This window comes from Alloscardovia theropitheci, from assembly GCF_004332295.1.
GTDB lineage: Bacteria > Actinomycetota > Actinomycetes > Actinomycetales > Bifidobacteriaceae > Alloscardovia > Alloscardovia theropitheci.
In genome coordinates, this window is the sequence record NZ_RXLP01000019.1 from 230,685 (window position 1) to 288,355 (window position 57,671).

Sequence of the window (57,671 nt, forward strand, 5' to 3'; positions counted from 1 at the left end):
CATTTGTGTAATTACAACACGCTTGACTGTGGATAACTTGCTTAAGTCGGTGTATAAATAGATAAGGTCAAAATTTGAGTACTGTATATCAATACGGTATTCAAATTTTATTGTTTCATAGACGTATATAAGAGGGGTATCGATGGCTGACATGACTAACGCTGGTGAAGTGTGGAATCAGGCATACCAATTACTGCTTGATCAACCTCTCGATTTAACACTTCGCGAAGTAGCATGTCTTAACGATATTAAAGCCACAAATATTTTTGGGACAATGGTTGTCCTCACTGTTTCTAGCGAATCAACGCGAACTGTAATAGAGAAAAAACTACATACTGCACTCACTCAAACTTTTTCTCAAGTTACTGGTCAACCAATGACATATGTTGTCCAGATTGATCCACAAATTCTTACGCAAAATGAAGGAACAAGTACTTCTCAGATTCCTGTACAAATGCCACAACCAGTTGTACAAGTGCCTTCTGTACCAGTTGCAGCTGCACCTCCAACTCAGGAATCTGTCATTAATAATTCATCAGCTATTGGTACACGAGATGCTGTCATTTCACCAACCCACTCTTCTGAAGACATTACGCATGGTAATACTTTAGAATCCGATGTTATTGCGGCGCCAAGTCTTGGTATGCCAATGAATACACGCGACGAAGTTACTCATCTTAATAAGAATGCTCGTTTTGATAATTTCGTTCCAGGTGAGTCAAATCAGTTCGCGAAAAGTATCGCTTTTGCTGCTGCAGAACGACCTGGCCTTGAATACAATCCACTCTTTATATATGGCGGTTCCGGGCTTGGTAAAACTCATCTTCTTAATGCAATTGGAAATCAGGCTCTTCTTATTAACCCACGTCTAAAAGTTCGATATACCAATTCAGAGGAATTTACAAACGAGTTGGTTATTGCTTTAGGTAATAATGCAAGTAGCCGTCGCGCGGAAATGGTGGAATTTAACAGAAGATATCGCGGTGTAGATATTCTGCTCGTTGATGATGTCCAATTTATTGCTGGACGCGATACCACCGTCGAAGCATTCTTTAACACTTTTAATGAATTATATGAACAAGGCAAGCAGATTGTTTTAGCTTCTGATGTGCCTCCAAAAAATCTTAAAGGTCTTCCTGACCGCTTGATTTCACGATTTAGCCAAGGATTATCAGTAAGTATTGATCCACCTTCTCATGAACTTCGTGTAGCAATTTTGCGTATGAAAGCAAAGGCACAACACATCGATATACCAATGGATGTGTTAAATCTAATCGCTGAAAAAGTTACTGATAATGTTCGAGTACTCGAAGGTGCTCTTACTCGTGTATCTGCTATGGCAAGTTTGAGTAATCAAATTATTACGAAGAATCTTGCTGAGCAGACACTCAAGGATTTTGCGAACTCTACTGTAGAGATTACTCCGACGAATATTATTACATTCGTTGCACAATATTATAAGCTCACGTTTGAGGATATTGTAGGATCATCTCGTACAAAAAATGTTGCACAAGCACGCCAAGTTGCTATGTACTTATCTCGAGAACTTACATCGATGTCTCTTGTTGATATTGGCGCGACATTTGGCGGAAGAGATCACTCTACTGTAATGCATGCGTGCCGAAAAATTTCTTCCGAGATGCAGGAAATGCCAGAAACTTATAACGCTGTTAATGATTTGACAACGCAGCTCAAGCAAAATCGTACTTTTAATAGTTAATTTTGTGCGTTGTTAATCTAACAGTGACATTAATAATCTCATTGAATAGTTGATGTGTCCAGCAGGATACGTGATATGACCTGCTGGGCACAATTGTATGAGCTCATCATACTGTATTTCGCTTTATTCACGTATATTTACGTATCAAAAATGGAAGCAAAACGCCGACAGAAAAAATATTTTTAATGAAAGTTATCCACAATACTATTCACATTATGCGTAAAAACCCGTGTATAACCCGTTCATAATTCGTGTACAAGCATCCTCTAAATGTTAATAATTTCAAGGGTATCTGAACCATGTGCATAACTAGCATACTTATCCACAATTTTTTAGCATGTTATCCACATAACGTTATCTGCTCTTAAACCTTGCAAACTCTCAGAAAAAGCTCATTATCCACTTTTCCACAGTGCTTATTATTACTACTATCTTATTTATCTCTAAATAATCGTAATCATAAAAAACTTACAGAAATAAGTTGCACAAAAAGTTAATTTTTTCGGCTACAATAAATCTTTAGATTAACCGTAGGAGACATTATGAAAATTGAAGTTGATTCTGCAGCTTTCTCTGATGCAGTTGCTTGGGCAACGCGTATTCTTCCATCTCGTCCAGCAACACCAATTTTAGCTGGAATAAAACTTGAAGCTGCTGACGGCATTTTGTCACTGTCTACTTTTGACTATGAAAAGTCAGCTCGTCATCATATCGAGGCAGGTGTAGATGAACCAGGTACGGTTGTAGTTCTTGGTCGTTTACTTGCAGACATTGCAAAAGCTCTTCCTCAAGGAAAAATTTCTCTCCAAACTAACAATTCACGTATTTCAATTTCTGGAGGAAAATCAAACTTCTCCTTGCAACTTATGCCTGAGGGTGATTATCCACAGCTACCTGAAATACCTGCTGATCTAGGACAAGTCGATGCTGATACGTTCTCACGTGCAATTGCTAAGACAGCTGTTGCAGTTGCCCGTGAAGAAAATCGTGTCGTTCTTAAAGGCATTCGCATTAGTATTGATAACGATAAAGTCGTTATGACTTCTACTGATCGCTTCCGTCTTGCACGTACAAGTTTCTCATGGACACCTTCACATCCTGATTTTTCTGGTACATTGCTCATTGATGGCGGCGTACTCCGTGATATTTCGCGAAGCATTGATACCACAAGTAATGTAGTTCTAGGTTATGATTCAGAAAAGCCTACATTATTAAGCTTCTCTAATGCCGGTCGTCAATCCACTGCTCAGCTTATTGATGGAGAATTCCCTGCGGTTGATCGACTATTCGTAGATGAATATCCTATTCATGCATTAATTAATCGCAATGAATTAATTAGCGCTATTACTCGTGTAGCTCTTGTAGCAGAAAAAAATGCGCCAATTCGTATGGTCTTTAGTGAAAATGAAGTTCAGCTATCTGCAGGAAATGCTGATGAATCTCAGGCTAAAGAAACTATTGAAGCTCAGCTTGACGGCGAACCAATTACTGTAGCTTTTAATCCGTCTTATCTTAAAGAAGGACTGAGCGCAATTGATGAGCCATACGTTCGTATGAAGATGGTTAATGCAGCTCGAGCAGTAGAATTTAATGGACAGCAGGAACTTGATGGTGATGAATCACTTGATTATCGCTATTTACTTGTTCCTATGCGTTTTATTGATTAATGTATATTTCAAGGCTTGCTCTTGACCATTTTCGTTCCTGGGATCAATGCATTATCGACATTGATCCTGGAATTACCATATTTTATGGCAGTAATGGATTAGGTAAAACTAATATTGTTGAAGCAATAGAATTTTTGTCAGCAGGAATTACACATCGCGCGAATTCTGCAAAGCCATTGATTCAAGCAGGACATACGACAAGTTATATCCGAGCTAATATTGTTGAGAATAGTATTCAAGAAAATAATCTGACTAATTATTCTTTGACTCTGTCATCTCGTGGCGGTCACAGAATACGCGTTAATAATGGTAAATCTCAATATCACCGCGATATTATAGGTCATATTCCGAGCGTTACTTTTGCCCCTGAAGATCAACAACTTGTATCTTCTGATCCGAGTATTCGTCGACGTTTTTTGGATACAGCGGCAATTGCACTCATTCCTGGATATTATGATCTTTTGCAGCGATACTCACATATTGCTAAACAACGTGTGGCATTATTAAAGAACGTTGCAACTGCACGTCTGAGCAATTCTTCAGTAGACAGTATGAATGATTTATTTACTGGACTAGAAATTTGGACGACGCAACTTGCTCAAGCAGGTATTTCCATTACGCGCGCTCGTTTAGATGTTATTAACAAGATTTCTGAACCTTTTACACGCATTTACAAGCATATTGCGGGTGAACATAACGATATTACGATTAATTATCGTCCTTCGTATGATGAAATATACCGTGATAAAGATCCATATGATGAGGTTATCGATCATTATCAACGCTTATTTGATGGTGAAGTTGCTCAAGGGAGAAATTTGATTGGCCCACACCGCGATGATGTCGAATTTCTTCTTAATAATATGAACGCTAAAGAATATGCTTCTAATGGAGAAATATGGAGTATTGCTCTGGCTCTTAAAATGGCTCTGTATGAGGTTATTTCTCAAGAAAGTGAAATGAAGCCAATACTTATATTGGATGATGTATTTGCGCAGCTTGATAATAGTCGAAGATCGCAAATTATTGAATTTGCTTCTTCGATAGATCAAGTACTTATTACAGTTGCTGCTCGAGAAGATGTACCGCAAGAATTATTAAATCAGAAAACACACGACAGTGTTCATTTTGTTGATGTACAGAAGCTAAAAGATTTTGAAACTGTAATAGATAATGTGCCTTCGCTTGATGAATTTATGAGTTCTTCATATGAACGTGGAGATGTTCATGAATAAACCAATATCAGAACGCTTTAATATGGATCATGATGCTTTAGCACAGAGTATTTTTGAACCCTATGCTCACCAATTTATACAGAAGCGTAGCTACGACGAGAGAAATCAGCTCGCTGCTCAAAGTTTTGGACAAAAAGGACGTGACTGGTCAGAATTCGGCGAGATTTTAGCTACTATAACGAATAATCCACTATGGAAGACTCGGATGGCGGTTACGAGACTTCATGAGGATTGGCATCTCATTGTCGGCGAAGCAATCGCACAAAATTCTCGTGTGGGACGTCTTAATGCGGGAGAGCTTACCATTTTTGTCAGCTCACCCGCGTGGGCTACACAACTTGAATATATGAAAGAAGTCATTATTCAAAAAATTCATGAACATATTAAATCGATAGAAGTTCAACAAATACGCATAATTGGACCTCAACCTGAACCTTTTAAAAGAAAAAGATATTAACGCCCTTTCTATGGGAAGTGTCCCTATATTTTGGTACCCTATTACTAAATAGTAAAAATGCGTTTAAGACCCGTTATTTTGGTTTTTAGCGTAAATAGGAGTGAAATAAACCTCGAAAATGAAAACGAGGTTTATTTTTATGAATAGGGAAGGAACGTCAGTGGCGGACGATACAAATAATTCCGTTCAACTCGATGACACAATGTCCCCTGAGCACTATGATGCAAGTGATTTGAAGGTTCTTGAGGGACTTGAAGCTGTGCGTGTGCGTCCAGGTATGTATATTGGTTCGACTGGTCCACGTGGATTGCATCATTTGGTATATGAAATTGTTGATAATTCTGTTGATGAAGCATTAGCAGGATATGCATCACATATTGAAGTGACAATTTTGCCTGATAATGGTATTCGCGTTGTTGATAATGGACGCGGTATTCCAGTCGATGAAGTTCCTGGAGAAGGAAAATCCGGTGTAGAAGTCGTTTTGACTAAGCTTCATGCTGGTGGAAAGTTTGGTGGCGGCGGCTATGCTGTATCCGGTGGTTTGCACGGTGTAGGTATTTCTGTCGTGAATGCTCTGTCTACACGGATTGATGTAGAAGTTCGTCGTCAGGGCTATTACTGGACTCAGAATTTTGAGAATCAGCATTCTGTTACCCCATTGATTCAAGGACGTGCTCTTGAAGACAATGAGGAGACTGGTACTTCGGTTACATTCTGGGCAGATCCAGCTATCTTCGAAGTTACTGAGTATGACTTTGAGACTTTGCGTGCTCGTTTCCAGCAGATGGCATTCTTGAACAAGGGCTTGAAGATTAGCCTTACAGATGAACGTACCTTTGACAATGCCGGTGATGAGATTGCTGATGAGAATTCTTCTGAGAATCCACAACATCAAACAGTGACATACATGTATCCAAATGGTATTAAGGATTACGTGGAATACTTGGTAAAGACCAAGAAAACAGCTCCTGTTGAAGAAGAAGTTATTGACTTCGCATCAGAAGATTTAACTATGGGTATCTCAGCAGAAATTGCTATGCAATGGACTCGAGCATATTCTGAATCTATTCATTCCTTTGCAAACACGATTACCACAACAGAGGGTGGTACTCATGAGGAAGGCTTCCGTGCTGCTTTAACAGGTTTAATCAACCGGTATGCACGCGAAAAAGGATTATTAAAAGAAAAAGATGAGAATCTTTCTGGTGATGATGTACGTGAAGGTTTGACCGCTGTCATCTCCGTTAAGCTTACTGTTCCTCAGTTTGAAGGACAGACTAAAACAAAGCTTGGTAATTCTGAAGCAAAAACCTTCGTGCAGCGTGTAGTAACTGAAAAGTTATCGGATTGGCTCGGTGAGCATCCTCAAGAAGCCAAGATGATTGTTCAGAAGGGACAAGAGGCTGCTCGTGCACGTCTTGCTGCGAAGAAAGCACGTGAAAATACTCGACGCAAGTCTATTTTTGAATCCGCTGGTATGCCAGACAAGCTTAAGGATTGTCAGTCAAATAATCCTGAAGAATGCGAGCTCTTTATCGTTGAGGGTGATTCTGCAGGTGGTTCAGCAATTCAGGGTCGTAATCCAATTACTCAGGCAATTTTGCCTTTGCGCGGTAAGATTTTGAATACTGAACGTGCAAGCCTTGATCGAATGATGAAGTCGGATACGATTGAATCATTAATTACCGCTATCGGTGGCGGATATGGCGAAGAATTTGATATTAATAAGGTTCGCTACCACAAGATTATTATTATGGCCGATGCTGATGTCGATGGTGCTCATATTGCAACATTGAATTTGACCTTAATGTTTAGATATATGCGTCCACTTATCAATGCTGGATATGTATATGTAGCTATGCCACCGCTGTATCGTCTGAAATGGACGAAGGGCAATCACGATTTTGTTTATACCGATGAAGAACGTGATCGTGCACTTGAAGCAGGTCGTGCTGCAGGTCGTCAGCTTCCAAAGGGTGAAGGTATTCAGCGTTACAAGGGTCTTGGCGAGATGTCTTATCAGGAGCTATGGGAAACAACTATGGATCCACATCAGCGTATATTGAAGCAAATTCACATTGAAGATGCTGCACAAGCTGATGAGACCTTCTCTATGCTTATGGGTGATGATGTAGAGCCACGACGTTTGTTTATTCAGCGAAATGCTCATGATGCTCGATTTATTGATGCTTAAAAAGTAATTTCTAAATGAATTACTTTATGTGTTGATTAAAAACGTTGATAAAAATAAAAGGTAAAAGAAAATGGCAGATGAATTAACGCCAGAAAATAATGCGCCAACAGCAGATGATCCAGGTCTTATGGCGGGTCATCGTGTGCAACGTACTGATTTGCAAAAGGAAATGCGCGAATCGTATCTTGCATATGCTCTATCTGTTATCGTTGAACGTGCACTTCCAGATGTTCGAGATGGTATGAAGCCAGTACATCGTCGTGTAGTTTATGCAATGTATGACGGTGGATATCGCCCAGACCGTGGATATAATAAATGTTCGCGCGTTGTAGGTGATGTTATGGGTAAGTATCACCCTCACGGTGATTCTGCTATCTATGACACTCTTGTACGTATGGCACAGAGTTGGTCCATGCGATATATGCTTGTTGATGGTCAGGGAAATTTTGGTTCTCCTGGTGATGATCCAGCAGCAGCTATGCGTTATACCGAGTGCCGTATGGCTCCATTAGCGATGGAACTTGTACGCGATATCGACAAGGAAACAGTTGATTTTGTTCCAAACTATGATGGAAAAACTCAAGAACCAACTGTACTTCCAAGTCGTTTCCCAAATCTTTTAGTCAATGGATCATCGGGTATTGCAGTAGGTATGGCTACCAATATTCCACCTCACAATATGCGTGAGGTGGCGCAGGGTGTTCATTGGGCATTAGATCATCCAGATGCTTCTAAGGAAGAATTACTTAATAATTTAATTGCAATTATTAAGGGACCCGACTTCCCTACTGGAGCAACGATTCTTGGTCATAATGGTATTGAACAGGCATATCGTACTGGTCGTGGTCTCATAACCATGCGTGCTGTTGTCAATACTGAAGAGATTAATGGACGCTTGTGCTTAGTAGTTACTGAGCTTCCATATCAGGTTAATCCTGACCGTCTTGCATCTTCAATCCGTGAAGGTGTACGTGATGGCAAGATTCAGGGTATCGCTGATATGCGTGATGAGACCTCTGGGCGTACAGGTCAGCGCCTTGTTCTTGTGCTCAAGCGTGATGCGGTTCCTAAGGTTGTACTGAATAACCTGTATAAGCATACTCAGCTTCAGCAGACCTTCGGCGCGAATATGCTCGCTTTGGTAGATGGTGTACCTCGTACTTTAAGTCTTGATGCATTTATTCGTCATTGGATCGATCATCAGCTCGATGTTATTTATCGTCGTACTGAGTATTTGAAGCGCGAAGCTGAAGAGAGAGATCATATTTTGCAGGGTTATTTGAAGGCCCTCGATATGATTGAGGAAGTTATTGCATTAATTCGTCGATCTCCTGATGTAGATCAAGCACGAACTGGATTGATGGAACTGCTTGATGTTGATCAAATTCAAGCGGATGCAATTCTTGCAATGCAACTTCGTCGACTTGCTGCTTTGGAACGTCAGAAGATCCTGGATGAGCATGAAGAACTCATGCGTAAGATTGCCGATTATAACGATATTTTGAGTAATCCTGATCGTCGTCGTGCTATTGTCGGTAGTGAAATGGATGAAATTATCGATAAGTATGGTGATGATCGTCGTACTCAGATTCTTCCATTCTCCGGTGAAGTAAATGTTGAAGATTTGATTGCTGAAGAAAATGTCGTAGTAACCGTCACACATTCTGGATATATCAAGCGAACTAAGGCAGATGAATATCGTGCTCAGCATCGCGGTGGTAAGGGAATTAAGGGAGCGAAGCTTCGTGAAGATGACGTTGTAGATCATTTCTTCTCGACATCAACGCATAATTGGTTACTCTTCTTTACTAATGAAGGACGTGTTTACCGTCTGAAAGCATATGAATTGCCAGAGGGATCACGTGATTCTAAGGGACAGCATATTGCAAATCTTTTGCAGCTCGGACCACAAGAACAGATTCAGCAAATTCTTTCTATTAAAGACTATGAAGCTGCTCAATATTTGGTTCTTGCTACCAAGAGTGGAAAAATTAAGAAAACTCGACTTACTGAGTATGATTCCACTCGCCAAGGTGGTTTGATTGCTGTACGACTCATGGAACTTGAGGGTGTTACAACAACAGATGACGATGGTAATGTGATCCCTGTTTATGATGAGCTTATTGGTGCTGCTTTGTGCGATAGTGAAGATGAAATCATTGTTGTTTCACATGGTGGCATGTCGGTAAAGTTTGCAGCTGATGACGAAACATTGCGTCCAATGGGTCGACAGACTGCTGGTGTACAGGCAATGAAGTTTAAGGGTGAAGCTGGCTCTGATTTCTTGCTGAGTATGGCGGTTGTTCCTGCCGATTCTGATTCCGACCTGCTTGTCGTTACAAATGAAGGATTCGCTAAGCGTACAGCATTATCTGAGTATCGACTTCAGGGACGTAATGGTTATGGTGTGAAAGCAATTAACCTCGTTGAAGGTCGTGGCGAACTCGTTGGAGCTGTCGTTGTTGAAGAAGATGACCAGATTATGGCAATTATGAAGTCTGGAAAAGTTATCCGATCCAACGTTGATGAAATTAAGCGAACCGGTCGTACTACCCAAGGCGTAACTCTTGCTAAGCCAGATAAGGGCGATGAGATTGTATCTATCGCTCGTAATGAGGAAAAAGAATCGGATGAAGAATCTGATGAAACTCCAACTAACGAGTCCGAAAATACAACTCTCCCATCATCTGATAGTGAAGACGCGGTAATAGAAAATGCTGCGGCTACTGAATAAGAGTAATCTTTGCTAATGTATTAACCAATATGTGCCATGCATATGCTTCAATACGCATGGCACTGCGGTTACGTGAGAAAAGGGAATCACATGAGTGATGAAACCGAAGTAGTCAAGACGACAAACAACGAGACTACAAGCATAACTTCAGAAGAAACACATGAAACTCCTACAGTTTCATCTGGTCGTGTAGCAACGAGCACTCAGATGCACACTACACAATCTTCCCAGGACTCAGCTCATAATGAGCATAATGAGAAAAAGAAGAGCGTACCACGTGCACGTCGTATGAAGCTTAGCTTGACTCAGATTGACCCATGGTCGGTAACCAAAGTTTCCTTCATGCTATTAATTGCAGCCGCTTTAATTCAGCTTGTTGCGGTTATTTTCTTGTACTTCGTTTTGCAAGCAGCGGGTATTTTTGATTCGCTAACATCAATTGTATCCAGCGCTGGTTTAAGTTCAGGTGGTTTTGATATCGCTTCCTTCATAAGCTTAGGTCGTGTCATTTCTATCTTTACGATTATTAGCGTATTTGAAATCGTTGTAGGAACTGTGCTTGCTGCTATTGGTGCATTTTTGTACAATATTGTAAGTTCACTAGTAGGTGGTATTCATGTCACTTTGGGTGACGACTAAATTGAGCAGTGACTAGATAAGAACAGATATAGAATAAGCCCGCACAGAGTGTGGGCTTATTTGTTAGACTATCTATATGAATGAAAAAATGCAGTCACGTCTTTATCTACTTACTTTCCTTGCGTGCGATATCTGGCTAATTCAAAGCATTATATCTTTTGTGCATGATGGCACAATAATGCATTGGTCAAGTCTGATTTTCATAGCTTGTATAGCAATTGTTATTTGCTATACAGGGTATCAAGGGTGGACTTTGTATACGAAAACACGAGAGAGCGATGAGGATGATAATGACAATAGTGATGAAGAATAATGTGTAAAATCTCCATCACTGTGATGATTACTCTGTGATGATTACTCTATGCTGAGTAATTTCATGTAATTTTTCGTGTATGAAATAATAAAAGTGGCAAAGTTTGAGAATTATTTTCTCTCTTTGCTGCTCTTTTTTGGTTTAAAAATCTTAAAATTCTCGACAAAGAGGTTATGAATTGGTGGAATTTTTGCTACGCCAAATCCAATCAGAACTGCTCCTATAAAAACATAAGATTCAGTATTTAAATTAAGAAGAATAAGTACGATAAAAATTCCGAAAGTTAGTAGACTCAGTGCAGAAGAATAGCTTTGCTGTTTAGAAGTCATAGAGGATGTGCGAAGTGGGAAAGCTCCAAATAAAATACCAGCGAGTAGTCCAATGATTCCACTGATAATGATCATGGCTAAGTTCATGTGTCCTCCTTGATGTTGTAAAAAAATTCTTGCTTGTACTGAATGTCACGAATTAGTTGTATCGATCTATAAGCTTGTGTGATACAGAAATACTTTCTGTATTAATAAATTCATTATTAACTTGTCTAGCCCCTGCAATTTCAGCAATAATCTGCTCATATGTAGTTTCTTGGGTATGATGAATGGCAACGATTTTTCCATGACGCATAATTGCTATTCGATCTGCTACAGCAAATACGTCAGGGAGATTATGGCATACAAGAAGTATTGATTTTCCTTGATTTCGAAGCTCTTTTATATAGGATAAAACTTGAGCAGTCTGAATAACAGATAAAGAAGCCGTAGGCTCATCCATAAGAATGATATCTGGATTATTAAGCATGGCACGAGCAATAGCAACAGTTTGTTTCTCCCCTGTGGATAAGCCTTCCATAGATCGAAATGCGCTCAATGGGGATGTAAGACGAGAGAGAATTTCTCGAGCTTTGACATGCATATATGAATCATTACGAATGGTAAATGGTGACGTTTTTTCTTGTCCAAGAAAGATATTTGCTGCGATATCGAGATTATTGCAAAAACTTAAATCCTGGAATATTGCTGCAATTCCGTAATCACTTGCTGCTTTAATATTTGGAATGGAAACATTTTCACCGCGTAAACAAATAGAGCCAGTATCTGGTGTATAAACGCCTACGATTGTTTTTAATAGCGTAGATTTTCCCGCGCCGTTATCTCCTACAAGAGCTACAACTTCATGCTCATTCATTGTAAGGTTAATGTCGCTGAGCGTTTCTATGTAATCAAAACTAAGACAAATATGATTCAATTCAAGTAATGGTGTGTGTGCACTAACTGTCATTGTATGAAGTCACCTTTGCCCTCGAAAACGTAACGGAAATAAGTATAGCATTATTGTGCCGATACTGGAGGTTGGTTGGATGCGAGTTCTATAGCTGCTAAAGCAGCTCCTAGGGTTACATTAGTGTCTGGCATAGTAGATGACATAATTTTAATAGGTGCTACTGCATTAGGGAAAAGAAGACGTTGAATTGATTGACGTAATGGTTCAAGGAAAGCATCTCCTGATTTACTTAAATCTCCTCCGATAATAATGCACTGCGGATCCATAGAAATACACGTTTGTGCGATTACAGTACCTACGCGTACAGCTGCATCAGAAATAACGCGACGACATCCAGGATCTCCGTCTTGAGCTTTTCGAATTAAATCATCGAGAGTTATAGATCCATGGGTAAAGGATAGAACCGATGTAAGGCGTTGTTCATTGACAACTGTATCGAGACAACCTCTATTACCGCATGCGCAAATATCGCCAAATGGATCAACTTGAATGTGTCCAATTTCTCCAGCTAATCCCATAGAGCCACGATATAAAGCACCGTTAATAAACAGAGAAGCTCCTATTCCGTCACCGGCTTGAACGTAGAGAAAATTAGGGAAATCAATACCAACTCCTTGCTTTGATTCAGCAATCGCAGCGGTATTAGCATCATTGTCTAAGAAAATAGGGCATTGAAAAGACTTTTTGAAATACGCGATGATATCAGTGTCATCCCAATCGCGCAAAATTCCACGAACACCTATTTGCTGATGTTTCCAGTCAATTGGAGTTGCTAAGGAAATCATAACAGCGACAATTTCATCAATCGAAGCAGCTATGGATTCTACTGTTTCATGGATGAGGCGAAGAGCTTCAATAAGAGTGGAATCAGGCTTATGTCCGTAAGGAAGAGGACGGTCGTGGTAAGCCAAAATCTTCTGAGAAAAATCTGTAATGCATATGGATAGATGATTACGTCCTATATGTAGACCCACACCGATGCCCATTTTTCGAGCGATAGAAACCAAAGTTGCTCTGCGACCACTGCGTATAGTGTCAGTCGTGGTAAAAAGACCATCATCCACGAGACGACGAACGAGAATGGAAACAGTTGCAGTAGAAAGACCTGTAGCTTCGGCGAGTTCAACTTGAGTCATTGCCCCGTATTTAGTGATGGCATCAAAAAGCATGGCCATATTTGCCTCGCGCAACGAGGTTTGAGAGCCTGAAATTTGATTTGCCATGCATTTAAGAATAAACATAAGAATGTACAAAATGCTAATAAAAGCACGAAATGTCACGATATTTCCATGATTGAATTAAAAATAAAAACACAAAAAAGCAAAATAGTGCGTGTTGAGTTGATTTCTTAAACACAATAAATTAGACTAGACAGCGCGGTTGATAAAAAAGACGGAATAATCCGTCACAATATCGTCATTCCTACGAAGGAGAAGGAAATGAGAACTACAAAGAAGCTTATGGCATTGGTTGCCACAGCTGCAATGATGGTTGGATTGGGTGCATGCTCATCAACCCGTGGTGGTTCATCAAATAGTTCATCAGGCATAGAAAAGGGTGCGGTCATTGGTGTATCCATGCCTACAAAGTCTGAAGAGCGTTGGAATAAGGATGGAAATAACCTGAAGGCAAAGCTTGAAAAAGCAGGTTATAAGGTAAATCTTTCTTTTGCAGATGATAAGCCAGCTCAGCAAAATGCTGATATTGAAAATATGGTTAACAACAATGCAAAGGTCATTGTTGTGGCAGCTAAGGATGGTACTGCAGTAGGTCCTGCGGTCGAGAAGGCTAAGGAAGCCGGTGCAAAAGTTATTGCATACGATCGTCTGATTATGAATACCAAGGCTGTAGACTACTATGTAACCTTCCAGCTTGAGAAGGTTGGAGAGCTTGAAGCAAAGTACATTATTGATCAGCTTGGACTTGAAAAGGGAGCAACTGGTCCTTTCAATATTGAACTCTTTACTGGTTCTCCGGATGATAATAATGCAAAGTACTTCTTCAAGGGCGCTTGGGATTTGCTCAAGCCATACTTTGAGAAGGGTGTGCTCGTATCTCCATCAAATCACGGTGGCGGTGTTAATGCGCAGAGCACAGTAGACAATACATGGCAGAAGATTTCGGTTCAGGGTTGGAAGACTGCTCAGGCACAAACTGATATGGAATCCATCCTTGATTCTACATATGCACATGGTGAGAAGCTTGATGCAGTTCTCTCCCCTTATGATGGCATTACTCAAGGTATCATCAATGCAATTCAGCAGAAGCGTCCAGATATGAAACCTGGTACTGATTCATGGCCAGTTATGACTGGACAGGATGCAATGGAAATTGCTATTGCAAACATCTCTAAGGGATTGCAGGGCGAAACCGTATTCAAGGATGTTAATGAGCTTGCAGATGCAGTATATAACATGGTTGTTGAAATCGCTGAAGGCAAAGAAGTAAGCGGTATTAACGGTAAGTTCAACAACGGTGTCATTGATGTGCCATCAAAGTTGCTTGAACCAGTATCTATTACCAAGGATAACTTGTCAGACTTGGTAAAGGCTGGGTACGTAACTCAAGAAAGGTTTGATCAGCTTACTAAGTAAAAATTAGCGAGCTTATTAAACAAATGTGAACTGTGCATAGAATGCATTGTCATCGTATGCAGTAGTTGAGATTAATACATTCTGTGCACAGTTTTTGGTTAAAGGAGTGATTATGGCTGAAGCAGAAACCATCCTGCGTATGCAAAATATCACCAAAACATTTGGTCCTGTTAAGGCTCTCACGGATGTGAACTTAAGCGTGGACCGCGGAGAAATTCACGCAATATGCGGTGAAAATGGTGCTGGTAAGTCCACATTGATGAATGTGCTTTCCGGTGTTTACCCATATGGCACATATACAGGTGATATTGAATTTGATGGAAAGCTATGCAAGTATAAGAATATTAAGGATTCTGAAAATGATGGAATCGTTATTATTCATCAGGAACTTGCATTAATTCCTTTCCTATCGATTGCAGAAAATATTTTCTTAGGCAACGAAACTCAGAAAAATGGCGTGATTAATTGGCAAGAAACTCATGCAAAGGCACAAGAGCTACTTGATAGAGTTGGTCTTCCTGAAGATCCTGAAACAAAAATCATGGATATCGGTGTGGGTAAGCAGCAGCTTGTTGAAATTGCTAAGGCTCTGACTAAAGATGTAAAGTTGCTTATTCTTGATGAACCAACAGCTGCACTTAATGATGAAGATTCCGCTCATTTGCTCGGACTGATTCGCGATTTGCGTGATAATCATGGCGTGACGAGCATTATCATTTCTCATAAGCTCAATGAAATTGCTGATATTGCAGATAATATTACGATTATTCGTGATGGTTCAACTGTAGGAGAAATGTTCATCGACGAAGAGCAGCCACTCGATACGGACGAACTTATTCGAAAGATGGTTGGCCGTCCTTTGACAAACCTGTATCCTTATCATGAATCCAAAATTGGGGAAGAAATTCTTCGCGTAGAAAATTGGACTGTCCACTCCCCTCTTGATTCTGAACGTGTCATCGTAGATAATGCAAACTTCCATGTACGTGCTGGTGAAATTATCGGTTTTGCAGGCCTTATGGGCGCAGGACGTACAGAAATGGCAATGAGTATCTTCGGTAAATCATACGGAGTAGGAATATCGGGCGATCTTTATATCCATGGCAAGAAGCATGAACTGAAGAATGTTCAACAAGCGATTGATGCTGGTCTTGCATATGCTACAGAGGATCGTAAAGCTTATGGTCTCAACCTTCTTCAAAATATTCGTGAGAATTCTTCCCTCGCAGCTCTTACTAAGATGAGCAAGATGGGCGTGATGGATGATAATACCGAACGCAAATCTGTCGAAGAATATCGTAAGGGCTTTAATATTAAATGCCAGAATATCGATGTCAACGTGGGAACTCTTTCTGGAGGTAATCAGCAGAAAGTTGTACTTGCGAAATGGGTTATCTCCAATCCTGATATTTTGATTCTCGATGAGCCAACGCGTGGTATTGATGTCGGTGCAAAGTATGAAATCTACGAGATCATAGATCGCATGGCTGATGAAGGTAAAGCAGTTATCGTTATTTCATCAGAACTTCCAGAACTTATCGGTATCTGCGACCGTATTTACACGGTAAATCAAGGCGTTATTACAGCCGATGTATCCAAAGAAGGTTTTACCCAGGAATATCTCATGCGCTGCATGACCAAGGAAAAGGATGAGATTTAAGATGGCAACTGAAACTGCATCTGTCACACAGAAGACAGAAAAGAAAGAAACCAGCACCTTGCTGTCCACAATTACAGGAAATTTGCGTCAGTACGGTATTGTAGGCGCACTGATTGTCATTGTTATTGCATTCCAGATTTTGACTGGTGGCGTATTACTGAAGCCAAATAGCTTCGTATCGCTGATTCAGCAGAACGCATACGTGATTATCTTGGCAATTGGTATGGTAATGGTCATTATCGCTACACATATCGATTTGTCTGTTGGCTCGTTAGTAGCATTTATCGGTGGTGTGTGTGCGCTGCTGATGGAACACTATAACGTCAACTGGATGGTAGCTATTCTTGTAAGCATCGTACTTGGTTTGGTTATCGGTGTATGGAATGGTTTCTGGGTGGCATATGTACGAATCCCGGGCTTCATTACCACCTTGGCAGGTATGTTGATTTTCCGCGGTTTGGCAACTGTTATCGTTGGTGAATCAGTACCAATTACATCGCGTGACTTCCGTGGTATTGCAAGCAATTATCTTCCAAATATATTCGGTTATGCAGGAACTATGGATATTCTTACATTGGTTGTAGGTGTTGCTATCTTCGCATTGTTCGTATTCCTTCAGTTCCGTAACCGTTCCAAGGTAGCAGCATCTGGTCTCGAGCCAGAACCAATGAGCCTTACTTGGATTAAGGTTGTTGTAGCAGGTTTGGTTATCGGTTTTGTAACATATTTGCTTGCAAATTCTGGTAACGATACAACCGGCGGTATCCCAATTATGCTCGTCATCGTTGGTATACTCGTAGTGATTTACAACTTCATCCTGACCCGCACGGTCTTTGGCCGTCACGTCTATGCTGTCGGTGGTAACCGTAAGGCGGCACGTCTGTCCGGTATCGATGATCGCAAGGTTGATTTCTTCCTCTACATCCATATGGGATTCCTCTCAGCAGTAGCAGCTGTATGCATGCTTTCCCGTCTTGCATCAGCAACAGCTCAGGCTGGTATGGAATTCGAAATGGATGCTATTGCAGCGTGCTTCATCGGTGGTACAGCAGTTACCGGTGGTATCGGTACTATTCCGGGCGCTGTTATTGGTGCATTCGTTATGGGTGTTATCAATCAAGGTCTGTCGATTATGGGTGTTGATACTGCAATCGTTAAGACCATCAAGGGTCTTGTGCTCTTGGGTGCTGTAGCCGTCGATTTGATGTCAAAGCGCAAGAAGGGCTAAGTATCGCTGCACGAAGGATTATAACTTCATCTTCTTCTCTCCATTAACCACAGTGTCCCAATCGTATTGGTATAGATACGATTGGGACACTTTTATATAAAGATGTCACAATTTATGGGATTTATGATGGATGGGCACGAGTTTTAGCTACTTGATGATGACTGTGAAAGAGATCTTTTAATTGAGGAATTCGTTATATATACGATGGAATAGAAAATCTCGAAACTTTTTGGCAAATCGGGTCATTTTTTAGTTGAAAATTCGATTTATTGGGTGATAAAACGACTCATTGTGCACAAAATTTTGAAAAGTATGAAAATAATACAGAGATATAGAATTTCTTACAGTAAGAGTTCGCATGTAAGTCCGATTTTTTGCGGTGAAAATTGATAGTTAAAGAGTCTGTGTACGTTCACAGAATAAAATTATTTTTTCTAGAACATGGAATATAGTAGCTGTGTATGACTTGCGGAAACGACTATGTTACCACAAGGAAATTCTCAGTGAGATGAGATAAAAGGAAGAAAGGAGTAGGGATGCTCGGCATTAATATGGATGACGTTATTGCAATGATTCGTTCTTTGCAGACTCAGTTAATTGTCATCGGTGTAGCTCTCTGCGTTGCAATTGTATTGACAATTGCGGTAAATAAGTTGTGGCTCAAGTCACAAGGATGGCGAAAGCTTATTCATTCATGGACCTGGATTGCAGCAACTGTTGCTGTAATCGTTGCTGTTTCCATGATGCTTTTCGGCCCATTGAATACTACGTTGAACCTGATGTCTGGTTCTGGTACATTGTCTGAATCTTCTAAGGCTCGTGCAGAAAAACTTGCTACAGAGATCCAAAATGAAGGCGTTACCCTCTTGGAAAACAATGATTCCAGCCTTCCATTGGAGAAGAATTCTTCTGTTAACGTTTTTGGTTGGGCTTCTTCTAACCCAATTTATGGTGGAACTGGTTCTGGTTCTATGAATGCTCAGTACCCAACCACTTCTCTTATCCAAGGTCTTCAGGATGCTGGTTTTAAGACTAATGAACAGCTTACAAAGAAGTACACTGATTACCGCGCTGATCGCCCTATCGTTGGTATGGTAAGCCAGGATTGGACTCTTCCAGAGCCAACTGCTGCTTCCTATACTGATGCTGAAATGACCCAGGCAAAGAACTTCTCTAAGAAGGCTATTGTGGTCATCGGTCGTTCTGGTGGTGAAGGTGCAGATCTTCCTTCAGATATGAGCACGATTGATACTCATGCAGCTGGTTACAAGTCTGAGGTTCAAGCATTCGGTGGTAAAGAAGTTCATGATTACGTCAACAACGGCGATTATAACGACTTTGAAGCTGGTGAAGGTTATCTCGATCTTTCTAAGACTGAACAAGACTTGGTAAAGCTCGTTACCGATAACTTCGATGATGTTACCGTTGTATATAACGGTGCAAATGCTATGAACTTGAGCTGGGTAAATAACTACTCTCAGATTAAGTCTGTACTCTGGTGCCCACCAGCAGGTCAAACTGGTTTTGATTCTCTCGGTACTATTCTTTCTGGTGAAGTAAACCCATCTGGTAAGACTTCTGATACATTCATCAAGGACTTCTCTCAGGCAGCTTGGCACAACAATATTGGTCACTGGGAATACACCAATATGGATGAGTTCAAGACCAATGCTGGTTTCTTCGGTAACTTCACACCTTCGTTCGTTAACTACTCTGAAGGTATCTATGTAGGTTACAAGTACTTCGAAACTGCAGCTGCTGAAGGCGTTATCAACTATGATGATGTCGTACAGTATCCATTTGGTTATGGTTTGTCTTACACCACATTCTCTCAGCAGATGAGCGAACCAACTGTTTCTGACGGCAAGGTTTCCTTCGATGTAACTGTAACTAATACTGGTTCTGTAGCAGGTAAGACTGCTGTCGAAATTTATTACAATCCTCCTTATACCAATGGTGGAATTGAAAAGTCTGTAGCAAATCTCGTTGCTTTCGAGAAGACAAAGTCTATCGAGCCTGGACAGTCTGAAACTGTTAAGGTTTCCTTCAATGAGTCTGACATGGCTTCATATGACACCGCTAATAATGGTGGATATGTTCTCGAATCTGGTGATTATGAGATTTCTGCTAATGCTGATTCTCATAACAAGCTTGATACAAAGACCGTAAACGTAGCAAATACTATTCGTTACGACTCTTCTAACCCTCACAATGGTGATAAGACAGCTGCTGTAAATCACTTTGAAGATGCTTCTGGTAATGGTTCTGTAACTTACCTCTCTCGTGCAAACCAGTTTGCAAACCGTGAGCAGGCACTTGCAGCTCCAACTAATCTTGAGCTCGCACAAGAGTACAAGGATACATTCGTTAACTCTTCTAATGTCAACGAATGGCTAGAAAAGACCAAGGCTGAAGAAGGCGACGTCAAGATGCCTACAACTGGTGCTAAGAATGGCATCCAGCTTTACCAACTTTATGGCAAGAAGTATGACGACAAGATGTGGGATCAGCTCCTTGATCAGCTCACTTATGAAGAGATGAATCAGCTCATCGCTTTCGCTGGTTATAACAATGCTGCTATCCCATCTATCGGTAAGGTACGTCAGTCTGATGTGGATGGTCCTGCAGCTTTGAACAACAACTTCACTCAGCAGGGCTCAATCGGTTTGCCTTCCAGCACAACCGTTGCATCTACATGGAATAAGGAACTTGCTAAGGAATACGGTAAGGTTATCGCTCAGATGGGTCATGACCTTCACATCACTGGTTGGTATGCACCAGCTATGAATATTCACCGTAGTCCATATGCAGGCCGTAACTTCGAATACTTCTCCGAGGACCCATTGCTCTCTGGTGTAATGGCTTCTGCTGAGATTAAGGAAGTTCAGGACGCTGGTATTTACGCATTCATGAAGCACTTTGCTTTGAATGATCAGGAAGATCATCGTTTGGCTATGCTTCACACATGGACTAATGAGCAGGCTTTGCGTGAAATTTACTTGAAGCCATTCGAAATGTCTGTGAAGGATGGCGGTGCTACTGCAGTAATGTCCGCATTCAACTACATCGGTAACACCTGGGCTGGTGCAAACAGTGCATTGCTCAACGATGTACTGCGCAATGAGTGGGGCTTCAACGGCTTCGTTCTGACTGATTACTTCGGTGGATATGGATATATGGAAGGTACTGAGTCCATCTACAATGGTGGTAACGGTATGCTTGCAACTGTTCCAACAACGAACAACATCACTGACCGTTCCGCAAACACCGTAGCTCACATGCGTGAAGCTGCTCATGGCATCTTGTATGCAGCAGTAAACACATATGTATACGCTAATGGTGCTCCAAGAGTTGAAATTGCTATGTGGCAGTGGATCTACTACGTAGTAGTAGCTGTTCTTGCTCTCTTGCTCCTGTGGGCGGCTTGGGTATCTATCCGTCGCTTCATCAAGCGTCGCAAGGCAGAAAAGGAAGCTGTTGAGGTAGTAGCAGTTGAAGAAACTGTAGAAGTACAGGAAACTGCAGAATCTACTGAAGACACTGCTCCAGCTGCTGAAGCTGAAAAGCCTGCGGATGCGGAATAATTCAACTGAATTATTAAGTACTCTGTAAAGTGCTTATAAAGTGGCCTAGTACTCATGTACTAGGCCACTTTTGCATAGGACGATATATGAGATGAGCTGGTATATGATTTCATAGGAAATTACACTGTAAGAGATAAGAGAGTTTTATTCGTCAATATTTTAATGTCATAAATCAAGAATGAGATATCAGCGAATAAACATTAAGGGGAGGGAATGAAATGAATATCTCGAACAGAATTTCTTCATGGCTTAAAACACAAACTTTTATGGTTCCCGCGCGTATACATGAGAATGAAGAACTCTTTGAGTACCCGATAACCGATAAAAACAAGTATGGCGTTATTTATGCACAGAATTACTCGCGTACACGCCAAGGTCAAGTACGTGCATACGTAGAAACAAGGTTTAGCTATCTTGCACGCCTCGTTATGACTATTGTGTGTACTTTAGCGAGTATAGGAATAACATGGCTATGCATAGAGGGTTTTGGAAGAATAGCTTATATAAAATTTGATGGTTATACATACTTAGCAATTGCTACGGCGATTAGTTTCTTTGTGCTCGCAGGCGGATATAGTGCGTTTATGTATTTCATTTCGCCGATCAAGACATTCCTTGTCAGTGATACATTCTTTGCTAAGAAACCGTACTTTGTCTACAGGAATATACAGGGATCGTCCTGGTTACGTATCATCCTAGGCGTCGTTATTTACTTTGTTATTAATGTCGTTTTAAACAATAGCTTGGATTATATAGTTCATACTCCAGATACTGGAATTGATTCACAGCAAAGCTCAAATTATTTTAGAGCGATTTCGCTTGTATACGGCATTGTTCAATCTCCTACGGCATCTATAACTCGAGAATTAATAACGATAATTGGAATGATTATCATTATTCCTGTTTGTGAAGAATTTATTTATCGTGGTGTAGTTTTACCGTCAATTATGGGATTAATGAGTCCTAATAATGCAGATGAAGAAAAATATCGCAAGGCGACAGCAGCTCCTCTTATGTGGTGGTCGATAATAATCAGCACTATTATCTTTGCACTCATTCATAGTACGACTCGAGGAGCAAGTGGAGTTGGTCTTATATCAGGTATATGCGCAAGTATCGTTTTGGGAATTATTACAGGATACAGTCGTTGTGTTTCAGGATCAATTAAAGAAAGCGTATGGATTCATGTGCTTTGTAATTTTGGATCAGTAATTGCCATGTATGCGCCACTTGTATCGTACATTTTAATGCGTTACTAAAAGTGCATATGCCTAACTGAGTTATAGCCAGTTTTCGCTAAGTGTTGAATTAAAACATGATTTTATGCAGTTCACGCTAGAAAATAAGCAAATCGGGAAAGTGTGCGTGCTAAGGTAGTAGAGTTCGTTAGAATCTTATGAGTTAGCTCTTTATGAGATGTGTGCAAGGAAGCTTGCATCATGGAGGAAGAAATAATGGTAAATGCAAAGGATATGACGCGCATTGAAAGAGCGTCATTGCTTTCTGGAAAATCGGAATGGGAAAGTCGAGATCTCCCGCAATACGATTTACCATCGTTTGTTATGAGTGACGGCCCTAACGGTGTACGTCGTCAGACAGGATCAGGCGATCATTTGGGATTGGGTGAATCAAAGCCTGCTACGTGCTTCCCAACAGCTGGTACTGTAGCAAATTCTTGGGATCCAGAAGAAGTAAAGGCTATGGGCGAAGCTCTTGGCGAAGAAGCTAAGGATCTTGGTGTACAGGTACTTTTAGGTCCTGGTATTAATATGAAACGAAATCCACTGTGTGGACGCAATTTTGAGTACTATTCTGAAGATCCACAGTTGGCAGGACGTTTAGCTGCTGGATTCATTGAAGGAATTCAGTCTAATGGTGTGGGTGCTTGCCCAAAACATTTTGCTGTAAATTCTCAGGAACTTCGTCGTCAGGCATCAAATTCTATCGTTGATGAGCGTACTCTTCGTGAATATTATTTAACCGCGTTTGAAATTGCTGTTAAGCAGGCTAAGCCATGGACGATTATGTCTGCGTACAACATGATTAACGGTACATACGCTCACGAGAATGAACATCTCATCAAGGATGTTCTTAAGGATGAGTGGGGGTTTGATGGTATCGTCATCTCTGACTGGGGTGGATCGAACGATATCGTAGAGTCGGCACGTGTAGGTGCTGCTTTGGAAATGCCAGCAGCTGGTTTGGCTTCTGCTCGTCAGCTCGTAAAAGGCATAGAAGATGGTCGTCTCACAGATGATGAGTTGTCTGCCGCAGCACAGGATGTCGTTAATATCGTAGAAAAGACTCGTAATACGCATCCATCTGGAAATGGATTCCTGACAGAAGAGCAGAAAACTGCTCATCACGAGATTGCTCGTCGTATCGCTCAGAAGACTGCTGTGCTTCTTCGCAACGAAAATTCTGCTTTGCCTCTTAAGAAGGGTGCAAATGTAGTTGTTATCGGCGATATGGCACAAACAGCCCGTTATCAGGGTTCAGGATCATCAAAGGTTAATGCATATCGTGTAGATAACTTGCTTGATAGCTTGAAGTCTCGCGATGGTATCAATGTATTGGATTATGCACAGGGATATGACCGTCAAGGTGCTTCTCGTCCAGAATTGATCGAAGAGGCAGTTAATACAGTTAATTCAGCAAATCCAGATGTAGTTATCACATGCATTGGTTTGGATGAACGTTCTGAATCTGAGGGTCTTGATCGTTCCCACATGAATATTCCACAAGTTCAGCTTGATATGCTCGAACAATTGGTGGCAACTGGTAAGCAAATCGTTGTAGTACTCGTCGCTGGGTCAGCTGTAGAAGTTGATTTCGTTGATGACGTTGACGCGATTCTTTACGTTGGTTTGTCTGGTCAAGCAGGCGCTCTCGCTACAGTAGATATTTTGACCGGTGAGGTTAATCCTTCCGGACATTTGGCTGAATCCTGGCCAATTGATTATGCAGACGTACCAAGCTCAGATAATTATCCAGTAGCTGAACGTGACTCTGTATATCGTGAAGGACCATTCGTAGGATATCGTTATTACACCACACGTGATATTCCTGTACGCTTCCCATTCGGCTACGGTTTGAGCTATTCAAGCTTTGAATATTCAGATCTGAATGTCGATGATAATGGCGTTACATTCACTGTGACTAATACATCTGATGTACCAGGCGCTGATGTTGCTCAGCTTTATGTACATCCGATTAATTCAGGTGTATTGCGTCCAGCTCGTGAGCTCAAGGGATTCCAACGAGTCGAACTCGGTGCTCATGAATCGAAGCAAGTTCGTATCGACTTCGATGAGTATACTTATCGTCATTTCGATGTTGAGACGAATTCATGGCAAGTTGAGGCTGGGGAATGGGAAATTTTCGTTGGAAACAATGTCAACAATACCCCACTTCGCGCAACACATACCATCGTGGGAACTATGCAGCCACGCCCACGCAATTCAGCATTGGGTCACTACTGGGATGGCGATGTTAAGAATGTCTCAAATGAAGAATTTGAAGCATTGTACGGTGCTCCTGTGCATCTCTATCGTCCAGATGTATTAGGACCAAATGATGCTATCTCTTCATGGACTCAGTCACGTTCGTGGGTTGCACGATTGATTGCAAATTCTGTTCAGCATCAAAGCGATAAGGCACTTGAACGTACTGGTGCTCCTGATTTGAATGCACTGTTCCTCTTAAATATGCCTCCACGTGCTATGGCAAAGATGACTGCCGGTGCTGTCTCACCTGAAATGGTTGACGGTATCGTTGATATCTCTAACAAGCATTTCTGGCGCGGAATAAGCCACGTTATTGCTGAATATTTCCGTAATGCATCTGCTAATAAGAAGACACTGAAGGAGATCACCCATGAGTAACGAAACACTTAATGAATCCGCTGTAGAGAATGCGGACGTTACGCCAACTTCAGAAAATGAAAATGGCTTGAAGAAATGGATTAACGAGCACCCTGATTTGTGGGAGTTTATCCTCTTCAATATCTTGTCGAATGTTTCTACAGCATCACGCTTTATCGTTTTGTGGGTACTGACACCACTATTCGTTAATGCGATGGCTTTGACGGCTCCATTCCACTTTATGTTCTATAACTATGACACAAAAGATGGTGGTTTGGGAATCTTCCTCGCAACGATTATCGCTGAAATTGTTGCTCAGACTGTTAACTTCTTTGTACAGATGAAGTGGGTCTTTAAGTCCGATTCCAACTTTAAGGATGCTGCTTGGAAGTACATCGTACTTGCAATTATTATCATCATTATTTCCGGATTTGCGCCAAGCTACATTAGCGCATGGGCAAATAGCATCGGATGGGGTGGTATATCAAGTACTTTGACAGCTGTATTCAACACATTAATGGCTGTCGTCGTCTCCTATCCATTGCTTAAGTTCTGGATTATGCCAAAGAGCAAGGAAGAGAAGGCTGAGGAGAAGTAGCTTTATCTGCTGATAACTAGCCCTTGATACAATAGGTCTATCTGGTAATTTCCGGATAGACCTATTGTGTATAGAATTCTGTATAGAGCAGACGAAAATGTTAATCGATATTCATACATTGATAGAAATGATATGTGATTTGATGCCATAAATAATTGCATTACTGATAGTAAATAGTCGGAATTGCTGTGGCACATAGGCATTGTAGTGAGTGAAGCCACTTAAATAGTCGGATAAAAGCTACTACATATGATTTTAAGGAGACTTTGCATGGCTGAAAATATTGAAAATCAGGCGAATAATCAAACTGCGACTGACACCAATGCATCCGCCTTCAAAAAGTGGACACTTGAACATCCTGATTTGTGGGAGTTCATTAAGTTCAATGGATTATCGCAAATTTCTACAGTTGTGCGATTTGTGTTGTTGTGGATTTTGACACCTGTATTCGTTGGAGCTTTGGGATTGACAGCTCCGTTCCATTTCGCTTTTTATAATTATGATTCCGCAGCTGGTGGTGTAGGAATTTTCTTAGCTACTATTATTACTGAAATCATTGCTCAGACGGTCAACTTCTTCGTTCAGATGAAGTGGGTCTTTAATTCTGATGCCAGCTTTATGTCCGCAGCATGGAAGTACGTCATTCTGTCACTTCTTATCATTATGATTTCTGGATTTGCACCAAGTTATATCAACGAATGGGCTAATAGTATCGGTTGGGGTGCTGCAGCAAGTACCTTGAGTGCTGTATTTAATACTATTGCAGCAACGATTGTGGCATATCCATTGCTGAAGTTCTGGATTGCTCCAAAGAGCAAGGACGAGAAGTAATTTACGTGACAATTACTTTTCACTGTTAATCCCATGATTCCACGTTCACTGGAAGCATGGGATTTTTTAATGTATACAATCCACTCATATCCTAGTTTTGGTACAATGAATTGGTCTGATTCGTACGGGTCAGTGAAAGTCAATGAGAGTAGAGTGACCATGACGAGAAAAACGATTTCTTTTGTTGTTCCTTCATATAATGTAGAAGATTATCTAGCGCGTTGCATTGATTCTCTCCTTGATCTCCCTCAAACTGATGACGTCGAAATCGTAATCGTTGATGATGGTTCACATGATGACACAGCAGCAATCGCTGATTCATATGTCGAGCGTTTCCCTGAAGTTGTTCGTGCAATTCACCAAGAAAATGCGGGTCATGGTGGAGCATGTAATGCGGGAATAGCAGCTGCTCAGGGGCAGTACCTTAAAATTGTAGATGCAGATGATTGGGTTGATCCAGCAGCATATATCACCTATATCGCATTCCTGCGCTCGCAAGCTAGTGCCCAGGAACCAGTTGATTTGCTCATAAGCAACTATACGTATGAGAATGTTGCAAAGAATCATTCTCATACTATTCGATACACCAATGTATTCGAATCACATAAGCGTCTGACATGGGATGATGTCAAGAATTTCCATATCGATCAATACCTGCTTATGCATACGCTGACATATCGCACTGAGGTTTTACGTCAAAGCGGATTGAAACTTCCTGAACACACATTCTATGTAGATTTTATTTTCTCATTCCAGCCATTGCCATGGGTAAAGACTCTGACATATCTCAATATTGATTTCTATCGTTACTTCATTGGTCGTGAAGGACAAAGTGTTCAAAAGGACATTATGATTAAGCGAGTTGATCAGCTTATTCGCGTTAATGATGTAATGACACATGCAATGCCTAGCAAGGAAGATGTATCAGCTGGGTTATATCGCTATATGTTGCATTATTTGGCGTCAGAATACATTGTTACGAGTGTGTTCCTCACCTTGTCGAATGATACTGAGCGTTGGGCTCAAAAAGAAGAGCTATGGCAGCGATTGAAGGAATATAACGAAGATATTTACAATGATATGCGTAGTCAAGAATTCCTCACGCGCGCTGTTACCATTCGCGGTAAACTCGGACGCGGCTTGATTAAAGCTTCATATGCAGTAACTAATGGGGCGGTTGGCTTTAATAGCTAATAGTGAATTTATAATCTTTATAAGATAATGCGGTGAGTTTGTAAGGAAAACTCACCGCATATTACTATTCAGCATTTTCGATATTTATTATTCGAAAATATGATGTGTTCGCGCTTGAAAACGCTCCAATCTCTGTTGATTAAGTAATGGTTTAGTGAGCCAGTAAATAAATAATATGATTGTGACTATACCGGCTACAATATTGACTACATTGAGTAGTAAGTACGCTGCCGAAGGAATAGGTGAGTTCATTAATCTGCATATAAGATGCACAGATCGGGATAGCAATTCAATTCCAGAAAAAATAACGAAAAGTTTCCCGATGAATCTTAGAGCATAGATAAATAAACTATTTGAGATAACTAGCAGCACTAATGGTAATAACCACGTGTAAGGACCAAAGAAATATAATGCTAAGAAGTCTTTTAGTGGTTTGGATGAAGGCATATATACGCTCAGCCATACAGTAAGAATTGCAGTGATAATGATATATGCAATAAGTAAGATTCCAGATTTCATCCACGTTGATTTATGCGAATTATTACTCATGTCATCACACTCCCTCATGTCAACAACTTTTGTCACTTCTCAAGTGTGAAACTTCTCCACTGTGAGAAGATGTTAATATTATAGCCTTAAAAAAAATGACATGCTATGGGCCAGATGACAGAAGATTATGACATGTGTGTGGAGTACAAAATATACTATGACATTTCCAGAATTTCTTCGACGTTCAGATATAAGCTCAATTGAAGCCGCTCGCAAACTACTTGGAAGTGTGCTCATTCGCGAGTTTAATGATGGCACATGTGCAAAAGTGCGCATAGTGGAAACTGAAGCATATGATCAAGATGATCCCGCTTCGCACACTTTTCATGGTAAGAGTCAAAGAAATTGGGCAATGTTTGAAGCGGGTGGCATTGCTTATATTTATTTCACATATGGTATGCATTACTGTGTCAATATCGTGTGCGGACGTGAAGGCTATGGCAGTGGAGTTCTTGTGCGTGCGGCGGAGCCGATAGAAGGCGAGGAATATATTGCACAACGGCGCAGCAAAGCTCGTGGTGTGAATATGACGAATGGTCCTGCGAAATTAACGAAAGCATTGGAAATTGATAAATCGTTATATGCGCACGATCTCAGTACATCTCCTCTTCGGCTAGTTGAAGGGGGCTTGCACGATGATGAGTTCGTGCTAGAAACACCGCGAATTGGAATTTCCAAAGCTGTTGAGGATAAGCGTCGATTTGTTATAGCCCATGAGAAGACACGTGCATTGAATCCGTATGTTTCTGAACAACGCTTTACTAGAACGTTTCTCGTATAGTGAAGGGGGCTTATGTGATGTATAGAAAGTTCACAAGAAATCACAGTAAAATCTGTGTATAGACTGTGTATAGACACTAGAAGAGGAGTGTTTTTCTGCGCGTGCATCTTTTAAAGTAGTGAACATGAGTGGAATCCAGGGGTATCGTGCGCTCTCGCATGGCAAAGTTATACTCATCGGAGAGCATTCAGCTGTATATGGTGAGCCAGCGATTGTGCTTCCACTTCATGAAGCACAACTCAGCGCGCATCTCAAGATTCGCAATGATAGTGTGCGAACAATTGATTGTGAATATTTTCATGGCTTGATTGACGATGCACAAGACAATTTACGAAATATTCAAGTTCTTATTAATCGATTGTCACGGGATTTTTCACTCGACGGTGTTGGTTTTGATTTATCTATTACGTCCTCCATTCCACATGCTCGAGGTATGGGGTCATCCGCTGCCGTCGCCGTAGCTATTATCCGAGTATTTGCTCAACTAGCTGAACGCTCTATTAATTTCGCTCAAGAATTTGAGTATGCGCAAATTGCCGAGAATATTGCTCATTCACGAGCGTCAGGAATGGATAGTGCCGCAGTTGCTTCTGATAGCGCTGTGTGGTTTAAGCGTGATGAAACTATTTCTACCTTTGGATTTGAGACACCAGGAATATTGGTTGTAGCTGATACTGGTATTACTGGGCAAACGCGTACAGCTGTTAGCGATGTGCGTTCTTTAATGCAATCGCCCGCGATGAGTATCGCACATAAAGCTTTTGAAGGAATTAACCGATTAGGACAGTTGGCGTATGACTGTGCGCAGTATCTTCGTCAATGCGAATTATCACAATTGGGTATTGCTATGAATCAAGCACACGATATTTTGTCTGAATTATCGGTATCAAGCGCGGAACTTGATACATTAGTTAAGTCAGCTCGAAATGCGGGTGCTTTAGGAGCAAAACTTACTGGTAGCGGCCGTGGAGGATGCATAATCACGCTCGCAGAAAATGGGGACAAAGCTGATACGATATCGCATGCTTTACGCAAGAGTGGTGCGGTACGGCTATGGCAAGTTCCGCTGATTTCAAAAGGAATACGGTAGTGAACAACAATATAAACAGCGTAGCGGCTCGCGCACATACAAATATCGCGCTTATCAAATACTGGGGAAAGCGCGATGAAAAGTTATATTTACCGACGAGCACAAGCCTTTCTCTCACTTTGGATTCTCTCTATACCGACACTCGAGTTAGTTTCGATAATGATCTTGATAAGGATGTTCTGTATATCAACGGCGAATTACAAGATGAAAAGTCAACTGAAAAGGTTGTAAAAGTTATTAATCTTTTCCGCTGTCGCTACGTCGCTGATGATTCACCATATATTCGTGTAGAAAGTTATAATCACGTTCCAACGGCTGCTGGGCTGGCAAGCTCATCGAGTGGTTTTGCAGCATTAAGTTTTGCTTTACGCGCGTTATTTGAAAATCAATATCTTCCAGAATCCGATTCTATTGATTTGATGAATGATACCGAGCTTAGCGCCTTTGCTCGGCAGGGGTCAGGATCGGCTACGCGCAGTATTTTTGGCGGATTTGTCGAATGGGTATATGGGACAGGATCAAGTGATAGTGTAGCCGTGCCTATTGATGATGGCGATTGGGATGTGGCAATGATTCTCGCAGCTGTATCGACCCAGAGAAAGAAAATTTCTAGTACGTACGGCATGAAACACACAGCTGAAACATCAGCATTTTATCCACTGTGGAAGCAGGTTTCTGAAGAAGATTTGCGTGTAGTTAGAGAAGGAATTGCTGAGCGGGATATCGATAAAATTGGCGCAGCAATGGAAGCAAATTGTATGAAATTCCATGCAACGATGTTCGCTGCTAACCCTCCTTTTACGTATTTAACAGCACGTAGTTTCGAAATTATTGAGTATGTTCATGAGCTGCGTGATAGTGGTTTAAGCGTTTATTTCACCATGGATGCGGGACCGAATGTGAAGATTCTATGCCGCAAGAGTGAGCGTCAGGAAATTCACGATAAGATAGCACAACGCTTTGCGGATATTACCCTCTTTGATGCTGCTTCTGGACCTGCTCCTCACATCATGAGGGATGAAACTTGGGATGAACTCTATGGCTAAAGTTACTCAAGATGTCGAAGAATCTAGAGATATCCAGGAAATGCATATATCTCAGGAAGTTGCGTCTCCTCAGGTAGAAGGTCGTGCTTGCGGAAAACTATATCTGACCGGTGAATATGCGGTAGTGGATGGAGCAGGCGCAGTTATATCTGCTGTGAATAAAGAGATAAATGGTCGAATTATTTCTGCATCCGATTCCGAGCGCAGTGACGCCATCTCTGTAGCATGGGGAGCGGATGCTTTATCGAATATGCGAGTACCTGCTTTCGCTACTCACAATGAACTTCGATACGTTAAGGCTGCATCGTATGTAGCATCTCGTTATTTATATGAAGATGCAATCCTTGTCTCCCACAATGATTGCATCGCATTAGATTCGCAACTAGTAGAAAATGATGGTCGAAAATTTGGGCTAGGGTCCTCCGGGGCTGTAACGGTTGCCACAATTCAAACGATGATTCATGCGTATGGCAATGCACGAACGAATGTTTCACGTGAAACAGTGTATAAACTGTCAGTGTTAGCCCTGCTGATTGTTGGGGATAATGGGTCCTTTGGTGATGTCGCCTGCAGTAGTTTTGGCCAAATGGTTTACTATATCCGTCCATCTCAAGAGTTCTCTCAGCAATTAATTGCGCGTATTGAAAAAACAAGCATTCATGACGTAGTGAATCTACCATGGGATCAGCTAGAAATTACTGCACTTACTTGGCCTCACGATATCTTAGCGTTTATCGGATGGACGGGAACTCCTGCAAGTTCGTATGACTTAGTGAATGCTGTGCATGCGTATAAAACTGATTGCGCACAACAGTACCAAGAATTTGTCGAAAGCTCTGCTCGCATTTCGCATGATATGAAAGATGCATGTGAACATGGTAACGCGCAAGATTTCGTGGATGCGTATCATCGTGCTAGTGAATTGATATCGCTTTTTTCACGTGAAACTGGTGACTTTGCTGAGACTAAGCAATTGCGAGAATTCAAGGAAATCGCACGTAAGTATGGTTGTGAAGCTAAATTCTCAGGAGCTGGTGGTGGCGATTGCGGCATTGCTATAGCGCGGAAAAGTCAAGTGCATAGTGATGCAATCGAGAAAATGATTGACGAATGGAAGAAATCTGGCATAGAAATAATGCCGTGGGAACTTCGCTAAACTAATATGTAGGAAGACCTAAAGATTTTCAGCGTGGGTTTTGAGCAAGTTAAGAGTAAATCGGTATTGAAGATGACGATGGAAGGAAAAGACATGGTACAAGATGTGCATATCTCTTCGCGTAAAGATGATCATTTACGTCTTGCTCAGCAGTTCTATGTTCACAATGTGCAAGCCTTATCGAATCATGATGAAATTGATGCCATGCAATTTGTTCATCAAGCATTGCCTGAAATGAGTCGAGAACGTGTATCAGCTTCGACTTCTTTCGCTGGAATTTCGCTACCTCGGCCATATTTTATTAATGCTATGACTGGCGGTACGGAACTAACAAATAGGGTTAATTATCGCTTAGCGCGCGTAGCTCATGATACTCAATCAGCACTTGCATTAGGATCCATGAGTATTGCTGTTAAAGATCCTCGCACGCGAGATGCGTATAGGCAGCTTCGAGATGATTTCCCTGACGTACGGTTTATCGCAAATCTTGGCGCTGAACACACAGTAGAATCGGCTCAGCTCGTTCAAGAAGTGATTGGCGCTGTTGCATTGCAAATACATCTCAACGCAGTACAGGAAATCGTCATGCCAGAAGGTGAGAAAGATTTTACCGGTTGGATGAATAATATTCGTGCAATAGTTCAAGAAAGCCATGTGCCAGTTATCGTTAAAGAAGTTGGATTTGGCATGAGCTATGAAACAGTTCAACAACTTCTCAATATTGGAGTTCATACCGTGGATATTGCTGGTCGCGGTGGTACGAATTTTGCTCAGATTGAAAACGCTCGCAATAATAAGCAAGACTTTAATTACATGGAAAATTGGGGTCTGTCAACAATTCGATCCCTTATAGAAGCAGTAGAGGCTCGTAAGAATCAAGGAGTGGATGCTCACGATGTATCTATTATTGCGTCGGGCGGTGTACGCGGACCACTTGATATCGTCAAATATTGTGCATTAGGAGCAGATGCTGTCGGATTATCAGGAGCGTTCTTGCAGGCAATTACAAGTAGTGATGATGATAATGAAGCAGTGGAATCCACAATCGAATTAATTCACGATTGGGATGAACATATCACGAATATCATGACTATTTTGGGTGTGGAAAATCTTGAGCAGTTGCGCACGCAAGCGCGTTACACTTTACCGGAAAGTTTGATTTCATATCGTCGTCAACGTGCACAAATGTGGAAGTAACATTCTATGAGGCAAATAAAGCCCTGAGATAATGGGGAGATAAAGAAGAGCTCCAAATTTTAAGACGAAAAGGCATTATCTCGCTGTAAATTCCTCTTTTATGAGTAAAGTATGACACAGTACTGTTAGCCCATTTGAAGGAAATTATGACAGACAATACTGCTAATACCGTTCGCTCAGCTGTTCGAGACCTGAGAGGATCGCTGATTCGTTCTTTTGATGCTGAAATTTCAGATATTGATGGAATTATTAAATTAACTCTCGGCGAACCAGACTTCCCTACTCCTGAACGTATTACCCAAGCGGGTATTGAATCCATTAAAGCAGGACACACTCACTACGCGCCAAATGCGGGGACGATGGGACTTCGTGAGGCTGTTGTGGGGTATTTGAAGCGACGTCGTCAACTAAATTACACGGTCGATAACATCGTTGCGACAGTGGGCGGCTCGGAAGCGTTGTCATCATCGCTCGGGGCGCTACTGAGTGAGGAAACGCAGTCCATTATTCCTATTCCGGCATTTGGAGCATATAAGACACAGACCTTGCTGGCCGGGGGAACAGTTGATCTTATTGATACAACGGACACGGGTTTCAAATTAACCCCTGAGCAACTTGAAGCGGCAATCGATCGCGCTCATCAAGCAGGAAAACACCCGATTTTAATAATAAATTATCCTAATAATCCTACAGGCGTAGCACTTACGAGTGAGGAAATTCAAGCTCTTGCTGACATCGTACGCGCTCGCGATATTATCGTAGTTTCCGATGAAGTGTATAGCGAAATTTATTACGGTGAAGGACGTGCAGATTCTATTGCTCGATATGTTCCGGAAAATACTGTGCTCATTGACTCAGCTTCAAAAGCATTTGCAATGACTGGATGGCGTGTGGGATATATCGCAGCTCCGGTAGAACTTGCGCAGGAATTCGTTAAAGTTCACCAATCAAATGTGGCAACGGGAGCTACTTTCACCATGGATGCGGCTCAAGAGGGATACGAGCATGGTGATAGCGATATTGAGCATATGGTTGCTCAATATTCTAATCGCCGTAATTTCATGTATAACGAGTTAGTCGATATGGGATTAAACGTCGCTTATCCAGATGGCGCATTCTACCTGTTTATTCAAATTCCACAGTGGTTCGATGGGACAAGCTTAGAATTTTGTACCAAGCTTGCGTATGAAGCTAAAGTAGCACTTATTCCAGGTGCTGCATTTGGCGATCCGCAATCACGATGGGTACGAGCTAGCTACGCAGCAAGTATGGAGAATTTACGCGAATCAGCAGCACGTATACGTACGTGGCTAGAAGAAAATGCCCGATAATGATACTGAATCGAAAATGTGTGACAAAAATTGTGAACTAACAGTTAAAAGTTACGGTATACAGTACAGTCATACATCGGTAATAAGTTTTGGATAATACCGCTCGCTATTTTTGCAATGCAAGAATCATATATGTCATAGCGTGCATATGAAGGAGAAATGCGTGGGAGAAGAGAACGCAGTAAAAGAGAATAAGACTGCACAAAACGATACATCTAAGGCAAACATTGACCACGGTGACTCAGGATATGAAAAAGGTCTTAAAGCTCGCCATATTCAGATGATTGCTATCGGCGGGTCCATCGGAACGGGTCTTTTCCTAGGAGCTGGTGGTCGCTTAGCTCAAGGCGGTGCAGGACTTGTGATTGCTTATGCTATCTGCGGTCTTTTTGCATTCCTTATGGTTCGCGCATTGGGTGAGCTAGCAATTCGCCGTCCAAGTTCCGGCGCTTTTGTATCGTATTCGCGCGAATTTTTGGGTGAAAAAGGCGCATATATCACTGGATGGATGTTCTTCTTGGACTGGGCTACAACAGTTATGGCTGATATTACTGCTGTAGCACTGTATATGCATTACTGGTCTTTGTTTAAGCCAATTCCTCAGTGGGTTCTTGCGCTCGTTGCGCTTGCTGTCGTTTTTGCTCTCAATATGATGAGCGTGAAGATGTTCGGGGAAGCAGAATTCTGGTTTGCTGCGATTAAAGTAACGACGATTATCGTCTTTATGGTAGTTGCTATTGGTGCCATTATTTTCCATGCTCATACAGGAACAGCTGCTGACGGAAGCGCATTAACTGCTGGCTGGCATAATATCGCGGATTATGGTGGACTTTTGCCACAAGGATTGCCAATTGTACTGTCCTTGACTCTCGGTGTTGTTTACGCTTTTGGTGGTACTGAAATGGTTGGAGTGGCTGCTGGAGAAACAGAGAACGCACAAAAAGTGCTTCCAAAGGCAATTAATTCTATGATTGTACGTATCTTCGTTTTTTACGTCGGATCCGTTATCTTAATGGCTTTGGTACTGCCATATAGCTCTTATTCTTCATCTCAGTCCCCATTCGTTACTTTCTTCTCAGGAATTAACGTTCCTTATGCAGGCGATATTATTGAAGTTGTCGTTTTGACAGCAGCTTTATCGTCCCTGAACGCGGGTCTGTACGCCACAGGACGTACCTTGCGATCCATGGCAATCGCTGGGTCGGGTCCAAAGTTTGCTGCACGACTCAATAAGAACAAAGTTCCATATGGTGGAATTATCATCACTTCTGCATTAGGTCTTGTAGGCGTTGTGCTTAATGCAGTATTGGCTGAGGATGCCTTTAATGTCATTATGGATTTGGCCGGCATCGGCATCGCAGGTACATGGGCGATGATTCTTATTACACATATCGCGTTTATGCGTAAAGTCAAGAAGGGTGAGGAAACTCGTCCTGCGTATCATATGCCGTGGGCTCCTTATAGCGATTACGTTGCTTTAATCTTCTTTACCACGGTTGTACTATCAAACTTCTGGAGTGATTCTGGTCGCAAGACTCTTGCACTCTTTGGTGTGGTGGTTATCTTGCTTATCATCGGATGGTACTACGTTCGAGGTCGCATTCAGGGCAATTTAATGGACGAAATGCTTGATACAGACATCGATGAAGTTTTAGAATCAGAATCCGTTACTGAAACGACTACTGATGGTATCGCGGAAACGGATAAACTAAGTACAAAATAATCTAAAGATTTCTATGGCGGCCTGTGGGTCGCCATAGACGTATCTGAGAGTATTATTAAATAATAGCTCTGTAAGATTTACGTAGGACCGAGTTCGACTTATTGAGATTGAGCAGAAGGGGTGAGCATGCGCATTCACGTCACATATACTGGTGGAACAATTGGAATGATTGATTCTCCAAGCGGTTTGGTACCTGGTGCTGATTTACACGGATGGCTTGACCGTATCCTCGAAGGTACTCAGCTTGGTAAGGGAAACGTGACAATTACGGATCTCAATCCGCTTATAGATTCGTCTAATGCAACCCCTGATAATTGGCAAGCTATTATTGATGATTTGTGGCTCAATCATGATGATGCAGATGCATTTGTCGTATTACACGGAACTGATACGATGAGCTACTCTTCCGCTGCCTTGAGCTATGCTCTGACAGAATTTGGGAAACCAGTTGTTCTTACAGGGTCTCAGCTGCCTCTAGGAATGGTAGAAACTGATGCTACGGCGAACGTCACGGGTGCTCTTAATGCTACTTTGTATCATCGTGCTGATGGTGTCACATTGTTCTTCGGACATCACCTTTTTGCTGGAAATCGTGTTACTAAAAATTCATCATGGGCTTTTGAAGGCTTCTCGTCGCCTGCAACGGGTCCTCTTGCGCGTACGGGTGCTCCATGGCGTTGGTATCCAGTAGAACGTTCAGGATGTGGTTGGGTAAATCCTCAGCCATATAGCCGCCATGATGTCGTAGTGCTTGATATGGTTCCAGGTATAACCGCTGAGCGTCTTGAACACATCTTGACACCTCGTCCTGAGGCTGTTCTTTTGCGTGCATATGGCGTGGGAAATGTGCCATCTGATGAGCCAGGTTTAACGGATGTTATCAAGGTTGCTATTGATGATGGAGTGCCTGTCATTGTGTCATCGCAATGTCAGCAGTCTGAAGTACTTCTAGGACATTACGAAACTGGTGATGCAATCGCTAAGGCCGGAGCTGTGGGTTCTGGAGATATGACTCTTGAAGCTGCATATGCCAAAATTATTTTCCTCTTATCGCAAGGCCTGCGTGGAAAAGAACTTGCACAATGGATTTGCAAGCCAATTGCTGGTGAGTTGACGCCGGCGTATAAGGGTAAAGAATGATTTGTGATGTTACTAATTTAGAAGTGGCGAGTAAAAGATTTATGATTCTTACCCGCCACAAGCTAATACATACTCACTAGTTTCTTTAACGTGAATGCCTACTCAAGTGTTTGATGAATCACCCGTGCAGGATTGCCTGCTACAACGTTTCGGGCAGGTACATCTTTAGTTACGACAGAACCGGCACCAATGACGGCATTATCCCCAATATGAATACCAGGAAGTATTGTGGTGTGAGATCCCACCCATACGCCTTTTCCTAAGTGGACTGATTGAGGAATAAGGGTACTTCTTTCTTCGGGAATTAAAGGATGATTAATGGTTGCGATGACTACACTGTGGCCGATAAAACAATCGTCACCTATATAGATTCCTCCTTGATCTTGAAAGTGTGCACTCGCGTTAATAAAAACTCGTTTTCCTAAGTGAATATTGCGTCCGAAGTCTGTGTAAAAAGGTGGAAAGAGTCGAAAATCTTTATCAATTTTCTTGCCGGTTATTTTTTCCATGATAATTCGAATGTCGTTATCAGATACTTGTGAAGTGTTCATCTTTTGTGTAAGTGTACGATTAGCGTTGCCAATAGCAATGACTGTCTCAAATAGGTCATTATCATGTTGCGGATTAATAGTGAGACCGTCATTAAGGTGCTGGATGAGTTTCTGTTCATTAAACATATGCGTCTTCCTTTTTAAGTGAATACCTTTGACGATATATCTAATAAACATACATTACAAATAGCTATACCTTATATATAATTATTACAAATAGTAATAGAAGGAGAAAGTGCAATGGATACGACGTTATTGCGGAATTTTCTCACAGTTGCCGAATATGGAAATATAACGTATGCTTCAGAAGTTTTGCAAATCGCACAGCCAACACTTTCTGTACAGATGAAAAAGCTTGAGAAGCAGCTTAATACTACACTTTTTATTCGCCAGGCGCGTTATTTGGAACTTACACCAGCTGGTCTACTTCTTCAAGAACATGCCCGAACGATTGTTGCTCTTGTTGATAAAACCATTCATGAATTTGATAGCTTTGATTCAAATTTATCGGGGGAAATTAAAATTGGTGCTGCTGAGTCAATCCTGTTCGAGAAAATTTCGTCGGCTTTTAATATTTTTCACCGCGAGTGTCGGCAGACAACACTTGATGTAACGAGTGGAGGTACTGAGTATATTCTGTCATTATTGGCGAATAACCTCGTAGATCTTGCAGTAATAGCTCAGCCCCCTACTCTCGAAAGGTATGAGTTCTTGGAAATACCAGGATATGATTACTGGGGTGTAGTTATGAAAAATGATGATCCGCTTGCGAAGAAAGAAGTTATCACCAATTCCGATTTGAGTAATAAACCAATTATCGTTTCGCGACAGTCCCTGACATATGATTTACCGCGATGGCAGGGGAATACAATTAGTAAGGACAATGTTGTTGCTTATTATAATCTTGCGACAAATGCGGCAGTAATGGTCCGTCAGGGTTTGGGACTCATGTTGGGGTTTGCGGGATTAGTCGATGTGTCGCAAGAATCGGGATTAACGTTCAGACCGTTGGGTCCGACCTTGACGAATTCGATGTATGTCGTATGGAATAAACAGCAGAAATTTAGCCCACTTATAAATGAGTTTATTAAATATGTGCAATTGGTGTGTGATGAGAGTTTTGAAGAATAAAGTCACAACGAATGCTGACTATTACTATTATTAATAGTTTTGTATGTATTATTACTATTTTATTTCTTTGATTTTTTCTCATAGTATGAAGTATTGAGATCCGTACAAGTAGTCGAGGCTTATATGAAGAAGAAAATAATAATAGCAATCGTCAGTGTCCTTGTTAGCGTGTGTGTAATTATCGGAGGGAATGTGATTTTTCATCAGATGTCACGAAATAATAGCAACGACAGGAATAACGAAAATTCGGGAGTTGCTCGCCAGACTTCATCTGTAACTGAGCGTGATATATCGTTCACGAGTGATGGCAAGAATATTTATGGTCGCGCACTTATTCCCCAGTCAGATGGGCGTATACCGACCGTTATTTTCAGTCATGGTTTTGGTGGAAATTATGAACAAGAGAGTACTCTGCAAGAAGCAATTGCTACGGCAGGAATTGCTGTATATGCGTTTGATTTTGCGGGTGGTTCGGGATATAGTCCCAGCCAGAGTGAAGGTGAGACAACAGATATGTCTGTTCTTACAGAATCTCGCAATTTACGTGATGCTCTATCTATGATTCGAAATCAGGATTTCGTAGATACAAATAATATTTTCCTTATGGGAGCTAGCCAAGGTGGTGTTGTGACATCATTAACGGCAAGTAATGATGATATACAAAGTTTAATCCGTGGCGTTGTCTTATTGTATCCTGCATTTTCGCTTATTAATGATGCACATGAACGTTTTTCTTCAGAAAATGCGATTCCTAATACGTATAACCTGATGGGTATCGAAGTTGGAAAACGCTACTTCACAGATGTTTGGAATATTGATATATTTTCAGAGATTTCTAAGTACAGGGGGCCAGTAGCCATTTTTCATGGAACGGCAGATAATCTTGTCCCACTTTCTTACTCTCAAAGAGCTGAACAAGCCTTTCCTCACGCTACCTTGACACAAGTGCCTGATGGAGGGCATGGATTCTCTACCTCCATTCAAACAAGTATTGCCCCACAGATTATCTCATTCATCACAACAAATAGGAAGTAAATATGTTTGCAAGAATCTTACGAAACGGGATAAAAGTAATTGTTTGTCTATTTAGTGTCGTTCTTTTGAGCGCATGCGCAAGCAACACAATTAATGCAAATAATGTGACACAGGAAACGACAAATAAGGCTACAAGTCAGTCAAATACAACAGATAATAACTCTTTAACAAGAATCCAAGTGAAAATTGGTAATACTGTTCTTGACGCTGAATTAAATGATACACAGGCTGCTCAAGAAATCCTTTCTCACATGCCTTTGACACTAAATTTCAAAGATTTTTCAGCTAATTTTGAGGAGAAAATAGCAGATCTTCCTTTTTCTGTAGAAGTTGGAAATTCTTCATATAGTCATGATCCACAAGAGGGAGATATCGCATATTGGCAGCCAGATAATCGTATTGTATTCTACTACGGTGATGTGAGCGAATACTCAGGAATCCATGTCATCGGTCACTTTACGACCGAGAATGCTAAAGATGTAATCAATACACAATCTACGTATGATGCTGAAATTAAAAAGGTCGATTAGATAACAAAAGATACTATATCTTACAGTGTTATTACTGGGGTAAGTAGTGGGATAGGATATGCTACTGCGCTTGAAGTTGCGTCATATGGAAGAAATATTGTAGCAAGCGCTCGCCGAAAAGACCGTCTTATGTAACTCCAAGAAGATATTGTGTCAAGATTTCCTTCAGTTCAGGTAGTCTCATCCCCGTGAGATTTATCTAAAGTAGCAACATTAGAGGAGCTTTTTGATGCGGTTACTGGCGATATTGAGGTTGATGCTTGGATAAATAATGCTGGTTTTGGTGATTTTGGTTTAATTAAGAATCAAGATGTACGTCTTCTTGGGGAAATGACGAACGTGAAGGGATGACATATACACTCATAACCGCTTATCCCGTATGGATGAGCAAGGATGAATATTGGACTCGAGTAACACTTTCGCGTGATAATGCTTGCGTCATTTCGCACGAGGAAGCCATCATCTGGTCCCATGCTATTGCAGGAATAGATCCAATTCAATCATTGCTTCTTGCTTGGAAACTCGCTCAAAATCGTATGCTTGATGAAGGTGGATACACTTTTCTAGGCTCGTCTGACTTGGGGTTAACTCATGGCTAGAGAAGGGCTTACGGCTTATATGTACATAAATTAGTATCTTAGTCGAGCGAATAAGAGCTTGAGCGGAAAGCAAAAGGTCTGAATCAAATGATTCAGACCTTAATAATTGTGGAGGTAAGGGGACTCGAACCCCTGACCCTCTGCTTGCAAAGCAGATGCGCTACCAGCTGCGCCATACCCCCGTACGAAGAAAGAGCTTACCATGTTTAATGGACTGCGACACGCTTATCAGCGTGGGCCCGGAGGGACTCGAACCTTCGACCTCATCCTTATCAGGGATGCGCTCTAACCTGCTGAGCTACGGGCCCAATCTTCTATTATGGAGTTATGACCTTAGTCACAACAAAAGAAAATCATAGACTATTAATGAGGCAAAGTCAATTTAGCTCTCTGCGCGTGTCGTGAGCATTAATAATGCGGGAGAGAAACTCATGTGGCACACTAAGTGTATGCCAAGAAATACGCCTCAATCTACTTCTCGAAATAAAGCGAAGAAAACGTCTCGAAATTCAACACAGATATTTGAATTAGATATTGATGGATTTCAAGTAACGGTTATTCTTAAGCGCATAAAGAACATGTATTTGCGTGTAAAACAGCCAGATGGACACGTGGAAGTTACGGCGCCTTATTATGTGAAGCAAAGCGATATCGTTACATTAATTGAATCGCGGGCACAGTGGATTGATAATGCACGCGACAGAATTCTATTAACTCGGGAGAGAAAACAGCACGATGGCTCTGTACATAATCATGAGAATGTGCTTACTGGGTGGACGCAGCAGCGAGAAAAAGAAGCTCGTGCGATAATAAATAAGAAACTTCCTGCACTCCTAGAAAAGTGGGGGTGTGTTATCGATCGTCAACCAAGCCATATTACTTTACGTGTGATGAAGACCCGATGGGGATCATGTACACCCGCAACGGGTCGTATCCGCCTTAATTTAGCGCTTGCTTTTGTGCCAGAAGAATTATTGGAATACGTTCTCGTTCATGAGCTTACCCACCTTTATGAGCGCGGACATGGTGCGGGATTCCAGCGACGTATGAGCATGTACATTCCCGATTGGAAAAATAAAAGACGAGCGCTCAACTCCTACGGGAGTTACTAACTGCACGAGAGATAGATGCAGTGAGCGCTCGTCATGGGCGAATAGAAGGAGGTGGGAAACTATTCGCCGTGTTCAGGGATAGCCCTGACCTCTTTTTCTCCTACTCGACTAATTAAGGGGTGTCGATATGTGTCTGGCTGGGGTGCCGACTACTTTATCGACAGTAATGAAGTTATATGTGTACTTCCTATATTACTCTGTTTCTTTCGCTGTGGTAATAGCTTGGGTCATCTGACTGAAAAGTTCTTGGTATCCGCCAGGTGTAGCTGCTGGGAGTACTACTGTCTTAGCGTTTTCTGATTCAGAAAGTGAACGCATAACGTCCAAATACTGGTTAAACAGTACCACATTGTTGACATCTTCAATATCCATGCCTACATTTTGAAGGCTCTTAATCTGATCAACGATACCGTTAGCAATTTCGCGACGATAATTTGCCTGACCTTCACCTTGAAGACGGGTTTTTTCAGCTTCCGCTGCTGCTTGTGCTTCGATAGCTATACGCTTTGCTTCGGAACGTTCGCGCGTTGCTTCCTTTTCGCGCTGGGCAGCGTTAATGGAATCCATTGCTGCCTTTACTTCCTCAGAAGGATCGATTGCTGTAATCAATGACTTAACTACAGTGAAACCAAAACGAGACATTTCAGTTCCTACGGTCTCCTGTACATCACGAGCTACATCATCCTTGCGAGCAAAGGCATCATCAAGAGAAAGTTGAGGAATAGCAGAGCGAAGAGCATCCTCCATGTAAGAGCGAAGCTGCCCGGCAGGATCTCCGAGCTCATAATAAGCTGTCGCAACGTTTGGTGCATCTACTCGGAACTGGGTAGAAACAACGACGTTAACAAACACGTTATCGAGGGTCTTTGTCTCAACACGAACCATAAGTTGCTGGACACGAAGACCAGTCTTATGAGCAACTCGATCGATAAATGGAATCTTGAAATGGAGACCAGCAAGACTTACAGTTTGGAATTTACCGAAGCGCTCGATAATATAGGCTTGCTGCTGTGGTACGACGTATGCGCAGCTCCATAAAACTGCGATTGCAATAATCGCTAGTACGATAGCTGGTAAGGAAATAATTGGCATTGCGTTCTCCTTTTTATTTGAATTATCATCTACACTAATCGTTCCTCTACCTAAACAGAAGAACCATATCGGGAGCTGATACAGATTTAGCAGAACTGTCCATCTCGTGAGAAATGGCAGGTAGAAAGGTTACTTGTGTAATGAATAAGACGAATTATAGACGATGTAGATGCGTGAGGTATAGAAAAGGCTGCGTACTAGTTACGCAGCCAAAGAAATCAGCTATGCGGATTCTAATTACTCTACGTGAGCGCGCAAGAACCACTGGAACTTCTCAAGATCTTGTACGTGATCTTGGATGATGTTAGAGCTGACTACATCAAGTTCATCCAATTCAGCGATAGCGTTGCGATCGTTAGCGATGAACTCATCATAGTACGCAATCAAAGCCTTGATATAGTCTTCAGTAGAACGAGTTCCACTCAATTCAAAGTCAGACCAATCGCGGTTGCGTACGATAGCGTCTGCGCGACCATCTGGACTTCCACCGAGCTGAGAAATGCGTTCTGCTGATTCATCAGCTTGGTTGAGTACTACATCGACCTGTGGGTCAAGCATTTCATGGACTGCGATGAAGTTAGGTCCAGAAACATTCCAATGCGCATGCTTTAAAACGAGTGCTGCTTCCTGCTCCTGGCTCAAACGGCTCTGCAAAATAGAAATTGCCTTCTCACTAGCTTCTTGGCTCAAACCAGCGATTGTGTAATTCAAAGACATGATATTTCCCTTTCTCGCATCGTGCGATATTGCTTCAATTTTACGTGCGAGGTAGCAAATGTTAAAGTTCACCACCCCGCAATGTCAGATAATTCACAATTGAGGGAACTCGTATATGCTCTTACGAAGCGAAGCTCCTACATTTATATTGCGCATTGAATTGATGAAGATATTTAGCGAGAAATACGTTCTAATGATTCTCTCAGTGATAGTGATTGTTTATCGTCGTCTTTGTCGTCGGTTGCGGATGCGTTACTTGCAGCCTTTTCACCAGACTTCTCATGAGTATCTTCCGTCGAAGATTTCGCGGAATCGTTATCATGCTTTCTAACTTCGATAGTTTGGATTCTGCGACCGTCTACTTCAGTGACAACCATATCGTAACCGTCATCATCAGAGAGAACTTGTCCCTCATACCCTAATTCGCCTGTGTGGGCAATCATATAGCCGGCAACGGTTTCGTACGGGCCATCATTGAGTTCTATACCCGAAACCTCGCGGAAGTCTTCAAGCGTCATTCCGCCTTCTATAGTGAGAATTCCGTTAACGAATGCACTCTGAGAAGCAGTTTCCCCGTCTTCTGGCAAGTCGTATTCATCATGAATATCACCGACAAGTTCTTCAGTAATATCTTCGAGAGTAACGATACCGTCTGTTCCGCCGTATTCATCGATAACAACTGCCAAATGAATACCACGCTTTCTCATAATGCTCATACTTGGCAAGATGCGTGATGTGCCAGGAAGCTGAATGATTTCGCGCGTAACATCGGAAACAGTTTTTGCATTGGGATCACGTACATCAAGCAAATCGCGCACATGGACGAATCCGAGAATATCGTCGAAGCTTTCACCTGTTACGGGGAAACGTGAGTAAGGCTGCTCGCGCACGAATGCTGCTGCTGCAGGAAGGCTCATCGTGCCATCAAGGAATACGACATCAGCACGAGGGCGCATAACTTCAGCAACAATGGTTTGTTCAGCTCCGAATACGTCTGCAAGGATTTCGCGTTCATCAGTACTTAATCGAGTATTAGAAGAAACAAGTACACGTAATTCATCATTGCTTACTTCACTTTCTACTTCGTTCGGATCAAAACCAAGCAAGCGCACGATACCGTTGGTATTTTTTCCAATGAGCCATACAATTGGAGATGTAATCGTTGCAAAGACGTCAATAGTTGGGACCATTGCACGAGCAATTTGCTCACTTTGCTGTAATGCGATACGTTTTGGAACAAGTTCCGAGATGACAATTGAGAAGTAAGAAATAAGAAGTGTAAGAACGACCATTGTCAGCCCACTTGCTACTGCCTCACTCATCCCCCATGATGTGAGAATTGGGACGATATGTGGTGATAGTGAGCTCGCACCAAAGGATGCGGATAAGAATCCAGCAAGCGTCACACCAATTTGAAGAGCTGAGAGGAATCGGTTGGGGTCGCGTGCGACTTGTGCGACGTGAGCACCGCGTTCATCTTCTTGTTCCATACGTTCGATTTGGCTAGATCGAAGTGACACAAGAGCCATTTCGGTTCCTGAGAATACGCTTCCCACGAGCATGAAGACGAAAATGAAGAAAATGTTAAGCCAGACGGGCATGGAGTTCCTACTTTGTTTGACTATTGTAACTATACGATACAATCGATGATTATCGAGATCACCGCGTGATTGTTGAATGCATTATTAAATGCTGATTTCGTAATAAATTTTAGAAGCTGAGAACTTCTACTAAACCATTCGACATCGTATAACGAGCGCCCACAATCTTAAGTTCTTCTTGTGCAAGTGCACGCGCGATAATTGGGCTACGCTCTACGAGTTGCATAATAAGTATAGAAATATGAATTCGCTCTACATCAGCTTGGGATTCAGCATCTTCAGAAGCTTCAATTGTTCCAGCAGCTTGCTCGATAGAATATCGCAATGATTCAGGTGCATTACCAGTCTTCGCATAATCCATAGCTGCTTCGAGAAGTCCGCAATGTTCATGGCTCATAACGACAATAACTGATACATGAAGGACGTCTACAGCGTATTCCAAAGAATTAATAATTGCTTGATCAAGGACAGCCCCAGCGCTACGGACGGTGAAAAGATCGCCAAGACCTTCGTCAAAAATTATTTCAGGGGCTACGCGAGAATCGCTACATGCTAAAACAGCGGCAGAAGGATTTTGACCATCGCATAAGCTTTTGCGAGTATCAGCATCTTGCCATGGGTGCACAGCCTCACCACGTGCAAAGCGCTTATTGCCCTCAAGCATGCGGGTCCATACAGAATTTGCTTGGTTTTCATCAGCTAGTTCAGTCATACAAGTAAGTCTACTCGCAGAGGTTTACGGGGAAGTAATTATCATGCTCTCGTCGAACTTTAGGCTTGCTCGCGTAAAGAGGCTCGTCTGGAAGGATGATAGGAAAAATATAAGTGCTATCTATAACAATCGTATAGATAGCACTTATATTTTATTTTTCAATACCGAGGCTAATATCAGCCCGTATTTTGGAGTCCTGCAGAGACTCCGCTTACAGTGCACAAAATGAGGTAGATATAATCACCGATTTGTGATTCGCTCAGCTCTTCCTTATCGACACGACGGCGCAAAGTCTTAAGCGCGAGCACTTGTGCCAGGGAAAGAGCGTCCACATATGGGGAACGAAGTTTCACCATCATGCCTAGAGTATGTGAAAGCTGCAATGGCCATTCAGCGCCCTTAATAGCGAGAACCCACTTACGGGTCAGAGCCATCTCATCCAAAACCTTGGCACTCAAGTCTTCGCGGTCACCCATACTCAGATACATGCGAGCAATACGCTGATCTGTCTTTGCAATGGACATCTCAATGTTGTCAATAAAGGTATTGAACAATGGCCATGTCTTATATGCTTCCTGAAGCGTAGCTAAGTCGCCAAATTGCTGGCAAGCGCTACCAAGTCCGTACCATGCTGCGAGGTTGATACGTGCCTGTGACCATGAGAAGACCCACGGAATGGTTCGCAAATCGTCAAGGGACTTTGCTCCAAGACCTCGCTTTGCTGGGCGAGAGCCAATAGGGAGCAAACCAACTTCAGTAAGTGGAGTCACGATAGAGAACCATGGTGCGAAATCGTCGCTCTCGAGCAAGTCTAGGAATCGCTTATGTGAAGCAGCATCGAGTACCTGAGCCATTGGAGCAAACTTGCGGGTCATCTCCGTATTTGTCTTTTCCACTGATGGAGCGGACTGAAGCAGAGTAGCTGCTGCTACGGATTCTACGTGGCGTGTAGCTAAAACAGGGTTGCCATAACGAGCGAAGATAACTTCTCCCTGCTCGGTTAACTTAAAACGACAGTTTACTGAGCCAACTGGCTGCGCCAAAACTGCTCGGTTAGCAGGTCCGCCGCCTCGCCCTACTGCGCCACCACGCCCATGGAAGAGAGTGACATCAATATTATTTTCCTTCGCCCACACAGCAATCTTTTCCTGTGCGCGGTGAAGAGCAAGAGTTGCGGAAGTTGGGCCAGCGTCCTTAGAAGAATCCGAATAGCCGAGCATGACTTCCATGCGACGTCCTGTTTCCTTCAAACGCTGCTGAACTTCAGGAATCTTGATGATGTCCTCAAGTACAGAAACAGAGTTTTCCAAATCCTCAAGTTGCTCGAAGAGTGGAATAACATCCAAAACCGGGGCAGCTGAAGGATCAGCAAAAGCCAGACGGTTAAGTTCATATACATCACGAACGTTCTGAGCAGACTTCGAGAAGGAAATAAGGTAACGTCCAGCAGCCTTTCGACCGTGACGGCGCTGAATCCAACCGATTGCACGGAAAGTATCAAGAACTTCAACAGTCATTGGTTGAAGCTCGCCGCGCTCGCCATGCAGACCGTGTTCGCGAATATCTTCCAAAGCACGAGCATGTACTACGGAGTGCTGACGGAATTCCATTTCGACCATATGGAAGCCGAATGTTTCCACTCGCCAAATTAATGCCTGAATATCGCCGTATGCGATGCGCGTAGCACCAGCTTGGGCAAGAGAACGCTGAACGATGCGAAGTTCTGCAAGGAATTCCTCTGCGCTGTGGTACATCAAATCAGCATCGCGCTCAACGGTTGCATTCAAACGATCTGCCATGACGAGCATAGCTGCACGATGAGGTTCACTAGTTGAGATGAGGGCTGCATTACTTGTGAGCTGTTCACTCATTTCAATTTGGCGGCTCCATAGTGCTTTCATCTCGTCATTAGCTGGAGTTGTGTTCGTCTCGACAGTCAAACGAGTAGCGGTAGTACGAGTTGCCTCAGCGAGCTTTGAAACCATGTGGTCGTAATATTTACGTGCTACAGCGCGGGAAACCTTAGCAGTTACGTTCGGATTGCCATCGCGGTCAGTTCCGACCCAGCTACCTGGGTGGAAGAATGCCGGGCAAACAGGTGGAACAGTTCCAGCTTTCGATCCCAAAATCCAATCGTCAAAACGACGGTAAACATTTGGAATAACGTCGAAGAGAGCGCTGTCAAAGACGTCAATAACGGTATCCGCCTCTTCAACTGGTGTCGGCTTTTTCAAACCAATAGGAGAAGTGCGGAACAAAGAATCAATTTCCGAATGAAGACGACGATCAATTTCTGCACGATCAGAACCGCCGGTGTGGTAACGCAATTCGAGGAATGCGGCAATACGACGAATCTTGCCTTCAACTGCCTTACGACGTGCTTCAGTAGGGTGAGCCGTGAACACAGGGTGGAATTCAAGCTTTTCCAAAAGCTCGTTAGCTCCTGCTAAGCCGACCTCATCAATGAGCTGCTTATAAGCAACGGTTAATTCGTTAACCGGATCAGTGGCAGCATGAGTGTCTACATGTGATTCGCGATCTTTGAGAACAGATACGCGATAGTTTTCTTCGCATAAGTTTGCGAGATGGAAATAGACAGTAAATGCGCGTGAAAGCATCGTAGCGTCTTTAAGAGAAGAATCCTCAAGTAATTGGTACGCTTTTTCAAGACTTTCAGCAGCAATACTTCGAGCATCAGCTGCACTTTCTTGATGAATATCACTCGCAATTATTACATCTTCGCGAAGCTCATCAAACTGCGAAAGAAGTTCGGCATCGTACTCGCCAAGAACATTGCGAAGCATATCCAAGCATAAATCCAAATTTGCCTGAAGTCGCTCAGGTAATGTTTTACGCTGTGATTGCGCATTATTTTCTGTGTTTTCTTTTAGCTCAGGCGCTAATTGAGATTGCGCCTGTGTCGTTTCAGCCATAGGACCTCCATCCAACCTTCGTGGTTGCTCGGTCTTTTAACTATCTGAGGCTCCTCCCCAGTTATGTGAGTTAAACGTTGCGAACCCAAAGCCACTTAGGTACTGATTAACCTGACATTTTTAGTGTACGCCTGTGGGGGCGACGAGGAAACGGCGATTTTATAAAAGGTGGTCAAAGGATGGTCAATTTTTTGAGAATTTAGCAAGATTGAGTAGAAATTGAGGAGTTTCGCAGTACCGCCTGCTGTGAAAACATCTGTAGAGCACTGTGTCAAGACCCGCGAGACAATGTATTTGTAGAGCATTAATTAGTAATTGGTCGAACCATATATTACGAAGTCAGGTATCCCCATGAGTAAGAATGACGTAAGAATTTCGAGCAATGTTCATCAATCAACTCGTACTCAGTATCCACAGCATCGTCATTCCATTCCACTCGATATGGACGATATTAAGGCAGATCTCGATACTCCTTTAAAGGACGCATGCTTGGCGGCAAAAGCAAGTGTTATTGTGCGAACGGGGTATCTCGATTTGAGTGCAGGGACAGGAAGTTACCGAGTTAAGGAAATTATGAATCGGCTCGGATATGCGTTAGGCGTCTATGTTCGTGCTGATGTAAATCTCACTAGTATTGAGGCATCGTGCTCTGATGGGAAAGACCGTGTGACAGAAGTTGTTGATTTGCCCACAGTAGGTGTAAACACTGAACGTATCTGGCAGATGGAGCATTTCGCCGATTGGATTACAGTGAGCCTCGGTTATGAAGGCGAATATCATACAGAGGAATCTCTTGTTAATGCGCAAGCGCAAGATTACGGTTTTGATAATCGTTCAGTGAATGCGCGACAAGAACATGCTCATGCGCCTTCGAACCAATCGCAGAAAATTCAAGAAATTACAGTCCGCGAAGCTCATGCCCGTCTTGATGCTATCGAAAAGAAACCACGCTTATATAATCCATGGATGCAAGCGTTTGGTTCAGCAGTAGCATGCGCATGCTTCGTCTTTTTACTCGGCGGCGCATCATATGACATTATTGGCGCGTTTGTAGGAGCGGGCGCTGGGCAGTTGGCGCGAAGTCGTTTGAATGCTCGCCGCCTTAATCAATTCGTCGGTGTAGGCCTTGGTGTGATTATAGCAGCATTGGTTACTATCGCTACCCTACGTGTTATCGGATTTGTTGACCCGAGTGCCTTAGGTCATGACACCGCATATATCGGCGCTATTTTGTTCATCGTACCGGGATTCCCGTTGATTACGGGAGGGCTCGATTTTGCTAAGCTAGACTTCCCCTCGGGGCTTCAACGTATCACGTATTTCTTATGCATTGTAGGCGTGGGAACTCTCGCCGCATGGGTTGTTGCTTCGATGGTGGGATTGAGTCCTAGTGGCTTCGAATCTCCTCAGCTTCCGGTGGCGTTAGAAATTTCCCTTATCTTTATAACTGCGATTGGTGGCGTCTGGGGATTCTCCGTGTTGTTTAATTCGCCGTGGAAAATGGCTTTAGTAGCTGGAATTATCGGTGCATGTGCAGATACTGCTCGTCTTATTATGGTTAATTATTTCAGCATGTCTTTGGAATTAGCTGCGTTCTTAGGAGCTCTTATTGCCGGGCTTTTGGCGTCAGCATGGAGAATTTCTGTACGTCATGGTTATTTACCTGCACGTCTTGGATTCCCTCGGATTACTTTGACCGTACCAGCAATAGTGATTATGGTTCCGGGGCTTTATATGTATCGAGCAGTGTATGAATTAGGCAATTTACATACGGTCAGCGCGCTTGACTGGATATTCCGCGCAATGCTTGTTATCGTTGGGCTGCCAATTGGGTTAGCTTGTGCGCGAATTCTTACCGATAAGAGCTGGCGTTACGATGTGTAATGAAGTCTTATAACGGTGCAGAGTTTGATAAAGGGACATCAAGTTTAGCGGTTAAAGAACAGTTGTCGTGACGGTTCGTGCACAATAATAAGTATGAACGACAGCATGACTGACAATATTTCTGCAAAGCCCGCCCAGCGCGGGGAAATTAACGGATTAGTAAATCTCGATTACTTCGGAGATGATGCACCACGCATCACCGAATCATTCCTAGATAACGAGGCGCCGTATAGCCTTGAAAGGCCTATGATTCGACGTCATCGTCCGGAGGTTTTGGCACCTGCTGGCAATTTGGAAACGGTAAAGCTCGCAATTGATTACGGTGCTGATGCGGTGTATTGTGCAGGAAAAATGTTTGGTATGCGCACTGCTCCCAAAAATCTTACACATGAAGATTTGGAAGAAGCTGTACGCTATGCGCACGCTCGTGGAGCGCGTATCTTTATTACATGTAATGTTCTGCCTACGAATCCAGAAATCACCGGAATAGAGCAGTACATTGCAGAGCTGAGGGACATCGGCGTGGATGCTGTTATTGTTTCTGACATCGGCGTTATGATGATGGCTCATCGCATAGCTCCTGAGCTAGAAATTCATATCTCGACTCAGGCAGGTGTGGTCAATTATCTTGCAGCAAATTCTTTGTATGAATTGGGAGCAAAGCGCGTAGTTTTGGTCCGTGAGCTTAGTCTCGATGCAGTGCGAGATATCCGTAAAAATACACCTCGCGATCTTGATATTGAGTGCTTTGTTCATGGTTCTATGTGTATGGCATTCTCCGGTCGTTGCTTAATTTCTCAGCACATGACTGGTCGCGATGCTAATCATGGCGATTGCGCGCAATCATGCCGTTGGAAGTGGAGCGTTGTGGAAGAACGTCGTCCAAATGAGTTCTACCCAATTGAGCAGACTGAGCATGGCGCATATCTGTTTAACTCACAAGATATGAACATGCTTGAGCATATCGATGATCTTATTGATGCCGGTGCAACGAGCCTTAAGATTGAAGGTCGCGCAAAGTCAGCTCTGTATTCTGCGGTAGTAACCAATGCATATAAGATGGCAACGAATATGTATGTCGAAAAGCGAGAAGCTGGTGACTTCAGCCATCTTGAACTCCCACAGTGGTTGAAAGATGAACCATTTAAGGTCGTTCATCGCCCATATTGCACTGCCTTCTACTATCCGGAAGCACCTGCTGGTCAAGAGACCGAAAAAGGTGGATATATCAATGATTGGCAGATGGTTGGCGATGTTATTTCTTGGGACAATGGTCGCGTAACTTTCAAGGCGAAGAACAAAATCATTCCAGGGCAAAAGGTTGAGTTCGTGCGTCCAGGAATCGAACCATATGTATTGACTGTGGATGACGATATTTGGGATGAAAAGGGTAAGAAGGTTGAAGCCGCAAATCATCCAACGCACATCTTCTCGCTACCATGCCCAGAGCAGATGGCGCCTGCTACTCCAATGCGCGCACCAAAACTTGCTCCGAAGAAGCCGATTCGTCAGTTCAGAAAAGAAGATTTGTTGGTCGATAGTAAAGAGGATGACGAAAAGTAAGAAATATATGGTGAGAAAGTTCCGGGAGCGAGTGAGACTAGGAGGCAGAGGTTAATCATGGCAATAGATAACACCATGCAAAGAGTCCTTAAGCAGTATCGCATAATGATGACGAGTTTACGCACTCCTAAATTGAGGGAACGTTTTAAAGGACTACTTGCAGCGCAAGATGCGCAGCCTTTGGAATCTCAAGTATCTACGAGTAGCCTCGATAAGCCTTTCGCACAAATTGATTGGCTGAATGCCTCGCTAGAAGAAAGCATGGCAGAACTGGGTGAGCAGATTTCTGCGATTAATGAGTTCCTTGGCCCCAATTCTATTTTGTACACGCAAAGAATTGATGATCTGCCAATGGACTGGGAAGAACGTAAACAGCTCATTCGCCGTATCTGTGAACGCGTTTTTAGTGTAAAAATTGACAGCAGAAACTGGTTAACTGAAGCTGAATATACAGCACGATTAAGTATGCTGGTAGAAGATCCGGTAACTATCCGCCGATATAGCATTGATATGGCTATCGTGCGGCGTGATGAACGTGGGAAGAGATACTTTTTAGCTCAATAGGCTTGCTCGCTATACAGATACATACGGTGGTGCTCCTTGATCTTGATTAAAGATTCAAGGAGCACCACTTATATGACCTTACTTAAGCCCTTAGTAGATTAAGTTACTCAGCTTTTGGCTTTGGCTTAATACCTGGCACAGGCATCTTTGGGAAAGGCTTGTGAGGTACTGCTTTTCTAGCAGGAGTAGCCTCTGCCTTCTTTGCTGCCTGTGCAGCCCACGCTGCATAATCATCCAAGTCATCGTCTGACTGCGAATTGTCAGCTACGCTCGACTCGGATGTTTCGGACTCAATGGTTTCGACTGATTCATCGGAAACGATCTCGAGGTCTGCATCATCAATCACATCATCAGAGTGATTGTTCAACTCCTTTGCGAGCTCGTCATAGTCTGTATCAGTTGTCAGATATTTGAGCTTACGGGCAATTTTTGTCTGTTTTGCCTTCTGGCGTCCGCGGCCCATCTGACCCCCTTCACATATTCATCAGCGCTGTAAATAGCGCACTACATCTAGTTCACCCTTCATAGAGTACCACTAACCCTTAATGTCGGCTAAAACTTCTACACTAAAAACATCAAAATATGGCTAGAAGCTAAAGAATTAGCCAAAATTTTATACGAAGGAACGTCATGACTGATGAACAACAACTAACCGCAGCCGGTAATGAAATCAGTGCGAGCTTCTTGGCAGCGAAGGAGCTGTCTGATAAGACTGCAGCTCAGCTGGAGAAGAATCCAAGCGAGTTCACTATGCTAACAGGTGATCGTCCTACTGGACGTCTGCATTTAGGGCATTTCTTTGGCTCGCTTAAAGGACGTGTAGAGCTTCAGAACAAGGGTGTCAAGACCAATGTGATTATCGCTGATTATCAGGTTATTACCGATCGTGATAGCACAGAAAATATGCAAGATAATGTGCTCAACCTTGTTCTCGATTATATGGCGGCTGGGATTGATCCTGAAAAGACCATGATTTTTACCCATTCAGCAGTTCCTGCAGCGAATCAACTTATGCTTCCATTCCTATCGTTGGTGACTGAAGCAGAATTGCATCGCAATCCGACCGTAAAGTCTGAGATGGAATCATCTGGACACGCTCTTACAGGGCTATTGCTCACATATCCGGTTCATCAGGCGTGCGATATTCTCTTCTGCAAGGCAAATGTCGTGCCAATTGGTAAAGATAATCTGCCACACGTGGAAATTACTCGTACTATTGCTCGTCGTTTTAACGAGCGCTACGCTAAGAATAACCCTGTATTCCCAGAACCAGCGGCGATTCTTTCTGATGCTCCTGAAATTCCAGGACTTGATGGCCGTAAGATGAGCAAATCGTATGGCAATTCTATTATGCTCGGAGCGACTGCCGAGGAAACTGCGAAGCTTATCAAGAAGAGCCCTACGGATTCTGAGCGCATGATCACATTTGATCCGGTAAACCGTCCACAAGTTTCAGCTTTGCTCACAACCGCAGGCTTAGTAACTGGTCGCGATCCTCGCGAAATTGCTGAAGAAATTGGCAATGGCGGTGGCGGTGCTTTGAAGGCATACGTAACTGAGTCAGTTAACGAATTCTTAGCGCCTCATCGTGAGCGTCGTGCTGAGCTTGCCAAGGATATGGATACTATTCGCGATATTCTCCATGAGGGGAATAAGCGCGCGAATGATATCGCGAACCAGACGCTTGACGAGGTGAGAGAAGCTATGGGAATGGTGTACTAAAGCTCTCTCACGTCAACGCAGATATTGCTAATAGATTGGGGTTGTACGGATACTATGATGTCCGTGCAACCCCGTTTTGCATCAAGTTTAATTTAATTAAACTAATTTATATGTGGCAGTATAAAGAGGAAAGAGAGTGCATTTACTCCTTGCCATGTTTTTGACCACTCAGACCTCGGGTGAGAGGATACTTCTTATCGAGGTATGGTCCAAGTTTTGATTTATACATAAATCGTCCAAGTGGGATAGCAATGACCCATGCCAAAATCCACATGGCTTGGAATACGAATGCCCAAGGGTAAGTGGTAGGTTCATAAGTTGGTGTTAGATACCAGAATCCGCCAGTGACTATCGCGAGTATGAGATAGAAAAAGCCATATAACCGCTTATAGAGCATTTCTTCTTTGTGTCTTTGTGATAGTTGTAGGTCACGTTCTCCATCTAGATTATGGATTTCTTCTGCTTTTGGTTGATGTGTGATATCGGTGAAAAGTTCGCTTACTTTGACACCAAATGCATCAGCTACAAGACGTAGTGTCTCGAGACTCATATTTTCTCCGGCTTCCATGCGCTGAATTGTGCGCACGGTAAGTCCAGTAAGATCTGCTAGATACTGTTGTGCCCAGCCTCGGTCTTTGCGTAGCTGGGTAATTTTTGTAATGTTCATGTTCTTTATGGTAGAAATTTTTTAAAAATAATGTCACGACAGACACACGACATATACATGACAGTGGGACGACAGTAGTATAAGGACTATACAGAAGAGAAGCTGAAGGTACGTGCACATATATGAGGCAACGAGATGGGATGCTATGCGTATATTTTTGATCTATGACCAATATCGATTACCGCGATAACAATCTCCTCACTTTCTATCGAGCATATTATGCGGTAATCATTGACACGGTAACGCCATAATCCTGATAGGTTACCAACTAATGCCTTACCTCTAGATTTGGGATTATCTAGTTGAGATATTTCTTCAAGTTCAGTGATAATGCGTTCAGCAATTTGTCGGTCGAGTTTATGGAGAGCCTTCTCCGCTCTTTTAAGAACTTTAATCTTCCAAGCCAAGATGCTTCCTTACTTCATCAAGACTATATGCTTCCTCCTTGCCACTACGGTATTCCTCCAAATCTTTTAGAATTCCATATTCATATTCAAATCTCGCAATGCTATCTTCAAGAGCTTTATTCATGTAGTAGGAGCGAGATCTATCTGTAGCTTTGGCAAGATTTTTATAGCGCTCAAGAAGATTCTGATTTACGCGAAGTGCCGTTGTCATGTTCATAATTATTTCCTTCCTGCACCAATGTAAATAAGTATATCTTGTATTGCAGTGCAATACAAGATATACGCAAATATCAATATTGAGTATTGGGGAATATGGTGGTGATTAGCCAATTGGCAATGGCAACAAACTACTCAAATCATCACGGATTCCCATAGCTGAAATATGTCCGGCGTCTTTCTCCTGCGACCAGTTTGTGATGCCACATACGAGTCGTAACCACACATCAGGTTCAAGCTCGATGACATCTGGAGGAGTGAGATTATGGGGATCGGATTTTGGTCCTTCGAGAACTTTAACAGCAGCAAAAGGAGCTACTCGTACTTCGACGCCTGGTCCAGGAGCACGAAGTTGAAGCATATAAAGAGAGTAACGTACAGCCATTGCCATTTCACGGCGAGAAAGCTTTGGGTAAATTGTTAAGAGATCGTCCATAGAATGAGCAGTATGTGCAAGCTCACGGGCACTCTGCGACCACTTCTTAAGAGCAGTTTCACCTTCAAAAATATCTGATTCCTTGATAACTGGCATATAAGGAATTCTACATGTGCAAACCGAACTCACAGCCGAATGCAAAATTTGAGATGTGCATTATTGTGCAACGATGAGTGCTTTGCTCTATAAATCACGACTAGGTTATGATAAGTGAAAACAAAAAGGGAAGCGCTCGCAATACCAATTGTGGTGCTTCCCTTGTGACCTCACGGCCTTAAACATTATGCCCGTTGATATACAACCCATGGGCTGGGGTAATACTTCAGTCGCCTCATCTGAGTTCCGCTTAAACTCACATTGTAAGCTGTCTGCTCGTTATGCCAATCGTGAT

At 42.5% G+C, this 57,671-nt stretch carries 47 protein-coding genes, 2 tRNA genes and 1 pseudogene; 34 read left to right on the plus strand and 16 right to left on the minus strand.

Translation table 11 applies throughout. From position 1 onward, the window contains the following. Nucleotides 1-142: 142 nt before the first annotated feature. The 8 genes from dnaA to EJ419_RS04510 all read left to right on the plus strand — a co-directional run bounded on the left by dnaA (nt 143) and on the right by EJ419_RS04510 (nt 10,962). Nucleotides 143-1,720 carry a chromosomal replication initiator protein DnaA gene (gene dnaA, locus EJ419_RS04475; protein ID WP_131284007.1) on the plus strand — a complete coding sequence of 526 codons (1,578 nt, stop codon included), beginning with the start codon at nt 143-145 and terminating at the stop codon, nt 1,718-1,720. A 542-nt stretch (nt 1,721-2,262) separates the two neighbouring features. Further along, the gene (gene dnaN, locus EJ419_RS04480) at nt 2,263-3,387 is read left to right on the plus strand and encodes a DNA polymerase III subunit beta (protein ID WP_131284009.1); all 1,125 of its coding nucleotides are present in this window, start codon (nt 2,263-2,265) and stop codon (nt 3,385-3,387) included. Continuing rightward, on the plus strand, nt 3,387-4,622 hold the full coding sequence (recF, locus tag EJ419_RS04485) for a DNA replication/repair protein RecF (protein WP_131284011.1): 1,236 nt from the start codon (nt 3,387-3,389) through the stop codon (nt 4,620-4,622). The genes dnaN and recF overlap by 1 nt, the downstream gene beginning before the upstream one ends. Further along, complete coding sequence (locus EJ419_RS04490; protein ID WP_165496234.1) at nt 4,615-5,079, plus strand: DciA family protein; 465 nt, start codon at nt 4,615-4,617, stop codon at nt 5,077-5,079. The genes recF and EJ419_RS04490 overlap by 8 nt, the downstream gene beginning before the upstream one ends. Before the next feature lie 139 nt (nt 5,080-5,218). Beyond that, entirely contained in the window at nt 5,219-7,276 is a 2,058-nt protein-coding gene (gene gyrB / locus EJ419_RS04495) for a DNA topoisomerase (ATP-hydrolyzing) subunit B (RefSeq protein ID WP_131284015.1), read from the plus strand. Nucleotides 7,277-7,346: 70 nt separating this feature from the next. Further along, nucleotides 7,347-10,010: a DNA gyrase subunit A gene (gene gyrA, locus EJ419_RS04500; RefSeq protein WP_131284017.1), complete on the plus strand. Its 2,664-nt coding sequence runs from the start codon at nt 7,347-7,349 to the stop codon at nt 10,008-10,010. A gap of 90 nt (nt 10,011-10,100) precedes the next feature. Continuing rightward, nucleotides 10,101-10,649 (plus strand): DUF3566 domain-containing protein, encoded by a 549-nt coding sequence (locus tag EJ419_RS04505; RefSeq protein ID WP_240680333.1) that lies wholly within the window; start codon nt 10,101-10,103, stop codon nt 10,647-10,649. A gap of 76 nt (nt 10,650-10,725) precedes the next feature. Then, complete coding sequence (locus EJ419_RS04510) at nt 10,726-10,962, plus strand: hypothetical protein (RefSeq protein WP_131284021.1); 237 nt, start codon at nt 10,726-10,728, stop codon at nt 10,960-10,962. A gap of 110 nt (nt 10,963-11,072) precedes the next feature. Here EJ419_RS04510 and EJ419_RS04515 read toward each other — a convergent pair whose 3' ends face one another. The 3 genes from EJ419_RS04515 to EJ419_RS04525 are packed head-to-tail and all read right to left on the minus strand — an operon-like array spanning nt 11,073 to nt 13,466. Continuing rightward, nucleotides 11,073-11,378, minus strand: coding sequence for a hypothetical protein (locus tag EJ419_RS04515; protein ID WP_131284023.1), 306 nt, complete (start codon nt 11,376-11,378; stop codon nt 11,073-11,075). Nucleotides 11,379-11,430: 52 nt separating this feature from the next. Further along, nucleotides 11,431-12,240: an ATP-binding cassette domain-containing protein gene (locus tag EJ419_RS04520; protein ID WP_131284025.1), complete on the minus strand. Its 810-nt coding sequence runs from the start codon at nt 12,238-12,240 to the stop codon at nt 11,431-11,433. 50 nt (nt 12,241-12,290) lie between these two features. Beyond that, nucleotides 12,291-13,466: an ROK family transcriptional regulator gene (locus tag EJ419_RS04525; protein ID WP_131284027.1), complete on the minus strand. Its 1,176-nt coding sequence runs from the start codon at nt 13,464-13,466 to the stop codon at nt 12,291-12,293. 216 nt (nt 13,467-13,682) lie between these two features. On the opposite strand from EJ419_RS04525, the gene EJ419_RS04530 reads away from it, so the two are divergent. The 17 genes from EJ419_RS04530 (at nt 13,683) to EJ419_RS04610 (ending at nt 37,808) form a co-directional block, all read left to right on the plus strand. Next, on the plus strand, nt 13,683-14,837 hold the full coding sequence (locus tag EJ419_RS04530) for a substrate-binding domain-containing protein (RefSeq protein WP_131284030.1): 1,155 nt from the start codon (nt 13,683-13,685) through the stop codon (nt 14,835-14,837). A 112-nt stretch (nt 14,838-14,949) separates the two neighbouring features. Beyond that, nucleotides 14,950-16,497, plus strand: a complete 1,548-nt coding sequence (gene mmsA, locus EJ419_RS04535; protein WP_131284032.1) for a multiple monosaccharide ABC transporter ATP-binding protein — start codon at nt 14,950-14,952, stop codon at nt 16,495-16,497. A 1-nt stretch (nt 16,498) separates the two neighbouring features. Further along, complete coding sequence (mmsB, locus tag EJ419_RS04540) at nt 16,499-17,725, plus strand: multiple monosaccharide ABC transporter permease (RefSeq protein ID WP_131284034.1); 1,227 nt, start codon at nt 16,499-16,501, stop codon at nt 17,723-17,725. 536 nt (nt 17,726-18,261) lie between these two features. Next, nucleotides 18,262-21,309, plus strand: a complete 3,048-nt coding sequence (locus EJ419_RS04545; RefSeq protein WP_131284036.1) for a beta-glucosidase — start codon at nt 18,262-18,264, stop codon at nt 21,307-21,309. Nucleotides 21,310-21,527: 218 nt separating this feature from the next. Then, nucleotides 21,528-22,568 carry a CPBP family intramembrane glutamic endopeptidase gene (locus tag EJ419_RS04550; RefSeq protein WP_131284038.1) on the plus strand — a complete coding sequence of 347 codons (1,041 nt, stop codon included), beginning with the start codon at nt 21,528-21,530 and terminating at the stop codon, nt 22,566-22,568. Nucleotides 22,569-22,748: 180 nt separating this feature from the next. Then, nucleotides 22,749-25,193, plus strand: coding sequence for a glycoside hydrolase family 3 C-terminal domain-containing protein (locus EJ419_RS04555; protein WP_240680334.1), 2,445 nt, complete (start codon nt 22,749-22,751; stop codon nt 25,191-25,193). Then, the gene (locus EJ419_RS04560) at nt 25,186-25,770 is read left to right on the plus strand and encodes a GtrA family protein (RefSeq protein ID WP_131284040.1); all 585 of its coding nucleotides are present in this window, start codon (nt 25,186-25,188) and stop codon (nt 25,768-25,770) included. The genes EJ419_RS04555 and EJ419_RS04560 overlap by 8 nt, the downstream gene beginning before the upstream one ends. Before the next feature lie 270 nt (nt 25,771-26,040). Next, the gene (locus tag EJ419_RS04565; RefSeq protein WP_131284042.1) at nt 26,041-26,601 is read left to right on the plus strand and encodes a GtrA domain-containing protein; all 561 of its coding nucleotides are present in this window, start codon (nt 26,041-26,043) and stop codon (nt 26,599-26,601) included. A gap of 153 nt (nt 26,602-26,754) precedes the next feature. Beyond that, nucleotides 26,755-27,795 carry a glycosyltransferase family 2 protein gene (locus EJ419_RS04570; protein ID WP_205668826.1) on the plus strand — a complete coding sequence of 347 codons (1,041 nt, stop codon included), beginning with the start codon at nt 26,755-26,757 and terminating at the stop codon, nt 27,793-27,795. Nucleotides 27,796-28,501: 706 nt separating this feature from the next. Next, a complete protein-coding gene (locus tag EJ419_RS04575; RefSeq protein ID WP_131284046.1) occupies nt 28,502-29,125 on the plus strand; it encodes a DNA-3-methyladenine glycosylase in 624 nt (207 codons plus the stop codon). A gap of 124 nt (nt 29,126-29,249) precedes the next feature. Continuing rightward, complete coding sequence (mvk, locus tag EJ419_RS04580; protein ID WP_131284048.1) at nt 29,250-30,215, plus strand: mevalonate kinase; 966 nt, start codon at nt 29,250-29,252, stop codon at nt 30,213-30,215. Next, nucleotides 30,215-31,261 carry a diphosphomevalonate decarboxylase gene (gene mvaD, locus EJ419_RS04585; protein WP_240680335.1) on the plus strand — a complete coding sequence of 349 codons (1,047 nt, stop codon included), beginning with the start codon at nt 30,215-30,217 and terminating at the stop codon, nt 31,259-31,261. Before mvk ends, mvaD begins: the two co-directional genes overlap by 1 nt. Continuing rightward, a complete protein-coding gene (locus EJ419_RS04590) occupies nt 31,254-32,417 on the plus strand; it encodes a phosphomevalonate kinase (RefSeq protein WP_165496235.1) in 1,164 nt (387 codons plus the stop codon). Before mvaD ends, EJ419_RS04590 begins: the two co-directional genes overlap by 8 nt. Nucleotides 32,418-32,510: 93 nt before the next feature. Then, complete coding sequence (fni, locus tag EJ419_RS04595) at nt 32,511-33,614, plus strand: type 2 isopentenyl-diphosphate Delta-isomerase (protein ID WP_240680336.1); 1,104 nt, start codon at nt 32,511-32,513, stop codon at nt 33,612-33,614. Nucleotides 33,615-33,760: 146 nt separating this feature from the next. Next, complete coding sequence (locus EJ419_RS04600; RefSeq protein WP_131284054.1) at nt 33,761-34,945, plus strand: pyridoxal phosphate-dependent aminotransferase; 1,185 nt, start codon at nt 33,761-33,763, stop codon at nt 34,943-34,945. A 148-nt stretch (nt 34,946-35,093) separates the two neighbouring features. Beyond that, entirely contained in the window at nt 35,094-36,668 is a 1,575-nt protein-coding gene (locus tag EJ419_RS04605) for an amino acid permease (protein WP_131284056.1), read from the plus strand. Between the two features lie 126 nt (nt 36,669-36,794). Further along, entirely contained in the window at nt 36,795-37,808 is a 1,014-nt protein-coding gene (locus tag EJ419_RS04610; protein WP_131284058.1) for an asparaginase, read from the plus strand. A gap of 98 nt (nt 37,809-37,906) precedes the next feature. Here EJ419_RS04610 and EJ419_RS04615 read toward each other — a convergent pair whose 3' ends face one another. Next, on the minus strand, nt 37,907-38,485 hold the full coding sequence (locus EJ419_RS04615) for a DapH/DapD/GlmU-related protein (protein ID WP_131284060.1): 579 nt from the start codon (nt 38,483-38,485) through the stop codon (nt 37,907-37,909). 114 nt (nt 38,486-38,599) lie between these two features. On the opposite strand from EJ419_RS04615, the gene EJ419_RS04620 reads away from it, so the two are divergent. From EJ419_RS04620 to EJ419_RS04635, 4 genes are all read left to right on the plus strand, one after another. Beyond that, nucleotides 38,600-39,490 carry a LysR family transcriptional regulator gene (locus EJ419_RS04620; RefSeq protein ID WP_131284062.1) on the plus strand — a complete coding sequence of 297 codons (891 nt, stop codon included), beginning with the start codon at nt 38,600-38,602 and terminating at the stop codon, nt 39,488-39,490. 123 nt (nt 39,491-39,613) lie between these two features. Then, nucleotides 39,614-40,525, plus strand: coding sequence for an alpha/beta hydrolase family protein (locus tag EJ419_RS04625; RefSeq protein WP_205668822.1), 912 nt, complete (start codon nt 39,614-39,616; stop codon nt 40,523-40,525). A gap of 2 nt (nt 40,526-40,527) precedes the next feature. Further along, nucleotides 40,528-41,055, plus strand: coding sequence for a cyclophilin-like fold protein (locus EJ419_RS04630; protein WP_131284064.1), 528 nt, complete (start codon nt 40,528-40,530; stop codon nt 41,053-41,055). Between the two features lie 347 nt (nt 41,056-41,402). Continuing rightward, nucleotides 41,403-41,654, plus strand: a complete 252-nt coding sequence (locus EJ419_RS04635; protein ID WP_131284066.1) for a hypothetical protein — start codon at nt 41,403-41,405, stop codon at nt 41,652-41,654. A gap of 109 nt (nt 41,655-41,763) precedes the next feature. Here EJ419_RS04635 and EJ419_RS04640 read toward each other — a convergent pair. After that, nucleotides 41,764-41,836 (minus strand) — tRNA-Ala (locus EJ419_RS04640). A gap of 52 nt (nt 41,837-41,888) precedes the next feature. Further along, nucleotides 41,889-41,962: transfer RNA gene (locus EJ419_RS04645), tRNA-Ile, on the minus strand. 141 nt (nt 41,963-42,103) lie between these two features. Here EJ419_RS04645 and EJ419_RS04650 point away from each other — a divergent pair. Further along, on the plus strand, nt 42,104-42,766 hold the full coding sequence (locus EJ419_RS04650; protein ID WP_131284068.1) for a M48 family metallopeptidase: 663 nt from the start codon (nt 42,104-42,106) through the stop codon (nt 42,764-42,766). Nucleotides 42,767-42,958: 192 nt separating this feature from the next. On the opposite strand, the gene EJ419_RS04655 is transcribed toward EJ419_RS04650, so the two are convergent. The 5 genes and pseudogenes from EJ419_RS04655 to EJ419_RS04675 form a co-directional block, all read right to left on the minus strand. After that, the gene (locus tag EJ419_RS04655) at nt 42,959-43,858 is read right to left on the minus strand and encodes an SPFH domain-containing protein (protein WP_131284070.1); all 900 of its coding nucleotides are present in this window, start codon (nt 43,856-43,858) and stop codon (nt 42,959-42,961) included. Between the two features lie 237 nt (nt 43,859-44,095). After that, nucleotides 44,096-44,575: a Dps family protein gene (locus EJ419_RS04660; protein ID WP_131284072.1), complete on the minus strand. Its 480-nt coding sequence runs from the start codon at nt 44,573-44,575 to the stop codon at nt 44,096-44,098. Nucleotides 44,576-44,859: 284 nt separating this feature from the next. Beyond that, nucleotides 44,860-46,176 (minus strand): annotated as a pseudogene (locus EJ419_RS04665) (hemolysin family protein); the annotation flags it as partial. Nucleotides 46,177-46,285: 109 nt separating this feature from the next. Beyond that, complete coding sequence (locus EJ419_RS04670) at nt 46,286-46,888, minus strand: carbonic anhydrase (RefSeq protein ID WP_131284076.1); 603 nt, start codon at nt 46,886-46,888, stop codon at nt 46,286-46,288. 176 nt (nt 46,889-47,064) lie between these two features. After that, nucleotides 47,065-49,821, minus strand: a complete 2,757-nt coding sequence (locus EJ419_RS04675; RefSeq protein ID WP_131284078.1) for a phosphoenolpyruvate carboxylase — start codon at nt 49,819-49,821, stop codon at nt 47,065-47,067. Between the two features lie 351 nt (nt 49,822-50,172). On the opposite strand from EJ419_RS04675, the gene EJ419_RS04680 reads away from it, so the two are divergent. From EJ419_RS04680 to EJ419_RS04690, 3 genes are all read left to right on the plus strand, one after another. After that, nucleotides 50,173-51,705 (plus strand): threonine/serine exporter family protein, encoded by a 1,533-nt coding sequence (locus EJ419_RS04680; RefSeq protein ID WP_131284080.1) that lies wholly within the window; start codon nt 50,173-50,175, stop codon nt 51,703-51,705. 246 nt (nt 51,706-51,951) lie between these two features. Further along, nucleotides 51,952-53,268, plus strand: a complete 1,317-nt coding sequence (locus EJ419_RS04685; protein ID WP_240680345.1) for a peptidase U32 family protein — start codon at nt 51,952-51,954, stop codon at nt 53,266-53,268. Between the two features lie 57 nt (nt 53,269-53,325). Beyond that, nucleotides 53,326-53,832 (plus strand): DUF2087 domain-containing protein, encoded by a 507-nt coding sequence (locus EJ419_RS04690; RefSeq protein WP_131284081.1) that lies wholly within the window; start codon nt 53,326-53,328, stop codon nt 53,830-53,832. 103 nt (nt 53,833-53,935) lie between these two features. On the opposite strand, the gene EJ419_RS04695 is transcribed toward EJ419_RS04690, so the two are convergent. Next, a complete protein-coding gene (locus EJ419_RS04695; protein WP_131284083.1) occupies nt 53,936-54,295 on the minus strand; it encodes a DUF3073 domain-containing protein in 360 nt (119 codons plus the stop codon). Between the two features lie 167 nt (nt 54,296-54,462). Between EJ419_RS04695 and trpS the strand changes: the two genes are divergently transcribed. Then, a complete protein-coding gene (gene trpS / locus EJ419_RS04700) occupies nt 54,463-55,554 on the plus strand; it encodes a tryptophan--tRNA ligase (RefSeq protein WP_131284085.1) in 1,092 nt (363 codons plus the stop codon). 142 nt (nt 55,555-55,696) lie between these two features. On the opposite strand, the gene EJ419_RS04705 is transcribed toward trpS, so the two are convergent. From EJ419_RS04705 to EJ419_RS04720, 4 genes are all read right to left on the minus strand, one after another. Continuing rightward, the gene (locus tag EJ419_RS04705; RefSeq protein ID WP_131284087.1) at nt 55,697-56,221 is read right to left on the minus strand and encodes a helix-turn-helix domain-containing protein; all 525 of its coding nucleotides are present in this window, start codon (nt 56,219-56,221) and stop codon (nt 55,697-55,699) included. Between the two features lie 143 nt (nt 56,222-56,364). After that, entirely contained in the window at nt 56,365-56,628 is a 264-nt protein-coding gene (locus tag EJ419_RS04710) for a type II toxin-antitoxin system RelE family toxin (RefSeq protein ID WP_131284089.1), read from the minus strand. After that, complete coding sequence (relB, locus tag EJ419_RS04715) at nt 56,612-56,845, minus strand: type II toxin-antitoxin system RelB family antitoxin (protein WP_131284091.1); 234 nt, start codon at nt 56,843-56,845, stop codon at nt 56,612-56,614. Before relB ends, EJ419_RS04710 begins: the two co-directional genes overlap by 17 nt. 105 nt (nt 56,846-56,950) lie before the next feature. After that, the gene (locus EJ419_RS04720; protein ID WP_131284093.1) at nt 56,951-57,376 is read right to left on the minus strand and encodes a sterol carrier family protein; all 426 of its coding nucleotides are present in this window, start codon (nt 57,374-57,376) and stop codon (nt 56,951-56,953) included. Between the last annotated feature and the right edge of the window lie 295 nt (nt 57,377-57,671).

What these genes read in the sequence shown, in the direction of transcription:
- EJ419_RS04610 (WP_131284058.1), top strand. Translation starts at nt 36,795, where the DNA reads ATGCGCATTCACGTCACATATACTGGTGGAACAATTGGAATGATTGAT.
- EJ419_RS04550 (WP_131284038.1), top strand. Translation starts at nt 21,528, where the DNA reads ATGAATATCTCGAACAGAATTTCTTCATGGCTTAAAACACAAACTTTT.
- mmsB (WP_131284034.1), top strand. Translation starts at nt 16,499, where the DNA reads ATGGCAACTGAAACTGCATCTGTCACACAGAAGACAGAAAAGAAAGAA.
- EJ419_RS04655 (WP_131284070.1), bottom strand. Translation starts at nt 43,858, where the DNA reads ATGCCAATTATTTCCTTACCAGCTATCGTACTAGCGATTATTGCAATC.
- EJ419_RS04565 (WP_131284042.1), top strand. Translation starts at nt 26,041, where the DNA reads ATGGCTGAAAATATTGAAAATCAGGCGAATAATCAAACTGCGACTGAC.
- fni (WP_240680336.1), top strand. Translation starts at nt 32,511, where the DNA reads ATGGTACAAGATGTGCATATCTCTTCGCGTAAAGATGATCATTTACGT.
- EJ419_RS04620 (WP_131284062.1), top strand. Translation starts at nt 38,600, where the DNA reads ATGGATACGACGTTATTGCGGAATTTTCTCACAGTTGCCGAATATGGA.
- EJ419_RS04505 (WP_240680333.1), top strand. Translation starts at nt 10,101, where the DNA reads ATGAGTGATGAAACCGAAGTAGTCAAGACGACAAACAACGAGACTACA.
- EJ419_RS04590 (WP_165496235.1), top strand. Translation starts at nt 31,254, where the DNA reads ATGGCTAAAGTTACTCAAGATGTCGAAGAATCTAGAGATATCCAGGAA.
- EJ419_RS04690 (WP_131284081.1), top strand. Translation starts at nt 53,326, where the DNA reads ATGGCAATAGATAACACCATGCAAAGAGTCCTTAAGCAGTATCGCATA.
- EJ419_RS04560 (WP_131284040.1), top strand. Translation starts at nt 25,186, where the DNA reads ATGAGTAACGAAACACTTAATGAATCCGCTGTAGAGAATGCGGACGTT.
- EJ419_RS04695 (WP_131284083.1), bottom strand. Translation starts at nt 54,295, where the DNA reads ATGGGCCGCGGACGCCAGAAGGCAAAACAGACAAAAATTGCCCGTAAG.
- mvk (WP_131284048.1), top strand. Translation starts at nt 29,250, where the DNA reads ATGAGTGGAATCCAGGGGTATCGTGCGCTCTCGCATGGCAAAGTTATA.
- mmsA (WP_131284032.1), top strand. Translation starts at nt 14,950, where the DNA reads ATGGCTGAAGCAGAAACCATCCTGCGTATGCAAAATATCACCAAAACA.
- EJ419_RS04630 (WP_131284064.1), top strand. Translation starts at nt 40,528, where the DNA reads ATGTTTGCAAGAATCTTACGAAACGGGATAAAAGTAATTGTTTGTCTA.
- trpS (WP_131284085.1), top strand. Translation starts at nt 54,463, where the DNA reads ATGACTGATGAACAACAACTAACCGCAGCCGGTAATGAAATCAGTGCG.
- EJ419_RS04680 (WP_131284080.1), top strand. Translation starts at nt 50,173, where the DNA reads ATGAGTAAGAATGACGTAAGAATTTCGAGCAATGTTCATCAATCAACT.
- EJ419_RS04705 (WP_131284087.1), bottom strand. Translation starts at nt 56,221, where the DNA reads ATGAACATTACAAAAATTACCCAGCTACGCAAAGACCGAGGCTGGGCA.
- EJ419_RS04515 (WP_131284023.1), bottom strand. Translation starts at nt 11,378, where the DNA reads ATGAACTTAGCCATGATCATTATCAGTGGAATCATTGGACTACTCGCT.
- gyrA (WP_131284017.1), top strand. Translation starts at nt 7,347, where the DNA reads ATGGCAGATGAATTAACGCCAGAAAATAATGCGCCAACAGCAGATGAT.
- EJ419_RS04670 (WP_131284076.1), bottom strand. Translation starts at nt 46,888, where the DNA reads ATGACTGAACTAGCTGATGAAAACCAAGCAAATTCTGTATGGACCCGC.
- EJ419_RS04615 (WP_131284060.1), bottom strand. Translation starts at nt 38,485, where the DNA reads ATGTTTAATGAACAGAAACTCATCCAGCACCTTAATGACGGTCTCACT.
- EJ419_RS04675 (WP_131284078.1), bottom strand. Translation starts at nt 49,821, where the DNA reads ATGGCTGAAACGACACAGGCGCAATCTCAATTAGCGCCTGAGCTAAAA.
- EJ419_RS04520 (WP_131284025.1), bottom strand. Translation starts at nt 12,240, where the DNA reads ATGACAGTTAGTGCACACACACCATTACTTGAATTGAATCATATTTGT.
- EJ419_RS04545 (WP_131284036.1), top strand. Translation starts at nt 18,262, where the DNA reads ATGCTCGGCATTAATATGGATGACGTTATTGCAATGATTCGTTCTTTG.
- dnaA (WP_131284007.1), top strand. Translation starts at nt 143, where the DNA reads ATGGCTGACATGACTAACGCTGGTGAAGTGTGGAATCAGGCATACCAA.
- EJ419_RS04635 (WP_131284066.1), top strand. Translation starts at nt 41,403, where the DNA reads ATGACATATACACTCATAACCGCTTATCCCGTATGGATGAGCAAGGAT.
- EJ419_RS04685 (WP_240680345.1), top strand. Translation starts at nt 51,952, where the DNA reads ATGATTCGACGTCATCGTCCGGAGGTTTTGGCACCTGCTGGCAATTTG.
- EJ419_RS04650 (WP_131284068.1), top strand. Translation starts at nt 42,104, where the DNA reads ATGCCAAGAAATACGCCTCAATCTACTTCTCGAAATAAAGCGAAGAAA.
- relB (WP_131284091.1), bottom strand. Translation starts at nt 56,845, where the DNA reads ATGAACATGACAACGGCACTTCGCGTAAATCAGAATCTTCTTGAGCGC.
- EJ419_RS04575 (WP_131284046.1), top strand. Translation starts at nt 28,502, where the DNA reads ATGACATTTCCAGAATTTCTTCGACGTTCAGATATAAGCTCAATTGAA.
- dnaN (WP_131284009.1), top strand. Translation starts at nt 2,263, where the DNA reads ATGAAAATTGAAGTTGATTCTGCAGCTTTCTCTGATGCAGTTGCTTGG.
- EJ419_RS04530 (WP_131284030.1), top strand. Translation starts at nt 13,683, where the DNA reads ATGAGAACTACAAAGAAGCTTATGGCATTGGTTGCCACAGCTGCAATG.
- EJ419_RS04525 (WP_131284027.1), bottom strand. Translation starts at nt 13,466, where the DNA reads ATGGCAAATCAAATTTCAGGCTCTCAAACCTCGTTGCGCGAGGCAAAT.
- EJ419_RS04555 (WP_240680334.1), top strand. Translation starts at nt 22,749, where the DNA reads ATGGAGGAAGAAATAATGGTAAATGCAAAGGATATGACGCGCATTGAA.
- EJ419_RS04490 (WP_165496234.1), top strand. Translation starts at nt 4,615, where the DNA reads ATGAATAAACCAATATCAGAACGCTTTAATATGGATCATGATGCTTTA.
- recF (WP_131284011.1), top strand. Translation starts at nt 3,387, where the DNA reads ATGTATATTTCAAGGCTTGCTCTTGACCATTTTCGTTCCTGGGATCAA.
- EJ419_RS04625 (WP_205668822.1), top strand. Translation starts at nt 39,614, where the DNA reads ATGAAGAAGAAAATAATAATAGCAATCGTCAGTGTCCTTGTTAGCGTG.
- gyrB (WP_131284015.1), top strand. Translation starts at nt 5,219, where the DNA reads ATGAATAGGGAAGGAACGTCAGTGGCGGACGATACAAATAATTCCGTT.
- EJ419_RS04660 (WP_131284072.1), bottom strand. Translation starts at nt 44,575, where the DNA reads ATGTCTTTGAATTACACAATCGCTGGTTTGAGCCAAGAAGCTAGTGAG.
- EJ419_RS04605 (WP_131284056.1), top strand. Translation starts at nt 35,094, where the DNA reads ATGAAGGAGAAATGCGTGGGAGAAGAGAACGCAGTAAAAGAGAATAAG.
- EJ419_RS04600 (WP_131284054.1), top strand. Translation starts at nt 33,761, where the DNA reads ATGACAGACAATACTGCTAATACCGTTCGCTCAGCTGTTCGAGACCTG.
- EJ419_RS04510 (WP_131284021.1), top strand. Translation starts at nt 10,726, where the DNA reads ATGAATGAAAAAATGCAGTCACGTCTTTATCTACTTACTTTCCTTGCG.
- EJ419_RS04720 (WP_131284093.1), bottom strand. Translation starts at nt 57,376, where the DNA reads ATGCCAGTTATCAAGGAATCAGATATTTTTGAAGGTGAAACTGCTCTT.